Origin of the sequence: Microcoleus sp. S28C3 (assembly GCF_036700785.1) — a bacterium.
Taxonomy (GTDB): domain Bacteria; phylum Cyanobacteriota; class Cyanobacteriia; order Cyanobacteriales; family Microcoleaceae; genus Microcoleus; species Microcoleus asticus.
Map to the genome: position 1 here is coordinate 1 of NZ_JAUBPO010000067.1, position 44,498 is coordinate 44,498.

Consider the following 44,498-nt stretch of genomic DNA (forward strand, 5'->3'; position numbering starts at 1 on the left):
TTAATAAATCCTCAACATTTAAAAAACTGGTTTACTAAATGCTGTTACTGTCATCTATAAACCTGCAATCTGCTGTATGGTCCACTACTTCGTACTTATAATTACGATCCCGTATTTTTAATACTTAGACAAGATAATTTGCCCGCAGCTATTACAGCGTGCCAAGTAGGAACTTGGAAAGTTTACACTGGGGACGATTCGTTTGAGTTTCTACAAACAATAAGCGGGTTTGATTTAAAGTCATTTCTTATTGGAAAAGTGGGAGAATTCCCTGTATACCGCTGAAACTATCAAGGCGCTTGTTTATAATCTCTATGTAGTCAGGTACTATTTCAATACCAACATACCTAATGCCAAATTCTTGCGCCGCCAGCAATGTGGTTCCCGATCCTGCGAAAGGATCGATTAGAAGAGAATTTTCTAAACGCGGTACAAATATTTCGACAAGCTTTCTCATTAGAGCAATTGGTTTAACTGTGCAATGGACGTTAAACTCCTCGTTTTTCTCACGATGTATACCTTCTAAAATATTTGACTGAAAACCACCGAACTGATCTTTAGTATAAAATAGACCAGTACCATACTCCTGTAGAGTTTCCAAGTAATTATTGACCAGTGGTTTTTGAAGTACGCAGATTGCTTCCCATTCGTTCCTCAGGCAACTGTGCCAACCATCCCATTTTTCATAATTTTCATATCCTTTTTTCTCCAACTGTTGTTTGATATTGACACCTTTAGGGATACCGCTCGATCTTTTATAAACAAGAATATCTCTCGCATAGAAACCAGCACTTTCAAGTGCTACTTGCACGTGAGCAACAGTTCGTGTACTGTTGAAAACTAAAACTGTCGCACCCGGTTTGCAGATACGAAAAAGCTGCTCCCCCCAATCAAAGCACCACTTCTCATACTCTAGAATGTTGTTACGATTCCTTTGATACCATTTTTTATTTCTGACTCCACCAGCTAAACCACTGCCATAAGGAATGTTTTTAACAAGGGTTTTATTTCCCTTGCCATTGACTCTTTCAATACGCCTTTGAATTTCTGAGTCATCCCATTTATGACCAATAAATTCATAATTGTAAGGTGGGTCAGTAATACATGCAGAAACATAATTTTCTGGCAATGCCTTCATCACTTCACGACAGTCGCCAATCAAAACTTCATTTGAGGGAGTTTTTTTCATTAGTCAGGCAGTTAATCAATATGATACTTATAGTATTCTTTTGGGAGCGGTCAACTAGAATGAAGCACTTCTGTCTCAAAAGACTCAGGCAGTTCTTCTAATTTTTATAAAATGACTGGCTGTGTCATGGTTTCTTATCATCACAATTAATTTTCGGAAATGTCTAAAGGATTGTTTTTGTTTACCAATCTTGGCTGCGCAGGTGGCGACCCGCTAAGGACCGCACTTGCTCGTCGGTGTCGGAAACTGCAAGCGATCGCAACAACGGCACAACTCCCGGATTTTCGGGATAATGTTCAATAATCGCTTCGAGTGCTGTAAACCTGGGATTGTAAGGAAAAGAACCGTTTTGACTGTCAACATCGCTCAAGGCTCGATCGCGCAAAAACTCAAACATTCCCGGCTCGTCTTTCCATCCCCGCATTAACTCTACCAGGGCGATCGCCCGCACCTGCGAATCTTCATCCTCTTGAGCTCTAATTTTCAGCCACTCGAAAGTTTGAGACTGATTTGTCGACCCCCGGGCTAACTTTTGCAAAGCGATTTGCCTGACAGCGGGACTCTCATCGCCCTGTGCTTTAGCCTCCAGCATCCTCCAAGTTTCAGCACCCGAAAGCCAGTTGCGAGCGACTTCCTGCACCGCAGCTTGCCGCACCAGCGCTTCCCCAGAATCAAGCTGAATTTTCAACCACGGCAAGGTTTCCGGCTCGTCTAGCCATCGCCGCGCTATTTCCCGCACCAGCACGCTCAGCAAGTGAGAATCTTGCTCCGACTCGACCAGGCTTTTGAGGAAAGGCAGCGTCTCGCCCCGGTGAGACCAGCGTCTTGCTATCTCTTCCACAGCAGTTTCTCGGACGTTCAGGTGTCTGTCTGACTCGGCGAGATTTTGCAACCAGGCAAAGACTTCGAGACTTGCTGACGGCAGTGCGGCGACAGCTTCCACTACTACTTGCCGCACACTCCAGTAATCCTCGGAATCAGCTATTTTTTGCAGCAGGGGCAGGGTTTCTGGGTGGTCGGGCCAACCTGCGGCTATCTGTTGTAGGGCTATTTCTCGCAGGTCGGCGTCGCGATCGCTCAATGCTATATTTTTCAAAAAAGTTAGAGTTTCGGGGTTCAAGGGCCAGCCAGAGGCAATTGCTTCCACTGCTGACCGCCTGACGCTCGAACTCTCGTCGGACTCGGCGAGATTTTTGAGCAGCGGGTAAATGTCTGGTTCGCCGGGCCAGTGCGAGGCTAATTCTTCTAAGGCTGCTGTCCGCACTTCTTTGCTGCTGTCGGATTCGGCTAGGGTTTTCAGCAGCAGGCAAACGTCTGCCGCCGCGGGCCAGCCCGCTGCCAACTCCCGCACCGCTACTGTTCGCAGGATAGAACTTCCTGTCTGGGCAAGGTTTTGGAGGAGGGACGCCGTGCCTAAAACGCTGTGCCAACGTCTGGCTATTTCTTGCCACGCTGCGACTCGCACTCCCAAATTTTCGTCGTATTCGGCGGCGGTTCTCAGCAACAGTAAGGTATCTGTGCGATCGGGCCAATTAGAGGCTAACTCTTCCAGTGCTGCGGTGCGGACTGCGGGACTTTGATCGAACTGAGCCAAGGCAGTCAGCAGCGGCAAGGTATCGCTGGTGTCTGCCCAACCACAAGCCATTTCTCGCACACAGGTCGATCGCACTGCCCAGCTTCGATCGGATTGGGCGAGGTTTTTGAGCATCAGGTAAATTTCTGGCTGGTCTGGCCAACCGCGGGCTATTGCTTTGACTGCTGTGGCCCGGACTTCGCCGCAATCGCTGGAGTGAGCGAGTATTTTCAGCCAGGGCAGAGTTTGCGGGTCGTTTTTCCAAGTTTGGGCGATCGCGGCGATCGATCGATCGCGAATTTGATAAGTTTCCTGCCATTCTTGAGCGCTTTGATAAAGAATCAGGAAACCCGTGCCGTATTGCGATAACTTTTTTAAGGCCTTTAACAGTTTTTTTTCTGTTGTTTTTTTAACGCCATTTTTAACTTTTAACAGGCATTGCGCTGCTAAAAACAAATTAATAAATTTTTCTTCTTGACCGTTTTGAGCTGTCAAATATTCTATAATTTCGCTGGCTGTTTCTTTGTCGAGCTTGGCTGCAATTTCTCTGAGAACTTCGTGCAAAGATTCGTCCCGCCAGTGCTGGCAGAAAACTTGTGTGTTGAGTTCGCTCCAAGTCAGTAGACCGATTTTGAGTTGCGCGTGGATTAACTCTGCCACTGTCTGGGGATTATTTTCGGAAACAAGTTTTTTTAAGAACATACCGATATCCTGCCCATCGAGTTTGTTTGCATTAAAAATCCGAAACCAGATCCAGTATTAGTTTAGAGTTTCTTAAGCTTTCCTGGAGTAGGTCGCCGATCGACTCCATTTTATACCAAAACTACTTGCTCGGTCGCATCCTAATGCAAAATCCGCCCCTACCCACAGGAATGTTAGGTATTGGCGGATGGCGATCGAAAAATTGAGCAGCGCAATCTAGCTAACAGCTACTTGGACGCGATCGGCTGCCACCCGAACCGTAAAAGTCGGAATTTTTACCGTTTCATCGTCCAAACACTGACCCGTAGCCAAGCTAAAATTCTGCTTGTAAATCGGAGAAGCAACTTTCAAAGTGCCGCTGCGATCGCCCACAAGTCCCCGCGACAACACAAAAGCTTTGCTAAACGGGTCGTAATTGCTAAGCGCATAAACTTCATCCCCGTTTCCCACTCGGAAAACTGCCACTTGTTCCCCTGCAACTAAAGCGCAAACTCCCGTATTCGGGGCGATCGCATCCAGAGAACACACATCTACCCAAGTAGTCACAGTATCCGAAACTTGTAATGATTGAACCATCTTCTTTTCCTGTTAATTTACTTTAATCTCGTTCCCAGTCTCCGGCTGGGAACGTAGGTTTCGAGGCTTTGCCTGACGGATCGAGGAGGCAGAGCCTCCGGGAATTCATTCCCCGGCAGAGCCTGGGAACGAGATTAAACGAGATTAAATCTTGCTCCCTCCCCTGATGCAAGGGCAGGGCTGGGGAGGGGTTATTCCGAAACTCCAGCCAGAGCCTTTTCATATTCGTAAGGAGGCCGCGTTTGTCCCCGTTCCGCAACACGAACAATACTCGGATCGGGCAAATCGGAATTCACAAAATGCTGGAACCGCTGCACCTTTTGCGGGTCTTCAATCGTCGTTTTCCACTCGCATTGATAAGTATTCACTAAATGTTCCATCTGCCCTTCCAGCTCAGCACAAATGCCCAGAGAATCCTCAATAATCACCTGTTTTAAGTATTCAATTCCGCCCTCAAGCTTGTTAAACCAAGTAGCAGTGCGTTCCAATCTGTCTGCCGTGCGGATGTAGAAAACCAAGAATCGATCGATATACTTAATCAAAGTTTCCTTATCGATATCCGTCGCCAGCAAAACCGCGTGCTGCGGCTTAATGCCGCCGTTGCCGCACACGTACAAATTCCAACCATTCTCTGTCGCAATTATCCCAAAATCTTTGCTTTGAGCTTCCGCGCATTCGCGAGTGCAGCCAGAGACAGCAGATTTGAGCTTGTGGGGCGATCGCAAACCGCGATACCGCAATTCAACTTCGATCGCCAAACTCGTTGAATCCTGCACCCCAAAGCGGCACCAAGTGCTACCCACACAAGATTTTACAGTACGCAGAGCCTTACCGTAAGCGTGTCCAGACTCAAATCCCGCATCAATTAAGCGACGCCAAATATGGGGCAATTGATCCACCCGAGCCCCAAACAAATCAATCCGTTGCCCGCCAGTAATCTTAGTATAAAGCCCAAAATCCCTGGCAACTTCCCCCAAAACAATCAACTTATCCGGCGTGATTTCTCCCCCCGGTATTCGGGGCACCACCGAATAAGTACCGTCTCGCTGAATGTTTGCCAAAAAGTAATCGTTCGTATCTTGCAAACCGACGTGAGGCTTCTCTAAAATATGGTCATTCCAAGTAGAAGCCAGCATCGAACCAACAGCAGGCTTGCAAATTTCGCAACCCTTACCTTTGCCGTGTCTTTCAATCAACTCTTCAAAGGTTTTAATCTCTTGAGAACGCACCAAATGGTACAATTCTTGACGGGAATATTCAAAATGTTCGCAGAGATGATTTTTGACGGCGAACCCAGCTTTTTTCATCTCCGACTTGAAGATATCCGTCACCAAAGGCACGCAGCCGCCGCAGCCCGTACCAGCTTGAGTGCATTTTTTGACGCTGGGGACATCAGTTAAATTGCGATCGCGAATCGCTTCACAAATCTGCCCTTTGGTAACATTATTGCAAGAACAAATTTGAGCCGAATCCGGCAAACTGTCCACACCCAAGCCAGCAGATGCTGCCCCCGATCGCGGTGGCATTAACAAATCTTCAGGATGCGGCGGCAGAGCAATTTCATTTTGCATGAATTGCAGCAAAGTGCCGTAAGCTGAGGCATCTCCTACGAGAATTCCGCCTAAAATGCGGCTGCCGTCTTGATTTAAAACTAACTTTTTGTAAATGCCTTGGAAGGTATCAGCAACAACAATTTCTTTAGCACCTGCGGACTTAGCAAAAGCATCTCCAAAACTAGCAACATCCACTCCCAAAAGTTTGAGTTTAGTGGACATATCCGCACCTGTAAAATTGCTTGTGGGACGGGCATCTTGCCCGTCATCCGCTGCACGGCTCAAAATATCTGCCGCTACGCTTGCCATTGTATACCCAGGCGCAACTAAGCCGTATATACGATTTTGATAAAGCGCGCATTCTCCGATCGCATAAATGTCAGGATCGGATGTTTGGCAGCTATCATTTATGACTATGCCACCGCGTTCTCCTACTTCTATACCGCAACTTATGGCAATTTCGTCGCGGGGGCGAATGCCAGCAGAAAAGACAATCATATCTGTTGCTAATTCCGAACCGTCAGCAAACAGCATTTTAGTAACTTTGCCATCTTCGCTAACAATTTCTGTTGTAGATTTGCTGGTGTGAACCGAAACTCCCAACTCTTCTATTTTGCTGCGGAGAATCGCACCGCCAATTTCGTCAACTTGCACGGGCATCAGCCGCGATGCAAACTCAACAACGTGAGTTTTTAAGCCCATATTTTGGATAGCGTTAGCACATTCTAGACCTAACAAACCGCCGCCAATTACTACGCCAATTTTGCAATTTTTAGCGTAATCTGACATCGACTCCAGGTCGTCAATTGTCCGGTAAACAAAAGTCCCTGTAGCGTCTTTGCCTTTAATGGGCGGTACAAATGGATAGGAACCGGTCGCGAGAACAATTTTGTCGTAGGGAACTTCTAAACCATTGGCTGAAGAGACTGTTTTCTGTTCCCGATTGATGGCTACTGCTTTGTCGCCGATGTGAAGCTTTATGTCATTTGTGTGATAAAATCCAGGTGCAACTAAAGATAAATCTCCTGCTGTTTTGCCAGAGAAAAATCCGCTGAGGTTTACGCGATCGTAAGCAACGCGCGGTTCTTCACAGAAAGTAATTAAATTCCAGTGTTTGGCAGCGTCTGAGTTGACCATTAACTCTAGGAACTTGTGACCTACCATGCCATTGCCGATTACAATGAGGTTTTTTTTGGCTGTCATTAGAATCTCTTTTATCCCGTTTATCAGTCGTTGGGTTTATTAATATAAGACTTTATGGTAAAATTTTGTACTTAGAGATACAAAAAATGGATGTTTATGCAATTGTCGAATACTATCGATTGCATTTTTGCATGATCTCTGCGATCGACTTAAGTAGGTGCGCCAGTCGATTTTAGATTTTAGATTTTAGATTTTAGATTTTAGATTTACTCCACAGTTAAGTAGGTGCGTCAGTCGATTTTAGATTTTAGATTTTAGATTTACTGCGCAGTTAAGTAGGGTGCGTCAGTCGATTTTAGATTTTAGATTTTAGATTTTAGATTTTAGATTTACTCCGCAGTTAAGTAGGGTGCGTCAAGTAAGTGTTTTTGACAAAACGATTAACATCTTACTGTGACGCACATTACAGTTTTCTAATTTTTAATTATTATTTAAGCTCCCATGCCCGAATACTGCTTCAAACCCTGCCGCCAAAGCCAGCGATTCCACACAAAAAACACCGCACCCCAACCCAGCATCATCAACAAACCGCGGCCCACATCTACGGGTAATCCGATCAAGATGGAAGCGGGAAAATGAATCAAATAAGGAAACGGCGTCCACAAAACTACTTCGCGCACGGGTGCGGGAAACACTTCTAGCGGCGCGATAACTCCCGATAAAAACAGGTACATCAACTGCCAAAATTGTTCGATCGCACTTGCCCTCTCCAGCCAAAAAGCAAACAGCGCAAAGGTATACTGTATCAGGAACCGCAAGCAAAAAGCCAAGACGACAACCAACAAAAAAAGCAAAAACCTGCCCAAATTCGGCAGCCAAAAAGCCTGCGGATAAAGTGCAAAAAACAGCAGCACCAATCCGAATACAAAGGGCAGCCTCGCAAACCTTTCGGAAACGTGAGATACAAAGTGGTGCCATACGGGATCGAGAGGCTGCAACAATCTATTAGATAGCCTGCCTTGCACTACTTCCTTTTCAAACTCCCAAATTACCCAAACTACATTTATTTGCCTGACAATGAAAGTGGCTAAAAAATAACGGGCAAAGTCGATCGACTTCAGCCCAAATTGACCAGTTTCGGCCGCCTGCATCCAGACACCCATCAAGATAAATGGCAAAGCTCCAGACAGCGCCCACAACAACAATTCTGCCCGGTATTCGAGCATATAAGCGTAGTAGGTAACTAGCAAAGTTTTAGCAATTTTGATGAATCGTTTCATGTCAATCTTAGTTTTTTAATGGGTCAACATTAAGGTGCGCAATGCGCACCCTAAAAATAGAATTTATCCGTGAATTATGCTACACTTTTCCCGTGCGAAAAACTCTACCTATTACCTCTTCAATTGGCGGATCGGTAACAGTCAAATCTATCACGTCCAAGTCCGCCAAAATCTTCGCCACGCTCACCGTCAGCTCTTCCCTTTTGACCAAAAAACGTACTGAATTTCCCTCAATTGATTCTACCTCCCCGTAAGCAAAAGCGCTATCTTTTGCCAGCGGATGGGCTAATTCTACCTGAACTTCTCGATAAGGTGCAAACCTGTCGAGCAATCCGTCCAAACTGCCATCATAAACTAATTGCCCTTCATGGATCAATAAAACGCGCTTGCACAAAGCAGTAATGTCAGCCATGTAGTGGCTCGTCAACAGCACCGTTGCTTGATAGCGATCGTTATATTCTCGCAGAAATTGCCTGACGCTAAACTGTGCGTTTATATCCAAACCTAAAGTCGGTTCATCTAAAAATAATACCTCCGGCTGGTGCAGCAGCGCCGCCATCAATTCAGCTTTCATGCGTTCGCCTAAAGAAAGCTTGCGCACCGCCTGATTTAATTTGCCTTCTAGTGACAGCATTTCTGTCAATTCTCCGACTCGCCGCCGATAATCTTTATCGGGAATGCCGTAGACAGCAGCATTGATTCGCAGAGAGTCAAGCACGGGTAAATCCCAAATTAACTGCTGTTTCTGCCCCATCACTAACGTGATTCTTTGCAGAAAATCTGCTTCGCGACGGAAAGGAGTACGATCGCACACTCTCACAGTACCAACAGACGGATAAATCAAACCAGTCAGCATTTTCAGCGTAGTAGTTTTGCCCGCACCGTTAGCGCCGAGAAACCCCACCACTTCCCCAGGTTCAATACTGAAAGAAACGCCCTCAACAGCTTTAACATTGCGGTAAGTGCGGTTAAAAAAGTGCCGCACTGTTCCTTTAAGTCCCGGTTCTTTAATCGCTACCGGATAAACTTTGCTCAAGTCTTCAACTAAGATAATTGGCATCGGCTCAAATTTTAACTTTTATTTTAATCTAGGATACTTCTATCAGGCTTGTGCCAAGATGAATCCATAGAGCTGTCTAGTAGGGTGCGCCAGCGATTGCTCGATCGCTCAGATAAAGTAACTCTGTTCTGGCACACCGTACTAAGCTGTAGAATATTGCAAAATATCCACGATCGCATCGCACAAACTTTACAACTATGGTACTCACCCCAGATAATTCAGACATCTCTCGTTTGGTAGGAGACAATTCTTCTGAAAATATTACACTGGCACCAGGACAACTTGCTAGTTTTCCTGGGGGAGTTTGGATGCTGGGCGGCAATGATACTGTCAGGGGATCGTCAGATGCAGAACGGATTTTCGGCAACGATGGTAAAGACAGTCTGTTAGGCGGTGTCGGCAGTGATTCTATTTACGGTGGCAAAGATGATGACGATGTGTTAGGAGAAACTGGCGAGGATTTCTTGACAGGAGATAGAAATAGCGATTTCCTTGATGGCGGTGCGGGAAATGATTTGCTGCGCGGTGGACAAGGTGTTGATTTGTTAGTTGGCGGTGAAGGCAGCGATACTTTAATTGGCGACAGAGAGGTGGATATTTACCAAGGTGGTGGGGGGAGCGATGTCTTTGTTTTTCGAGTCGATCAAGCGGGAAGCAGAGTAGCTGGAATTGAAGTTCCTGACGCGGTAATTGTGGATTTTGATAAATCTAGCGATTCGATTGGAATTAGCGTGGCATTTACGAGCAGCAATATCTCTTTAGAAGAGGTAAGTTATAGCTTGAACGATCCGAGACTGCTGCTGATAGATCCTGCAAATATATCGGGAGGAACGAGTTTGTTAGCCAAGGGCGGTATCTCGCAGCGAAGTCTCGATCCCGATGGCAATGGCCGCGTAGAAGCTACTAATATTAGATTCGGTTTTACTAATGCTTTGTTGGGGACTGTGTTGAACGTGACCCCAGCCGATTTAAACGACCGTTTTATTAATGCTAATTCTTTGCTTTGAAGCAGCTAATTGATTAATTATCTCTTAATAACGGGCAAGATGCCTGTTCCACAAAAACTGAGTTTTTTTTGTGGAACGGGCATCTTGCCTGTTCTTCAGTTGCCCTTTTCCATTGCCCACTGCATCAAACCGGGGAACAACCGATAAGCTTCCGACGCCAACCAAAAAAGCAGGGCCGACGGTAACTTCTGCACGATGATTTTTTACAGCATCCCAGATAGCTTGAGCAATATCTTTCGGCTGATTTGCCCAGTCAGATTTTAGCATTTGGCTCATTTTCTGGTGGCGCAATTCGACTGCGGGCTCGTCTCGATCGCGAAATTGAACTCTTTCTAAAAAATCGCTGTTAATCAGGCCCGGGTGGACGGCGCAAACGTGAATACCTTGAGGCGCTAATTCCAATCGCAAAGTTTCTGTTAAACCCGTTACTGCATATTTGCTGGCGCAATAAGCAGTCATTTGAGGCAAAGGCATTTTGCCGCCAATGGAACCAACATTGACTATTGTCCCTGTTTTTCGTTCCAGAAAATGTGGCAAAATTTATTGAATTGTGTTAACGCAGCCCCAAAAATTGGTATTCATTAATTGCTGCCAGCCTTCGGAGGTAGTTTGCTCGATCGCCCCCGCGAGACAAATGCCAGCTTTGTTAACCAAAACATCAATGCTGCCGCAGGAATCTAGGGCTTTTTGGACGATCGCGCGCACTTGTTGAATGTCGCCAACATCCCCCCCAATAGCAACAGCCGAAGTGCCTTCTCGCTGCACTTGAGCCGCTGCTGCTGCCAATCTCTCTGGCTGGCGGGTCACCATCACCACATCGTAACCTTTACTTGCAAATAAAATTGCTGTTGCTTTGCCGCTTCCTTGAGAAGCGCCTGCAATCAAAACTTTAGGATCTATAGATAGTTATAAATTTTAAGTGGGAAAATCGTTTCCGGCGCTCTTGAAACTCTAACAGAAGTAAGGGGCTTTTTAGCTCACTTTATATAGATAGTTTTTCTTAATTAAACCAATTTTTAATAATTCGCGATCGGGCTTTTTTTACGAACCGCTTTTGTCGCGTTAGCGAAGCGGCGCGTAAGCGCTCTTGTCGCGAAGGAAGAGAGAAGAGGAGAGGAAAAGAAGAAAATAGAAAATATTCATAATTTGTGCGAAAATTGCTTTGTAAATTTTCCCAATGCTCAATGCCCAATGCCCAATGCCTAAAAAATGAATCTTCCGAAACAACCGCCGAATTGGTCGATCGTCCTAGTGTTAATTATCGGCGTTTTAGCCGTCTCAACTTCCTCAATCTTAATTCGGCTGGCGAACATTTCAGCAGGTGCGGGCGGCTTCGGTTTCAGTCTGGTACTCGCCGCCTCTCGCCTGAGTTTATCTGCTTTAATTCTGCTTCCGGCTTGGCCGAAAATTCAGTGGAACGCCCTGCAACCGGGAGCTCGGCGCTATGCTGCTGCTGCGGGTTTGTGTCTCGCCCTGCACTTCGCCCTTTGGATAACCTCACTTTCTTATACTTCGATCGCCGCCTCAACTGCCCTCGTCACCACTAATCCTGTCTGGGTAGCGCTTTTGTCGCGCTTCTGGTTCGGGGAAAAACTCAGCAAAATGTCGATCGTTGGCATTACTATAGCGCTTGCTGGGGGAATGGGGATCGCCCTGGGAAGCGCGGGCGCAGCCAATGCCGGCAGCAGCCAACTGCTGGGCGATTTCCTTGCTCTGGCTGGTTCCTGGGCCGTCAGCTTGTATTTGCTGCTGGGCCGGGAAGCTCAGCGGCGGGGACTGGGAATTGGTGGCTATATCGCGATCGCCTATACTGTTGCTGCGATCGTCCTGCTGCCTCTCCCCCTCGCCTTCGGCACCAGTTATACTAATTATTCGCACATTGTATATTTTTATATTTTGTTAACGGCCGCTTTGCCTCAATTAGTCGGCCACACCATTTTGAACTGGGCCGTAGTGCAAATTTCCCCAACTCTGGTAACTCTTGCGATCTTGTTTGAACCTGTTGGGGCGAGTTGTTTGGGTTATTTGCTCTTTGGGGAAGTGCCCGGGCCGACGGTACTCGCAGGTGCTGCGGTGCTGCTGTTGGGGGTAGCAACCGCTACCGTCGGAGCAAAAAAAATCACAGTCAACAGTTAAGAGTTAACATTTTTCAACATTGCCAGTACAGTGGCCGTGAGTCAGAATAAAACTGATTAGGCCTTAAAAACAAAAATAACTCATCATTTAAATATCGCTTCCAAACTATCAAATGTCTGAGTAATGACTAATAACTAATGACTAATGATACTCGGGGGTCTTTCGGAGAATAAAATTATGCTGCCAGAACAACTACAGCGCATCATCGGCTACTTTCTCGATGAAGCAACAGAATACATCCAAATCATCGAACAAGGCTTGCAGGGCCTGCAAAACACCGTGGCAGCTCCCCCCCAAAGGATACACCACCTGATCCGAGCCTCGCAGTCGATTAAAGAGGGAGCCGCTATGCTGGGATTTAGCAGCATTCAGCGAATTGCCCATCGCTTGGAGGATTATTTAAAACTGCTCCGAGAATGTCCGATCGCCGTTGATAGCAGGCTGCAATCGCTGTTAATCGAAGTTTTTGATATTTTAGCAGCGCTCGTGTCCAAGGTTTCCAAGGGTTTTGGGATCGACCACGAAGACGCAAACCAAATGCTCTCCCTCGCGGAACCGGTTTTTGACGAACTCGACGCTTACCTGAGAGTGCTCATTCCCACTCGTGTGACTGTCAGAGCTAGTACGGACGAACACATTCACGTTTTCTCCGGTTACTGCACTTCACTGGGCGAATTTTCCTCGGCTATTGCCTCGCGCGTCGGTTTGCTCGGAGGCATTATTACCCGCCACGAGCAGGCAGACTTGGGCATACGCCTTTATATTGACATTTACCTGCCGCTTAACAGCAGGATCGAAAACATCCGCCAAGCTGTCGAACTCTCAGGCGCTATTATCGGGACTGTTCAGACGCAGCGCGACTTTTCACTGCTGGCAAATCGAGATTATCCGGTTTACCAAAGGGCGATCGAACCTCCGGCAATTTGCACCGGATGCCGCTATTATTACGGCAGAAGCGACGGCGGCTACCTGCTCAACTGCACGATCCATCCCCGCGGCCCGGAAACAGAAGATTGTCGCGATCGCGAACCGGAATAAGTAGTAGAAAATCTGGACTGTGAGCCCAGATTTGGAACCAGGGAAAACTTTCTTCTCAAACCAATATTCTCCCTGACATCTTTCACACTACCCCCGGCCAAATTCTTTTTGAGTTCCTAGATAACTAAATCCTTCTCTCCCAAATAAGTAAATCCTTTTTCCTTCTGAAAGCTCCCCTAACAACTGATACCGCTAGTCGAATTAATTGCATCAGGCTGGCAGGATGAGCGATCGCCCAGATATTAATAGCCAGACAAGTAATTGCCATAACTAGCAAGATATATGTCGGAAGCATTACTACCCCGATGGCGAACCAGGTAAAAACGTGAAGTATCATTGCTGTCGCCCAAAGGCTTGCCACAATCACAGACGCCCAAACTTGCATTCGAGGTCGCTTTAGCCCTGTGAAAATCGCTGTCTGCAAAGTAGTCAGCAAGTTTGCCGGAACTAAAAAGGCACAGATAGCTATGCAGTAGGTATGAGAAAACTCAGTAACTGTATTGAAGTCGAGCATTAGTCTAATTGTCGGGCCTGTTGGATATACTTAAAGAGCTTAACGTGACTTGACTTTTAGATCGTGTCACCCTTACTTTAACTTAATATTTTCCTCAGTAGGCCGCTCTGGAGACTCATTTCTCTGCCCCTTTTCCTGCAGGTAAATTTTTACGACAAATATTAAATTTGTGAAAAATCATTAAAACTTCTTGAAGAATGGCAAGAATTGCTGCGATAATTAACATCGGGGATCGATAGTATAGAAGAGCCAACTCCGTAAAATATCGTAAAATATATAGAATACCCGCACCGTTCGAACAGCAATACAACGGCAGGCTGATTTTCGACTCCATCATTTTCGACTCGCTGATTCTCGGATGATTGCTAGCGTCACTCCAGGTTTCGAGCCGTTATGCGATCGAACAATATGAGATTATGGAAAAGCCAATTTGCTCTCAAATCTCTAATCAATAGAACCCTCTCAAATTTTTACAGCGGAAAATAAAGAAAATGGATCGACAAATCACAATTCCCGCACTCGAAGAAGTTGACTTGACAAATTGCGACAGAGAACCCATTCACCTATCGGGACACATTCAGCCGCACGGGGTGCTACTTGTTGTACGAGAACCTCAACTAGAAATACTGCAAGCCAGCGAAAATACGCAACATTTGTTAGGAGTAGATGCAGAAAGTGCGATCGGTCGAAATTTGAGCTTATTCTTCAATCGAGTTCAACTAAAAAAACTCAAGCTTTGTTTGTGTAATGAAAACTTAAAAACCGTTAATCCCATTAAACTCTCTGTCATAAACAAAGGTAAATATTTAGAATTTGACTGCATCCTCCACCGAGTAGAAGAAGTATTGATGGTCGAGTTGGAATTAGCCACCAGCCCAGAAAATCTTTCTGTTTTTAGTTTTTATCATTCAGTGAGAGCCACTATCAGCAAAATTCAAAGCGCCCCAAATCTCAAGGAATTATCTCAAATAACTGTAGAAGAAGTGAGAAAAATATCAGGTTTTGATAGAGTGATGGTCTATCAATTTGACCACGAAGGCAACGGCGCTGTAATCGCTGAAGACAAATCAGAAATGCTGAGTCCTTTCTTGGGATTAAACTACCCAAGTTCAGATATTCCCAAACAAGCCAGACAACTGTATTCGTTAAATTGGCTGAGGTTGATCCCAGATATTAATTATCAACCAGTCCCCCTTGTTACAGGAAAAAATGCTGTTACAAATCAGCCCCAAAACCTCAGTTTCAGCGTGTTGAGAAGCGTTTCACCCATTCACATAGAATACCTGCAAAATATGGGCGTTGTAGCTTCGATGTCAATCTCGTTAATCAAAGACAAAAAACTGTGGGGATTGATTGCTTGCCACCACTATACACCAAGATACCTCAACTATGAATTGCGTGCAGCCTGCGAATTTATCGGGCAAGTAATGTCCTTAGAACTGCAATCAAAAGAAGGAAACGAAGACTACGACTACAAATTACACTTAAAATCTATTCAAACCAAGATTTTTGAAGACATATCCACCTCCGAAAACTTGTCAGAAGTGTTAGTTAAATGTCAGCCTAATTTGCTGGAAGCAGTCAACGCCCAGGGAGCAGCAATAATATTTGGAGACAATTGCTATTCAGTCGGGAAAACACCTCAGAAAGAATCGCTCAAATACTTAACTAAGTGGGTGCAAGAGCATTTAAATAAAGAAATATTTTATACAGACTCGCTGACCAAATGCTATCCAGAAGCTGAGGAATTTAAAGACACGGCTAGCGGGTGTTTAGCCATAGCAATATCGCCGACTCAGAAAATATATGTTTTGTGGTTTCGCCCGGAAGTAATTAAGACAGTAAATTGGGCTGGCAACCCCAACAAACCAGTTCAAATAGAGGAAAATGGCAGCCAGAGACTATCTCCTAGGAAATCGTTTGAGCTGTGGAAAGAAAATGTAAGGTACAAATCGTTGCCTTGGAAAAAATGCGAAATAGACGCTGCATTGCAACTGAAAAAAGCAATGATTAATATAGTGCTGCGCCAAGTAGCCAAACTCGAAAAATTAAATATAGCACTAGAAGAATCAGTAGCCAGAGAACGCGAAAAAACTGCTCATCTAAAAACAGCGATGTCCGAGCTTAAGCGGGCGCAAACTCAATTGGTGCAAAGCGAAAGAATGTCTAGTTTGGGACAGTTGGTGTCGGCGGTAGCTTATGAAGTCACTAACCCGATTAACTTCATCTACGGAAATCTTAGCTATGCCAACGAATACAGTCAAAAAATGATCAATTTATTGGAGCTTTACAACCAACAATATCCGTCGCCTTCGCTAGAAATTCAAGCCCAAATAGAAGCTGTTGAATTAGAGTTTATAGTTGAAGACTTACCGAAGTTGCTGGGTTCAATGAAAGTAGGTGCTAACCGCATCCGCGAGATAGTTCAGTCGCTGCGAAACTTCTCTAGAATTGACGAAGCAGAGATTAAACCCGTTGACATTCACGACGGATTGGACAGCGCTTTGCTGATTTTGAGCAACCGACTCAAACCGAAGCCCGATCGACCCTCAATTCATCTCATCAAAGAATACGGCTGTCTGCCTTTGGTTGAGTGTTACGCAGTTCAGATCAACCAAGTATTTATGAATGTACTGGCAAATGCAATTGATGCTCTCGAAGATGCTTTTGTCAACAAGAATTTATCGCCGCACTACGGGGGCGAACAAGAGCCCGTCAAGTGGGGACAAATTCGGATCGTGACTGAAGTTTGTCCGGGAGAAAAAGCGGTAGCAGTTCGGATCGAGGACAACGGTTGGGGCATGACCCAAACAGTTCGCCAGAAAATATTTGAGCCGTTTTTTACCACAAAACCGGTGGGCAAAGGTGCGGGGATAGGTTTGACGATTAGCCACGAAATTGCGGTGGAACAACACGGCGGCAAATTGACTTGCATTTCAGCCCCCGGAGAGGGAACGGAGTTGATTATTGAGATTCCCTTGAACCAAACTCATCCCAAACCCATTGTGAAGTGAAAAAAAGTCCGCGCTAGCGAAGCTATCCCGAAGGCTAAGGAATCCACCAAATTCAAAAATCGAAAATGCGATTAAAATACAAAAGCAGCTAAGTAGATTTGAGCCAATTCTGAGGAAGCGACTATGACTGAAAAAAAAACCGCCCAATGGGATGCCGGCAGGTTTGTCAAAACCTTGGCTTATTTCGGCGTCATTCCCTTCATTGGCAGCATTAGCTGGCTGCAACAACTGTTTGGAAGCAGCAGCAACAGTAAAAAAGACCAACCCAAACTGATACTGGTAGCCGGTGCCACCGGCGGCGTCGGGAAGCGAGTTGTCAAGCGGCTGCAACAGCGGGGATATAAAGTACGCTGCCTCGTCAGAGATACCAAAAGAGCAACAGAAATTCTCGGCAAAAATGTCGAATTAGTCGAGGGAGATATCGCTCTCCCAGAGACGCTAACACCGCTAGTAACCGAGGGCGTAGAAGCAGTTATCTGCTGTACCGGCACCAAAGTTCAACCAGTAGAAGGAGACACCCCAAATCGGGAAAAATACTACCAAGGCATCAAATTTTATATGCCGGAAGTTGTGGATGTTCCCGAAATAGTCGAATACAAAGGCATCAATAATTTAGTCCAAGCTGTTCGCAGCCAGCTAATTAAAGCAGGCGACAAAACAATTTTTGACTTCACAAAACCCAGCCAAGATTTAAAAGAAACTTGGGGTGCCCTCGACGACATCGTGATGGGCGGCACCAGCGAAAGTTCGATCGTACTTACAGACAATACAGCTATCTTCACAGGCAATGTTTCTACTGCCAACTCGGGCGGCTTTGCTTCCGTGCGTACCCGCAACTTCGATCCTCCGCTTAACCTCGCAGGATTTAGCGGCCTCCAACTGCGCGTCAAAGGGGACGGCAAGCGCTACAAATTGATTGTTCGCAGCGAAGCTAAATGGGATGGAATTGGCTATTGCTATTCGTTTGATACTGTTTACAATATCTGGATTACTGTCACTGTTCCTTTTGATGAGTTAATTCCAGTATTCCGCGCCAAAACTGTTAAAGATGGCTCGAAATTTGATGCCAGCAGTATTTTTTCTTTTCAGTTAATGTTGAGCAAGTTTGAATATGACGGCGCGCTCAACCCGAAATTTACACCTGGTATTTTTCAACTGGAGTTAGAATCTATTAAAGCTGATGGCGGACAGAACTTGCCGCGATTTGTGATGGTGAGTTCGGCAGGAGTTACCCGCCCGGGCCGCCCGGGAATTAACTTGGAAGAAGAACCGCCTGCCGTCAGGATGAATGATATGTTGGGGGGGATTTTGACTTGGAAGTTGAAAGGGGAAGATTGCGTGCGATCGAGCGGCATACCTTATACTGTTGTCAGACCCTGCGCTTTGACTGAAGAACCGGGAGGCAAAGCTTTAATCTTCGAGCAAGGAGACAATATTAAGGGCAAAGTCAGTCGAGAAGATATTGCAGAATTGTGCGTGGAGGCTTTGGAACAGCCTCAAGCTTGCAACGTTACTTTTGAGGTGAAAGAAGGGGAAAATGGCAGTCCTCCCGGAGACTGGCAGGCTTTGTTTTCTGGAGTTAAATAACAATTGTTTGTAGGGGCTGATTAGTTTGTTTCCCCTTATTACTCGGCGGTTGAAACCGCGTCTTGTCAAACGAAGTCTGCCTCCGCAGACTAAGAAATAATAACTGGTTCCCAGGCTGAGCCTGGGAACCAATGTCCAGAGGCTCTGCCTCGCTTGTTAGTAGGAAAATTGGAGGCAGAGCCTCCGGATCTGCGTTACCAGGCAGAGCCTGTTAACGAGTAAAATAACTAATAACCAACAACTAATAACTAATTTATGTCTGTGACTTTTTCCCGACGCTACTTAACTCCTTATTTGTTTTTGCTACCTGCTATATTTATTTTGAGTTTGACTGTTTTGTGGCCGGCGGTGCAAGCTTTTTATTTGAGTTTTACCAATTACGAATATGATTTAACTCAAATGCCGCAGTGGGTGGGTTTAAAGAATTTTTACAGGTTGTGGGGCGATCGCACATTTTGGCAAACTTTGACGAATACGCTGCTTTATCTCACCTGCGTTGTGCCTGTATTGGTTGTTCTACCGTTGGGAATGGCGATTTTGTGCAACCAAAAACTTAAAGGGATGAACTGGTTTCGAGCAGCATACTACACGCCGGCGGTGATTTCAATGGTTGTCGCCGGGATTGCTTGGAAGTGGCTGTTTGCTGAGACTGGACTGCTGAATCAGTTGGGGGAATTGTTGGGTTTACCTCCTGTTTCTTGGCTGGCTAATCCGAAGTTAGCAATCTTTAGCGTGATGGCAGTTACTATCTGGAAAGGATTGGGCTATTACATGGTGATTTATTTGGCAGGGCTGCAAGCTATTCCGGCTGAACTTTATGAGGCGGCTGCTATTGATGGTTCTGATGGTTTGGGAAAGCACTGGGATATTACTGTGCCGCTGATGAAGCCTTATTTAGTTTTAGTTGCGGTAATTTCGGCGATTTCTGCTACTAAGGTTTTTGAAGAAGTTTATATTATGACTCAGGGCGGGCCGCGCAATAGTTCTAAGACTGTTGTTTATTATCTTTACGAACGGGCTTTTAATGATTTAGAAATTGGCTATGCTTGTACGATCGGGCTGGTTTTGTTTTTGCTAATTTTGGGTTTGTCGATTTTGCAAGTTAGCCTTCAGGGTTTGACTCGCAATGATTAAGATTTATGACTGATTAGGACTGAGGCACTCCGGGCATCATAAACTCGGTTTCTCGTTCTCACTCCTGTTGCTCCTAGGACTTTATTACATTCAGAAACCGGGTTTATTGCTCTAATTTCTACTAATTTAAGACGGGAATCTCGAAGTAATGCGATCGCTCACGGCTTTGGGCAGGTCTTATTGGCGAAATCACAGCTATAAATATAGGGTTTCTGCCAGTTCAGAGGAATTTGTAATAAATCCCTGGTTCCAGTCATTCCCTGTCCCAGAAAGAGCAGCACAGCGATCGAGTTCAAGATGACATGGATAGTGCGCCAGCGATTTGAGCGGTCTTTGTAAATGTCTTGAATGATCGCAAGGGAGAAAACCATAATTAGCGCAGCGGTGATGCCAATGTAGTAGTGAGACCAATACCATTCATTGGTTAGCCGATAAACGCCATCTTGAGTGCCAAGAATCACCAGACCAGTACCTGTTAGGGTGGCAAATATGCCGCGCCATAAAGCGGGTGTAGCTCGATAGAGCATCACCAAAGAGGCGATAGTTGCAACAAACATCAGCACAATGAAAATGACTTGAAACGAGTTTTTGCTCCAAACATCCTTGCTCAAAATATGCTCAAAAATCGGGTAGGCTAGACCCAACAACGTCACTCCTACCACAGAAGCTGACAAAATTCGACCTGCTTTGACGTGTTCTTGACCCACAACAGGTGGAATTTTGCTCTTGGTGTCGATCGCAATTTGCTTCCGACGCTGCATAGTTTGCCACGCCATATTGAGAACAACACCAAGCATAGGAAAAACAATCGCTACAGCTAAAATAGGATGCACCAAAACCAGAAAATCTTTAAATTCCATACAGCACCTTTTTCTTGAAGAGGGTTGGCTTCATCAACCCGGTTTTTGCGATACATAATATCATATCCGGCGATCTAACCACCGTAATTTTGTAGTCAGGACTAATAGTAATTGTTCATCGGTCAACAGAAAACTGAAGTCCTGACTGCAAAAACGCTTTATGAAGCGTAACTCACCGAATATGTTGATTGATAACAAGATATAGCAGTCGTCAATTGGGTGAGGTACAGCTTTCTCAATTACGCAATTACAATTACCTTGTTCTCAGGGAAATGAAAACTGCTGGCGGTAATGTCAGTGGTGGTTAGTGGCAACTAATTGCCTGCATCACTTTCAGCTTAGCGCAACAGTTCTTTGTTATTCAGAATAGCAGGCCAATTTTTGTTTGCTGAAGCAATGTGACCAGGGATATCCCCCATCCACTGTGCTTGTACTTTCTTGTCGTAGTTGAGATAAAGCTTCCCATTAACGATTTTCCAGGCGTCAGGCTGGGTGACAACAAGATTTCCTTCACTGGTAGCCTGGGCGCAATATCCACCGTATTGAGGAGCGTACTTTTCAGGATTTTGAGCAAACATATCACGGTTTGCTGCACTAGCAAACATCCAAGTTGTTCCACCCCAATTATGTTTAAATTGGCTAACTCCCATAACTAATTTGCTTTGAGTAAAATAGGCTACGACATCCTGACCATCAAGAGCCACACCTTTTTCAGTGTAGAACTGAGGATGAACGGTTGTTGTGCTGCTTTTACCAGCGCAAGGATTGGCTTTACCCGCGCAAGGATTGGCTTTACCCGCACAAGGATTGGCTTTACCAGCGCAAGGATTGGCTTTACCAGCGCAAGGATTGGCTTTACCCGCGCAAGGATTGGCTTTACCCGCACAAGGATTGGATTGTGCAACCTTGGATGAAACGGTTGTAGAGTTTGAGTTTGTTGAAGCCTTGAAGTTGGCGTAGCTAACATTAGTTGTTACCAAGCCTAGAATGGTGGCAATGGCGATCGTGGTAATGTATTTTACTTTCATGTGTCTAATTTCCAGATAAATTGTTAGTAATTCCACGCCAGATGTTTGCTTGAGAGTTCTTGCTCTCTGGCAATTATGCTGGCTTTTTGTTGTCCTCAAGATTTGAGGTTATTTGCATTAACGCTCAATAAAATGAGTGCTAGATGAGGAAGAGATGGATGGGAGATAAAACTCTGAATACTTTATACGCCACTTTCTTCAGCAAAAATTCATCTGGAAATTAGGAACGCATCATCTAGTTACCCCGAATGTCTTATAGAGTGGAGATTAATCCTGACTATCCTTTACAGGATTTATACAGTTTTGGCTTATAAACCCGGTTTCTTGGTAGATACCTCGTTGCTGAACCCAAGATTGCTGATGAGAAACTTAGTAGTGCAGTAATTTAACCGCGAGTTGAGAAATTATGACAGGACAAGACTGGTTAGTGACTGATGATGGACTGTGTAATATTTTTGAGGCTACAAGTCAAATTGAAGATTTGACCCATCCCTACCGACTTTACCGCTTTTTAACTGACTTGGAAGATGTATTAGACCAAATTAGTGATGATTATTTACGACTCCAGGCAATTTGTCCCCTTGTCCGCAGGTTGTTAGATAGTTCCTCCTGGTTTCAAATTGCTCTCCTTGAGCCTGACTCTGAGACAGGCTGGGCAGTACAAACACTTTATGATGAACCATTTTTTCCTCTGACGGTGCAGTTGGTGGCTTGGGCACCGGGTGCAGTTTCTCCGATTCACAATCATGCCAGTTGGGGATTGGTGGCGCTACTTGATGGACAGGAGAAAAATACTTTTTGGCAGCGATCGCCAACTCGCAAGTTTCCAGATAAAATCACAACAGTGGGAGATATTTTGCTTGCTCCGGGTGACGTTTTGTGCTTAATGCCAGATGCGATTCATCATGTGGAAGCACTGGGAGATAAACCAACCATTAGTTTTAATCTTTATGGTGTAACAGATTACGATCGGCGATTTGAGTTTAACCAGATTAAAGGCACTGCGGAAAACTTTTAAGATAGCAGTCCGATCGAAGCAAATATCAACTAATTTCAAATATAACGGGCGATTCTCGCGGCTGCAACAATTTTCGTCGGTTCTACGCGATAGTAATTTTATTTAGTTGAACTTTGACTCATTTTAATGCTTAATTATTCTCACTACCTGACGATAAAATGAATCTAATTCGCCAACTCATAGCCGCTATCAACCCTCTCACGGGCAAGCGAATTTCTACCTCTTCTCTTCAGTTTCGCCTGACGCTGGAATTGCTGGTACTCTCGATTTTAGGACTTAGCAGTGTGGCATTTTGGGCGGGCTGGCAAAGGTCGCAAAATCTAGTGGGTGCTCATAAACAAACCCTGGAATACATTGGAATACGCTTTCCAGAACAGGTTGAGCTTTATAGTGAAATGGGTTCACTAGAAATTGGCTTAACCCGAAGCGTCCATAAAGCTTCCACAGGAGGAATCATGGTGTGGGTGAAGCGAAATGATGGGATGCTTTTGGTGAATTCACCTGATATGGATCTGCAATCTTCTAAGATTACGAAGATGATCTCGTTGACGGAAGTACCTGCACAGCCGACTTTTGTTCAGGTGGGCGATCGCTATTTGGTGATCTGTAGCAGAACTCTGAGGATCAAAAATGAGTTATTGGGTACGGTATATTTCTCTCAAGATATCACTGATGAGCAACGTCAATTAAATGATGGGATTCGGAGTCTAATTGTTGTCAGTATTGTGGTAATCTTAGTGTTAATGTTGGCGATCGCCAGTCGCATTCGTCATGCTCTCCATCCTTTGGAACATATGAGTCAGGTAGCTAGCACTTTGTCTGCTGATAATTTGCAGGCGGCAAAACTCCAACTGCATCAGGCTCCTGATGAGATTTTAGGACTAGCACAAACCTTTAATGAGATGTTGTTTCGCTTATCTGGTTCTTGGGAGCAACAACGCCAATTTGTCGGTAATGTTTCCCACGAATTACGCACTCCTCTGACGGTTGTAGTTGGTTATTTACAAAGTTTGCTGCGACGCAGCACTAACTTAAGTGACTATCAGCAACAAGCGCTGGAAACAGCGGTTGGCGAAACTGAACGCACAATTCGGATGTTAGAAGATTTGCTCGATTTGGCACGGGCTGATAGTGGCAACTTGCACTTTCGTTTGAATCCGGTGATCCTGAATACTCTGGTGGCTGAGGTGGCCGAAATGAGTCAAAAAGTTAGCAATCGGAAAATTATTTTGGTGTCAAATGATGAGGATGTTGTAGCCTGTGCGGATCAGGATCGTTTACAACAAGTGTTAATTAACTTAGTGGATAATGCAATCAAGTATTCTGCTCCCGAACAACCAGTTGAGTTAGTCTTAGAAAAGAGGGAACAGCAGGTGATGATTCATGTGGGCGATCGCGGAATTGGTATTTCTCTCCCCCATCAAAACCGGATTTTTGAACGATTTTACCGGGTAGATGAGTCGATGACGCGCTCTAGAGACGGTACAGGGTTGGGATTGGCGATCGCCAAAAGCCTGATCGAAGGCATGGAAGGACGTATTACGCTCCGATCTAAACCGGGAGAAGGTAGTATTTTTACTATCACCTTACCTGTCTGGAATCCGCAGCTATGAGCGATCGCATTCTCCTTGTTGAAGATGACCCTAAACTGGCAAAGTTCATCGAATCTGAACTTAGTCTTGAAGGATATCACGTCACTGTCGCCCCCAATGGATTGGATGGATTAACGATCGCTCGTGATGCTCAGCCGGATTTATTAATTTTAGATTGGATGCTTCCCGGCATCTCTGGATTAGACATCTGTTTAAGGTTGCGATCGACTGGTATTCAAGTACCAATAATTATGTTGACAGCAAAAGATGAAGTACCCGATTGCGTGACGGGATTAAATGCTGGAGCCGATGATTATGTTACTAAGCCTTTCAGTATGGAAGAACTCCTCGCGAGAGTCAAAGCCCGTCTGCGCCGAACTCAACAAAATGACGCCGATAACTTACAATTTGAAGACCTAATTTTGAACGGTTTAACCCGTGAAGTTTATCGAGGCAATCAACTAATTGAACTCACTGCCAAAGAGTTTGATTTGTTAGAATTTATGCTGCGAAATCACCGTCAAGTGATTACCCGCGATCGAATTTTAGAAAAAGTCTGGGGTTACGATTTTATGGGCGAGTCAAACATTATTGAAGTGTATATTCGTGCGTTACGGATTAAGTTAGAAGCAAGTAACTCAAAACGCCTGCTGCATACGGTTAGGGGAGTTGGATACGTGCTGCGAGAGCAAAAGTGAGGAGGGGCGGATTTACAAATACTTGGGATATGAAGTATGGATACTGGTGAACCCGCTCCTATTATACTACCTATTTTTTTGTACCAAATCGACCTAGAAATCCGGTCGTTCCTGATAATCTTCCGCAGAACTCGGGTCTAATTCCCACCGACTTTCATCTCGATGTTCAAGCATATTTGTTGTGTGCAACATAGCCCCATCGGGCATTTCTATGCCCGCAGCGGCTCCGAGTTCGTCAACCATATCCAGGTCTGGAGTAGGCGCGGTTCCGCCCACCGATTGCTCGCCAGTGGCACTTTCTTGTTCCGCAGCAGGATCGGCATCCTCGCCGCCGATTTGGGAACTGGTGGAAGAGTATTCCGAACTGCTATCCTGCAGGGTTGTTATGTCGTCTTGGCTCAATCCCGGTTGATCGATGACGCCGGTACCGTAAGATTCGGTAATTTCTTGAGGCAATTCGCCCAAATTATCGCGGTCTGTTGTTGTTTTTGCATTGCCTTTTTTTTGCTGTGCCACGATACTTGCTCCTGTTTGTTTTTGAACTCAATTAAATTAAAAATGTCCGAATTTGGCTTTAACTGAATTGTTTTTAGTAATTGCCGATGGCTATAATTAAGTGGTATCTTAATTGCAATTTAAGCTTTTAGCTTCTATCTCAGGAAATATATTGATTAGGCTCAGCTATTTCATTGGGAATACAAAAAGCGATCGCCCATTTGAAAAGGGCGATCGCTTTTTAATGGGGAGGCTAATTCTATTCGGGAAAATCAGGAATTACCCATTTGGGGGGTTCCATCCGTTTCCTTCTCACCGCTTCCTCTGCTATTTCTAGCATTTTATCCAGAGAAGTATTTTCAATAAAGTTGGACGTTGCTTCTGCGTATTCCCGCTTCGGGCACTTGTCGCCCAGAACGCAGCCATTGACGCAAGCTACAGCACAATCGACAGTGTTCTCCACCATAACTTTTTTCCTTTCACACTTCCAACAACTAATAGGCACGTACTCTGGGTGAATTTGTCAAGAGACAGCTCTATATCTTTATTTTACTTCACAAATTGTCATCAAAGGTCGATCGCCAGCGCAAAACTGTTATAAAATCAAAGCAACCTACCTAATCTGCCGATCGTGAGTAATTTTCTGCGGCGCTTAAAACTTTTACCTTGGCGAGAAATGCTGCAAATTGCCGCCCTCGTCAACTCAATCGTGATTGGACTGGAGCTATTTTTAGCCTGGGGTTTCACGCAATCGCGGGCAATCCGCAACGGGGTGACGCTTCTCTACGGTTCCTCCCTCGGGATATTGATACCTTTTGCAGCAGCAGTGGGAATGGGAGCTTTAGCAGTGTACTTTTTAGAGTATTGGCAACAACAGTTTTTGCTCAACCGAATTAGTTTGTGGGTTTTAGTTTTGTGCCTGCTCTTGGGTTTGGTTTTAAAATCATTCCTACCCATACCTGCTTCTTTAGCAAGTTTATCAGAAACTGCACTAATAGGAATTGCGGTGGGAGTTTTTTGGAAGGGCCGGCCTTATTGGCGATAGTCATGCCATTTTAGATTTTAGATTTTAGATTTTAGATTGGCTATGACTGATGAAGATTCGGGTTTCGAGCTTGTCTACAGTTGCATTTTTTTGTGAAAATAGTATCATTAGTCAGTGGTCATTGGTTATTAGTCTATATGTAGGGTGCGCGTTGCGCACCTTACCGCTTCAAGCAAAAAATTCCTTCTTCCTTCTTCCTGACATCCGTTAAATCCGTTACCGAATCCGTTGCCGAACTTCTTCCTTCTTATGGCAGCCAAAAATCGGGAATGAATGTTTTAGTCAAACTGCGAGTAAACTGATTAATCTTTCTCCCGATTTGAATGTGCGGTTCGTCAGCTTCCACGGGAATAATTGCCGCTTTGTTTCCGATTCCGAAACGCGAAATTACCAAATTTGCCGCCTCCAAACCAGTAACATAAGCCTTTTCCTGCGACCAAGAACCGTGGCGGGTCACAACCCAATCGCCGCTCATCAATACATTATCATAACTTGTTACCGCAGGCAACAAATATTGATAGCTGCCAGGGGCAAAATGCGTTACCGCCCGCGACAGCCGAATCGCGCTGCTGTCAATTACTTTTGCTTCCTGAAAAGCGGGGATGCAAGTGGCTAAATCTCGCTGAACTAAGGAAACTATTTCCTCATCTTTCAGGGGAATTAATTGATTTGCGTGATAAAAGTCAGCTTCGACAACGGTTCCCGGTTCGGCTCGAAATTCGTCGTGCAAAGCATTCAAATCAAAAAACGTCCAACCCGTAGTTGAACTAAATCCAAAACAGGCATTAGAAGGCAGGGGAATGTCAATTTTTCGGTCAAACCACAGGCGAACAGCTAACACGTCAACTGCACCCAAATTCATCGCATCCCGAAACTCTTGGCGGCTTTGCAAAGCTGGACTGCTGCTGATGATTTTTTGCATTCCCGTGACGCCAACTGCAAAAATAACTGCATCTGCATCGAAGGTTTTGTCGCCGCAAACAACGCCACTTACTTGATTCTTGCTGTTAACACTCAAATCAGTAACTCGTTGGTTTGTCAATACTTTTGCACCGAGTTTTTCCAGGCGTTCGACCCAGGGGCGAAAGATTTTTTCTCCGACTGTTCCGCGACACCAAACTACGTCAAAATCCGGTTGGTGGGCTAAGATGAAATAATAAAGCATTCCCAAAGCTGCGGCGGCAGAACATTGTTCTCCAGGTGCAAATAAACCTACTAATAACATCGGTTCAAAAGCATCGCGGTACAGTCTTGCAGAAACGCCAAACTGTTTGAATAGTTCGCGGGCCGTGACGCGATCGTACCTGCGCCAAGCTTCGTCGGAATTGTCGAAATCTAGGACGGCGTAGAGTAAGGGCAAGGCTGAAAGCCGATCGACTAATGGCAACCTTTTAAATCGGGTGTAAAGAAAGGTTCCTAACGGTGTGGGCAGTCGCGGTTCGTCCTGAAAAATCGGCGATTCTACTTCCAATCCGGCGGGTGAATACTGACAAGAACGAGTCCAAGGCGTGAAGGGCTCTATTCCTAATTCCTTGACTAAGGAAAAGATGTTTTTGTAGGGATACCAGAAGCCATGAATCCCAGCTTCTACGGAACGCCCGCCGGCGGTTTTCCACCCTGCAACTAAGCCTCCCGGATAAGGGCCAGCTTCTAGCAGGGTGACATCATAGCCTTGCTGGGTTAGGTGATAGGTAGCGCCTAAACCGGCCCATCCTGCACCGACGACGACTATTTTTGGGGTTGACGATTCTGCTGACATTGCGTACCTCTTGATAATTTATTAATGATGACATAATTCATAAAATGCTGATTTGATATAAAATGTGTTGAATTATGTGCTAAATTTCGCTTGAGTGAATAATGAGTGTCAAAAACCGCCAGCAGACTAACTTGTTGCTGCTATTATTTCCCGCCACCGTATGGCTGATGGTTTTCTTCATTTTGCCAGTGCTAATTGTACTGTTGTACAGTTTCTTAGAACGCGGTACTTACGGCGGTGTTACTTGGATATTTACTCTCAGCAACTACCAGCGTTTGTTCAGCGGGCTTTTCTTAGGAGTAATTGGGCGATCGCTCTGGCTGGCTTTTTTGACAACTGCCGCTTGCTTGTTAGTTGGCTATCCCCTAGCATTCTTCATCGCCACCCGTTCTCCCCGCTGGCGAAATGCTTTGCTTTTGCTGGTAATTATTCCATTTTGGACTAATTTCTTAGTGAGAACCTACGCCTGGATCATACTCCTGCGCAGCGAAGGAGTAGTTAACACAGCCTTGCAAAGCCTGCAAATTATTAGCGAACCGTTAAACTTGCTTTTTACACCTTTCGCTGTGGCGATCGGTCTTATTTACGGCTATTTACCTTTCATGGTTTTGCCTTTATATTCTAGCATAGAACGCTTCAATTTTTCACTTGTAGAAGCCGCTCACGATTTAGGGGCAAACGATCTCCGCACTTTATGGCGCGTATTTTTACCATTAACAAGCCGCGGTATTGTTGCAGGATCTATTTTAGTTTTTGTTCCCGCCGTCGGCGCTTTCATCACACCGGATATATTGGGGGGATCTAAAACAGTTATGGTGGGAAATTTGATTCAAAATCAGTTTATGAAAGCCCGCGACTGGCCTTTTGGATCGGCCCTTTCTATGCTACTGACGGTCATCATATTGATTCCGGTTTTAATTTACTTCCGCGTGTCTGACGAAACTTAAACAGGTAGATTGAGATTTACAGTTGGGTGGGGGCGGGTTTATGAGATTATTGGTATTAGGCACAGATTGTCTGTAAAACCCGCCCCTACAGGCGAACCTATTTTTGACTAATGACTAAACTAGATTTACTCGTGCGGGCGATCGGCAAAAAGTGGCTTTTGGTACAAGCTGCACTAGCATTTGCCTTTCTTTACTTGCCAATTCTCATCTTAATTATTTACTCCTTTAACGCCTCCAGATTCAATGCCGTTTGGCGCGGGTTTACCCTCGATTGGTACCGCAGTTTGTTTGGCAATGCAGGCGGGACGATTGCTACGAGTAGTAGCGCCGGAATTGTGACAGCCCTTAACAACAGCTTGCTAATTGCAGCTATTTCGACTGTGTTAGCCACAATTTTTGGTACAATGATCGCGCTAGCACTCGAACGCTTTCATTTCCCAGGACGCAAAGCAGTAGAGGCTTTACTGTTTTTGCCGATTATCATGCCCGAAATTACGATCGGCATTTCGCTGCTAGTTTTCTTTACCCTAGTATTTCGGATCGTAGAAAATCTCACGGGAATTCGCCTCAATCTCGGCTTACCTACCGTAATTATCGGTCACGTTGTCTTTAATATTTCCTTTGTGACTATTACTGTCAGGGCGCGTTTGGCGGAACTAGATCCTCAATTAGAACAAGCAGCTTTTGACTTAGGCGCTAACGAATGGCGGGCTTTTTGGCGCATCACTCTACCTCTAATTTGGCCCGCTATTTTCAGCGCGGCACTCCTGGCTTTTACTCTGTCGCTGGACGATTTTGTCGTGACATTCTTTACCACGGGCGTCGGTTCGATGACGCTGCCGCTATTTGTTTACGGAATGATAAAATTTGCAGTGACGCCAGCGATTAATGCCATTTCAACTTTGATGCTGTTCGCTTCCTTATTGCTGGTTCTATCATCGTTTAAAGTTCAAAAAAGTTAAACATTTTGCTTTATGTGTCATAATTATTGTCGTCTGCAACTAACACAACCTATGAAACGCCTGCTGACTTTCTTAATTTTGTTTGTGATCAGTGCAACGGTGGCTTTCGGCTGTAGCCCCACAGGTGGCAACCAGCAGCAAGTTCTCAGCATTTACAATTATGCAAGTTATATCGCCCCAGAAGCGATCGCCCAATTCGAGAAAGAGAACAATGTTAAAATTCAATACGACACTTTCGAGAACAGCGACGCACTCTATGCCAAACTCAAACAGGGAAACCCCGGTTACGACTTAATATTTCCAGCCGATTACATGGTGAAAATCATGATCGCAGAAAATATAATTGAGCCGCTGAATTTAAACAATATTCCCAATCAAAAAAACCTAGAACCTAAGTTTATAAATCAAGCTTTTGACCCGGGGAATAAATATTCTCTGCCCTACCAGTGGGGAACAATGGGAATTGGCTACAACGTAAAAACCACCAAGGGCGATATCAACAGTTGGGCGGCGATGTTCGACCCGAAATATACCGGAAAAGTGGCGTGGCAAGACGATGCCAGATACACATTTGCAGGAGTTTTAATGTATTTAGGATTTGATCCAAATACAACCAATCCCGAAGAGATTAACAAAGCCCGCGATTTGCTGATTAAAAGTAAAAATCTCATTGCCGCTTTTGTCCCCGACAACGGTCAGAACCTGCTCGATCAAGGAGAAGTAAATCTGACGATGGAATGGAGCGGCGATATTTTTCAGGTGATGACAGAAAATCCCAATCTCCGCTACGCTATTCCCAAAGAAGGAACAATTATCTTTTCTGACAACATGGCAATTCCCAAAGGTGCGCCCCAAAAAGAGTTAGCCGAGAAATTTATTAACTTTATTTTGCAGCCAGAAGTAGGGGCCCAAATTTCCAATTTTACCCACTTCGGCTCGCCCAACAAAACAGCCATCGATCGAGGTTTAATCGACCCGAAAGATTTGAAAAATCCTCAAATTTACCCGCCGGCTGAGGTGTTTGGCAAAATGAAATTATTGCAGGATGTCGGGAAAGCAACTGCATTGTACGATCGAGCTTGGACGGAAGTTAAAGCAGGGGCCGGAAAGTAAGCTATTCCACATTTAACTCTTGTGGGGCGTTGCTCAAAGCCCGCCCCACAAGAGTTAAATGATTTATTGAGAAGCAATTTAAATGCTGATTAGCTGAGATAGAACCCGGAGGGTGCGTCTGCACAGCGTAATTTTATAGATAAACTATAGGCTAATCCCTGAAGCACCCTAGCAGGATAGATAACAATGCACGCCGTCGAAATTTTAGACGTTTCCAAAGTATTTAAAAGTGTCCGCAGTCAAGATTTCTTAGCTGTAGATAACATCAACCTGCAAATTTACGATCGAGAATTCTTTTCTTTACTCGGCCCTTCCGGTTGCGGCAAAACTACTACTTTGCGAATGATCGCGGGTTTTGAAATTCCCACAGCGGGCGAAATTTACATTCACGGCCAACCGATGCAAAATCGCCCGCCATTTCACCGCCCAGTAAATACGGTATTTCAAAACTATGCTTTATTTCCGCACATGACAGTAGCACAAAATGCCGCTTTTGGGTTGGAAATGGAGAATTTGCCTCAGAAAACAATTCGCGATCGCGTTGTTGAAGCCTTAGCATTAGTACAGTTAACCGATGTAGAAAAACGCTATCCCCGCCAACTCTCAGGGGGACAGCAGCAGCGAGTAGCGCTAGCAAGAGCATTAGTCAAACAGCCGTCTGTTTTGCTGTTGGATGAACCCCTAGGAGCGCTGGATTTAAAATTGCGCAAAGAGATGCAATTAGAATTAAAAAAAATGCAGCGAAAATTGGGAATTACGTTTATTTATGTAACTCACGACCAAGAAGAAGCGCTAACAATGTCGGACAGAATTGCAGTAATGGAGGGAGGAAAACTGCAACAAGTCGGGACGCCTGTTGATATTTATGAATATCCTAAAACGCGGTTTGTTGCTGATTTTATTGGGGACAGCAATTTTTTAAGCGGGCAAGTTGTAGAAAAGCAAAACGGTCAAATAATAGTGTTGGTTGACCAGCAGTTGCCCGTGTTAGTTGCGACAGCAGAAGATTTGCCCGCTGGTAAAGTTGTTACCCTGGTGTTGCGGCCAGAAAAAGCTGCTATTTACCCGGCTAATTATGATGCTGAAAATAGCTGGCCGGGAATAGTAGAAGAGGCTATTTATATTGGCACTGACACGCGCTATACGGTGCGGTTGACTGCTAAAAGTTCGATCGCCCTTCGCCGACAAAACTTGCACAGAGATGACTTGCAGCGACACCAAGTCGGCGACAGCGTTCGAGTTGCCGTGCCGCCGGAAAGTATCTGTATTTTATAGCAGCAGGAAGAAGGCAGACACGACACGGGTTTTCACACAAATACACGTACTATAGCGACACTCAGGAGTCATGAGTATAGCACTTACACATCAATACCAAATAAAACGGGTTTTTCAGTAGGTAAACCGATCTATTTCTACTGCTCCAAGTGCTTTTAGGGTTGATTTTTGAGCATCAGTTAGACCCGTAACACCTATAATATTCATACCTTCGTAAAGCCTGGGCGATCGCATTTTTTTTACACATTCTCCTGTCTCCATCTCCCACAGCTTAATAGTTCCATCGGCACTGCCACTGGCTATGGTTTTACCATCGAGAGAAATTGCGATCGCCCATATCTGAGATGAATCATTCTGTAACATTTTAACACATTCCCCGGAGCACACATCCCACAACCGGATCGTTTTATCGTGACTGCCACTGACCAAAACTCGCCCATCTGGACTAAACCGGACGCACCATACCAAAGCCTTGTGTCCCTCGAAGGTTTTCAGACATTCTCCCGACTCAATATCCCACAGTTTTATCGTTTTGTCGTCACTGCTGGTTGCTAAAATCTTTCCATCCGGACTGAAAGCAACTGAAAACAGCAAACTGGTATGACCTGAAAGGGTTTTGAAACATTCCCCAGAGCAAACATCCCACAATCTCACCAGCCTATCATCGCTGCCACTGGCTAAAATTGTGCCATCTGGACTGAAAGCAATTGACCAAGCACGACAACAATCTGACAAAATTTGGTAACATTCACCAGTCCGAACATTCCATAATCGGAGATTATGAAAATTATCGCTACTTGCTAATGTGCGACCATCTGGACTGAAACTAACAGAAAATACAAAGTTGTTGGCAATGCTTTTACCTTCCTGCATTACCCGCAGCAATTGACCCGTAGCGACATCCCACAAACGGATAATGCCACGACTACTGCTGCTAGCAAGCACTTGACCATCTGGACTGAAGGCAACACACCAAACCCAATTTGTATGTCCTGGCAGTGTTTTGCTGCATTTACCAGATTCCACTTCCCATAATTTGAGCGTTGTGTCATCGCTACCGCTGGCTAAAAACTGCCCATCTGGACTAAAAACAAGTGATTTAATCCCAGCGCTGTAGCCATACAAAGTTCTCAATGATTCTCCTGTTTGCGTATTCCAGAGGGTAACGGTGCAATCTAAGCTACCACTTGCCAGAGTATGACCTTGCGGGTGAAATGCGATCGACCATATCCAACCGCAGTGTTTCTGCATAACTTGGCAACACCGTCCAGTCGCAACATCCCAGAGTCGCACCGTGCAATCATAGCTGGCACTGGCGATCGCACAACCATCTGGACTAAATGCGACTCCTACGACAGGATCGGTATGTGCCTGCAGAATCTTTAAACATTGTCTCGTAGAAATATCCCACAAACGAACCGTACAGTCCCAACTGCCGCTAACCAAGGTTTGACCATCTGGACTAAAAGCGATCGATCGAACGATGTGTGTATGCCCTTCCAATGTGTTAATAATTTCCCCTGTTTCAAGCTGCCATAATTTTATAGTTTTGTCGTAACTACAACTCACCAAAAGCTTACCATCTGGACTAAAAATCACCGCCGTTACAAAATTCGCGTGTCCCAGAAGCGTATTTAAACATTCACCAGTTGCCACATCCCACAACTTAATTGTGCAGTCCCAACTCCCAGTAGCTAAGGTTCGACCATCGGGACTAAATGCAACGGAACCTGCCCATCCGGTATGCTCTGTTAATGTTTGAATACACTCACCCGTAGCCAAATCCCATAACTTGACGATGTGGTCAAAAGATGCACTTGCTAAAGTTTGATTGTTGGGACTAAAAGCGACACCAGCAATCCAACTGCTGTGTCCTTCACAGGTGAGAAAATCTCGATAATCTTGGGTGCGACAGACTCGAATTTTACTATCGAGGTTGCCAACTGCCAAAAAATTACCATCTGGGCTAAAGGCAACAGATATAGCTCCATTTGAATTACTGGTAAGGACGGATTTAGACAGATCGGAATTAGCAAAGTTAACTCCATGCAAGTTTGTACCAATGAGATAAGCTTGCCAAATGCTCAAGTTCGAGAAATCATAGCCGCTTAATTCTATTTTCTGTTGAAGTAACAGATTAATCAGATTTCCACCACCATATCCAACAGAATTAGGAAATTGCGATCGCAGACAAAACAAAACTTGATTTAGTTCATATTCAAAATCTTTTTTAGATCGCAACTCCCCCATTATTCGTTCAGCCAGCGGTGCTAAAATTAATCGAATTTGACTTTCCCGAATGTAATCTTTTGCTTCTGCTTTGATTAGCGCATGGGTGACGAATAGATCGAGATTTTTTGACTTAATTTCCCGCTCAAATCCTTCGATTAACTGTTCGGTAACATACTCCATTACCACAGGTTGTAAGCTGAATTTTCCGGCATTCTTCTCGATTAGCGATCGCCTGCTCAGAGATGACAAAGCATCCAGCAGTTTAGATTGTGAGGGGATGGAAACAAAATCTGCCCGTAAGTCGGTTATAGAAATCCATTCTCGATCGATCGCCAGCCAATACATCACCTGCTTTTCCAAGTCGGACAACCGCCGAAATTGTCCGTTTAGCAGAATATTGATATCTCCAAACGCGATCGCTCCATGCTCCAAAAAGTTGGTAATATTGCCATCAAATAAATCTAGAACAGTGGTCGAGACAATTTTGAGTACCAGTGGATTGCCACAATAATGTTGAGTTAAATTTATCCAATCGGTTGCAGTTTCGGAAAAACAGCTATTGGCTTGTAAAATTTCTTGCACTTCCAAGGAACTTAACCCGATTAAGGGTAAGGTTCGCACAGGTGAGGTTTCGCCTTCCAACGACATCAAAGCTGTGGGTTTTTCCCGACTTGTCAAAACAAGACAACTAGAATGGCATTCGCTTCCCACTCGTCTGAGAACTTCCTCGTAGCCCTCATAGCCTTCTCGGTATTGCCCTGCTTCGGATATTGCCCCATCCGCACCCCCTAGAATCGCATCAAAATTATCCAGGATCAAAAGACAGCGTGAGGAGCGTAAATACCCCATCAGTTGAGAGACTTGAGCCTCAAGCGATGTCGGGAGTGATATTTCTTGTTGGTTAGATAGAATTTGAATCAGCGTTGATAATACGTCCTCAAGCGGTGGTGCATTGCGCAAGGAATACCAGATGAGAAAGTCAAATTCATTTTGAAGTGCGATCGCTACTTTTGCAGCCAATGAGGTTTTGCCAATTCCACCCATTCCTACAACGCCAACCAAACGACAGGAGTCGGTAACAATCCATTGTTGCAGTCGCACTAATTCCTGATTTCGACCGTAGAATGTGGAGACATCAACCATTTCTCCCCAGTGGCGGTGCGTTGCAATTTCTTGTTGTTGAACTTGCAGTTGCAGCGGTGGTATTTTTTCTATCTCTGTGTTCACTAATTCGACGGTTGTCTGACGCGATCGCCGTCCTATGACTGCTTGAAGATTGCTTTTAGTAACCTTTTCTCCAAGTTCAGCACTGAGTAGTTGCCATAACTTGTAACCCACATCCTTAATATAACTAGCGTCATAGCCAGCGCGATCTGCAATATCTAAATAAGATAGCCCTTCCCAAGATTCGCGAAATACAATCTCTTGGATGTTGCTGAGGGAAGTTGGGGCGATCGCTGTATCTAAAATTCTCAGCGCTTCTTCCACAGTCATAACTTTACAGCACCTCTAATTTAGTCTCCTGAGATCTTGCGGTTATTCGCGTTAGAAGGGTTAAGAGGGCCCATCACACAAGAAAAATTAACCTCTTGTGGGGTAGGCGTCTCCCCGGCTTAGTCTATGGATGCAAAATCTGAGTCTTCTTACTTTAACAAGACTTTTCTAGATTTTTCCGAAAATAGCACTCTCAACAGTTACAGCAGATTTCAGTGCAGAGATAGAGGACACAGCAGTGCCGTTTCCCTACAGCGATCGATTTCCGGGGTAAGTAACCCGGATTTAGTATTAGGCACCAATACCAAAGAAACCGGGTTTTTTATCCTTACTGCGGTTTGCAGCGAAGGATTTTCGTCCATCAACCCGGTTTGCGATCGCTCGTGCGAAAGTCGTATGACTTTTTCAGACTATTTTTTCCTGACTTTTTACGACTTTTTCTTGTCGTCGAACTGATACCGATTGTTTAACTTGGGTTTATAGCAAAACAAAGTCTTGCAATTTCAACAACAAGACTCGCTCAATTCCCAATCACCTATTTGGGTGATTGTCTTTAAACAACAGGAGAAAGTAACATGGCAACCATCACAGGTACCGAAGGCAATGACAACCGGTTCGGCACATTTGAGAATGACATAATGAGAGGCTTTGGAGGAAACGACACTCTTACAGGTGGCTTTGGTGATGACCTACTGTTGGGTGGGTCGGATAATGACCAACTGTTTGGTGAGAATGGTAATGACACACTCGATGGTAGCTCAGGTCAAGACCAACTGTTTGGTCTTGGTGGTAATGACCAACTGTTTGGTCGCGCAGGTAATGATGTACTGATTGGCATTGGACCTTTTTTTGAGAATGAATTTGACAGCCTGACCGGTGGCGGTGGGGCAGATATATTTGTCATTGGTCTGGCCCAGGGCCCCTTTGGCTACAGCGGACCTGACCATGCTATAATTCGCGATTTTTTCTCGTCAGACGGTGACAGAATTGCGGTCCAAGGTAGCGTCTCAGATTACCGATTTGTGTCTAACCAAAATGTTTCTGGTAATGCAGCAAACGATACGCAAATATTCAAAGGCAATGACCTATTTGCCATTGTTAACGACAGATTGGTGTCGAGCTCTAACTTGTTTACCAATACAGGCAATAACCTCTTCTAGGCTGGCGATCGCAAATCAATTAAAACCTTACTGATTGGATCGCAATCCTATTTGAGAGGTGCATTACTCGCAGGCTAACTGGAATTTCTCCCTATGGGGGAAGTTCCGATTAAAAAGAGTCAAAAATTATCGATCGAAGATGTCGATCTACCGAGTCGGAGTTGAGAGCCTCCGCGCTTTTAGCCCGAGGGTGAAAACAAGAGAAAGACTTTTGTAGTTATGCACATCCAACAAGTTCCCAAACTCGCAAACTTTTAAGGTGGGGGAATTTCCGGCGAGGGGGAAGGCGCGGGAATCTCCGCAGGAGTTGGTTCTGGCGACGGCGCGGGAATCTCCGCAGGAGTTGGTTCTGGCGACGGCGAGGGACTCTCAGCACCGGGCGAGGGACTCTCACTCTCAGCACCGGGCGAGGGACTCTCAGCACCGGAGGAGGGAATATCGGCACCGGGGGAGGGAATATCCGCAGGAGTTGGGGCGGTAGTTTCCGGCGGTGGCGGCAGTTGTTCGGGATCGGGGTTCTGGTTTTGGAGGCTGCGCACCCACAAACCTAAACCCGCGAAGACTAGCATCAGCCCCAACAGCCCCACCAGGGGCAGCCAAAGCTTGGGCTTCGGTTTTTGAACTGGTTCCGGGGCGGGGGCAGTTTCGGGGTACAGCAACTGTTTGGAGGATTCAGAAAGCTGAGATTCTGGCATCCTCCCGGTTTTCTGGAGGGATGCAGATCCTGACATCGGCAGCGACACCGAAGCTGCTGACACCGGCGCTGACACTGGCGCTGACGCCACCGCCGGATCGAACAGTACCAATCTCTCCGGCGACATCCGACAGTGAGTCGCTACCACAGAGGTGTTGTCGTAACCGTTTTTCTCGTTGGCGAGACGAATCCAAGACTGAACCGCGGCTTCCAAAGACATTTTGCCCTCAAGCACCTCTGGGCCGTAATTCTCCCAAGATTTCTCTACCCAGTCGTTGTCGCTCAAACCGTCGGAGCACAGCAGCAGTAAGCCTTCCTCTTCGACAATAAATCGGTGAATCGTCGGGCGCAGGAAATCGCCGTCCCGCGTACCCAAAGCTTGAGTCAGGGCTCCTGCATCCGATCGCAGTTGAGTTTCCCAGTATAAACTGTGTCCTAGCTGTACTTCCCTTGAGGCTACGTCGTCGTCCACAGTCAGCCGCTGACAGTAATTTTTGCCAATCCAATAAGCGCGGCTGTCTCCAACATTGACTAAATAAAGTTCGTGGCTGTTATTCGAGGGCAAATCCTCGGAAATTTTCACTTTTTGAGGCAACTGGAGGGCCATCACTAAAGTCGTCCCCATCCGCTGCCGCAACTCTTTTCCCTGCTCGTTATTTTGAGCGGAAATCACATTATTCACAACTCTCACTATTTCTTCGAGTTGCTTGATGACCATTGTTGGCGTCATCAACTCTTCTTGTTGAGTGATTTCTGAGAGCAAATTTTGGATTAAAGCTTTCAGGGACTGCACGGCTAATTGACTGGCAACTTCTCCTCCTTCGTGACCTCCAACCCCGTCGCAAACCATTGTCAAGTAAGGAATTAGTTTGTCGCCACCTGAAGTTTTGCTAGATTGAAAATCAGCAGCAGTCGGATAGCAACTGTCTTCATTTTGGGAGCGCTGCGGCCCCGTATCGGTCATGCCGACTACTTCTAAGTGCAGAGGCAATTTAGCGGCTTGTTCTAATAGTAAATCGTTTAGTTCCAGGGCGATCGCGTCGAAATTCATGCTGCTGCGGCGCATAAACTGACAAATCTCTCCGAGTTTCGGCTGCACCTCGGGTTGCGCTGATTCCACCAAACCTGACCACACATCTCCCAAATCCCGCAGCGTCGGCACAAAATTGCCGGCGTGCAGTTCCAGCAGGCGTACCCGCCAACCTTCCACCCGCAAATTTTCCGGTACCAGCAAACTCGAAGCGACTCCCTGTTCCGACAGCGGTATCCACAGTTGGAGCATTTGCCACAGCCAGTAAACTTGGCGCGCGGCGCTTGTCCCAGACCAAGATTCTAAAATAGAAGGATACAAGCGACCGAAATTATTGATGGGCACATTTTCCAACAACAGCACCTCTGCCGCTTCCGGTGCTTCCCCCAGCGAACAAAAACCGTATACTTCCGGCGTATGCAGCCGTTGGGGATACAAATGCAGGTAAGGCATAATCGTATCCGGCAGTTGTTCCGGGACGCTCGGAGGCAAAGCTGGACGGCTGTCGAGCCAGATTTGGGGTGCAATGACAAAGTATCGATCGGCTATTACCTTACCCGCCGGCACTTCCTCGGCTGCTTGCCCTACCGCCCACACGTAGCGATAAATTAAATCGGTTTCGCAAGCTGCACAGTGCTGGCGGCCAAAGGTATTGCGGGGCTCGGCACAGCTAAGATTCGGGCAATAAATGGGTTCGGAGAAACTGCTGATCATATCGAAATAGTTTGTGTAAAAAGATTCTGAAGATATATGATTCGCCAGCCCAAATTCATGAGCTTGAGAATAAACTGATTTTAGCCCCTATCAATTTCTTAACTGCCTTTGGGCCCCTAGAAATTGTAGTTTCTGCCAGTCTGCACCGACTAAAATTGTAATTTAAGTTACTAAACTCTGACTTCGAGTAGGATGGAGGCCTCAACCTGGTAAGGCTGCGCGACAAATCGCTCTGAGGGCGCGCAAGTGGCAAACCCTTGCACAGTCAGTTGTTTGCAATTGTTAAATCTTAAATTTCCAATCTAAGATCTAAATAGTATCACCTATTCTTTTTATGATCTGGACTCCCACGCTCCTTTGGCTGCTAGCTGGGTCTTTGCTCTGTTTGGCAGAGCTATTTCTCCCGACTGCTTTTGTCGCTTTTATGATGGGACTGAGCGCCTTCGCTGTAGCTGGATGCTCTCTAGTTCTACCTTACGTTAATTTACAAATATTCCTGTGGATGGTATTCTCGACAGTTTTTGTGCTGCTGTCCCGGCGGTTGATACCAAAAGGCAAGGCAAGGGCGATCGCAGATTCTCAGGAAGCAAAAACTTTAACAGAAATTCCCCCCGGAGAAGCCGGCCGAGTCATTTATGAGGGGAATTCTTGGCAAGCTCGCTGCGAAGACACCAAGGCCACTATCCCCCCCAACCAAAACGTAATTGTCGTGGGACGAAAAGGCACTACTCTGATAGTTTTGCCAGAACATTTATTGCATTCTTAAACAAAATGCGTAATTAATCACAGACAATTAGTAGTTAGTCATTAGTCATTAGTCATTGGTTATTAGTCAGTAGTCATTAGTCATTAGTCATTAGTCCACAAACAGTCAACAGTTAACAGTTAACAGTTAACAGTCAACAGTCAACAGTCAACAGTCAACATTTATAGGAGGCGACCGTGGAACAATTTTTTTTACTTGTATTTTTAGCACTAGGCGGGTCAGCCCTCGCAGGTTCCGTCAAGATTATCAATCAGGGAAATGAAGCGCTGGTGGAAACTTTAGGTAAATACAGCGGCAAAAAACTGGAACCAGGTTTGAATTTTGTCAAGCCGTTTCTCGATCGCGTCGTTTACGAGCAAACAATTCGGGAAAAAGTCTTAGATATTCCCCCGCAAGCTTGTATTACCCGGGATAACGTTTCTATCACAGTTGATGCTGTGGTTTACTGGCGGATTGTAGACTTGGAAAAAGCCTGTTACAAAGTAGAAAATCTCCAGTCAGCAATGGTAAATATGGTGCTGACTCAAATTCGCGCCGAAATGGGTCAACTGGATCTCGAACAAACCTTTACTGCTCGTTCTCAAATTAATGAAATCTTGCTCAGAGATTTAGATATTGTTACCGATCCTTGGGGAGTGAAAGTAACGCGGGTAGAATTGCGCGATATTATCCCTTCTAAAACTGTACAGGAATCGATGGAATTGCAGATGGCAGCCGATCGACGGAAGCGGGCGGCAATTCTGACATCCGAGGGCGAACGCGAGTCAGCAGTTAACAGCGCCAAAGGTAAAGCTGAAGCGCAAGTTCTGGATGCGGAAGCCCGCCAAAAAGCGACTATTTTGGAGGCGGAAGCTCAACAAAAGGCGATCGTCCTGAAAGCTCAAGCAGAACGCCAAAGTCAGGTTTTGAAAGCTCAAGCTACTTCGGAGGCTTTGCAAATAATCGGCAAAACTCTCCAAACTGACCCCAATGCCGGCGAAGCTTTACAATTTTTGTTAGCTCAAAACTATCTGGATATGGGTCAAAAAATTGGCACCAGCGACAGCAGCAAGGTGATGTTTATGGACCCGCGCAGCATTCCCGCTACGATGGAGGGATTGCGATCGATTGTTGGGGAAAGTAATAAGGCTGATTAGCCAGTTGGCAGTTGGCAGTTGACTGTTAACTGCTGACTGTTGTGATTAACTATTACCTATTACCAAATTTAAGATTCTTGAGCCAAAGTACACCGATCGCACAATCCGAAAAACTCTAAAGTGTGATAATAAATCTTGAAAGAATGAGATTGTTGCAGTTGGCTTTCTAAGTGGTGAACCGGGCATTCGTCGATCGTAATTGACGCGCCGCATTCCAGACAAGTTAGGTGGTGTTGATCTTGGTGGGCGGCACCGTAGAGAGACTCGCCACTAGCGAGGGTTCTGACGTGAACGAACCCCTCTCGCTTTAAACCGTCGAGGGAGCGGTAAACGGTTGCTAAGCCCATGCTTTGGTCGCTGTTACGCAGTTCTAAGTAGATATCTTGCGCTGAGAGCGATCGATTCAGGACTTTGAGCAAGTTTAAAATACGCTCCTGACTGCGGGTGTGGTTGGTTCTCATAATTTTTTTCTCGAATCTGCTGGAATCAAATTTGTCCCTATTTCTAGGCTATCTCACTTGGGGGAGTTAAATGGCGATCGGCGCGCTGCTCGGTTGTAGAATAAAATGGCGCTAACTTTCACATCACCTACCGCAACATTCCCGTGACTCAGAAATATCTTGCCCAAATCTATGTTACCCTCCGCCCTTCGGTTTTAGACCCCGCCGGCACTGCCGTACAGTCTGGTTTGCAACACATGGGATACGACAATGTTGAGCGCGTGCGTATCGGGAAATACGTTGAATTGACGCTGACTGCTGCTGGTGAGTCGGAGGCCCGCGAACAACTCGATCGCGTTTGCGACCAACTTTTGGCGAATCCAGTTATTGAAAATTATCGCTTTGATTTGACTGAAATTCCTGTTGCTGTGGAGACAGCGGCGACATAAATGCGATCGCCCCTAGGGTGTTTTTAAACCCGGAGATCCCCCCTAACCCCCCTTAATAAGGGGGGGACAAGAGGGTTCTCAAAGTCTTTGTTAAAAAGCGGGGACAAGAGCATTCAAAGTCTCTGTTAAAAACGCGGGAACTCGGAACACTCAAAGTCCCCCTTCTTAAGAGGAATTTAGGGGTATCTAAACTTTGATACAAGCGAGAGAAACATAAGATTTTAGTCTTAAGTTGACACCTCTTCCTTCTTCCTTCTTCCCTCTTCCTTCTTCCTTCTTCCTTCTTCCCTCTTCCTTCTTCCTTCAGCTTATGAAATTTGGAGTTATTGTTTTTCCGGGTTCAAATTGCGATCGCGATGTGGTGTGGGTGACTCAAGGGTTACTACACCAACCGACGCGGATGATTTGGCACGAAGATACCGATATTTCGGATATTGATGTCATTGTAATTCCCGGTGGTTTCAGTTACGGAGATTATTTGCGGTGCGGCGCGATCGCCCGTTTTTCTCCGGCGATGCGGGCTACTGCGGAACACGCGAAACAAGGAAAGCTTGTATTGGGCATCTGCAACGGTTTTCAGGTGTTGACTGAAGCTGGTTTGTTGCCCGGTGCTCTGGTGCGGAATGCGGGATTGAATTTTATTTGCGATCGCGCTTCTTTGAAAGTTGTACGGGGTAATACTCGTTGGACTGCGGCTTATACTACGGGTGAAATCATCGATTTGCCGATCGCCCACGGTGAAGGCAATTATTATGCTGATGCGGATACATTAGCAGAGTTAGAAGATCACAATCAAGTGCTGTTTCGCTACTGCACAGAGGCGGGCAAAATTAGCGATGCTGGCAATCCCAACGGTTCGTTAAATAATATTGCCGGCATTTGCAATCGCCAAGGCAATGTGTTAGGAATGATGCCGCATCCAGAACGGGCATCCGATCCGATGTTGGGCGAAACTGATGGGGTGAAATTGTTTCAAAGCTTGCTGATGGCAACTGTTGCTGCTGTTTTGTAGTTGATATTTGCCTCGGATTTTATGAACAGGCAAGATGCCTGTTCCACAGTAGATTAAATTTGTTGTGGGGTGGGCATCTTGCCCGCCCAAAATGAACAGCCAAGATGCCTGTTCCACAAAACATCAAGTTTGTTGTGGGGTGGGCATCTTGCCCGCCCAAAAAATGAACAGCCAAGATGCCTGTTCCACAATACATCAAGTTTCTTGTGGGGTGGGCATCTTGCCCGCCCAAAAAATACAATTTAGATTCGGGACAGCTTACCAACTTTTGAAAAGAAGAATATTTATTTTATGCCACTAATCGACTTAGCTAATTTTAAAACTAGGGTTATTGGATGCAGTGCGGTGATGGCGGTCGGGCAACTTATTTCAAATGCGATCGCCAATCCAGCAACTCAAGCAGCAGCGGGTATGATGGGCGGCCCGATCGCACTTGGGGGAGTTTCTATTTTAGCAGCGATTGCTGGTAGTATCGCTGAGACTATGGCCGCTGATGAACTGGCAAATCGGATGACGGAAGGGTTGAGTAAAAATCCGAGGATTCTCGATAATCACGATTTGATTAAGGCGGCGGGTGAGGCGATCGGCTATATTTTGAGAGAGGTTGCGAAGTCCGATCGCCTAATTGCGATCGCCGAAACCAAAAATTTGCCTTATCCAGAAACAGCACTCAGTCAATTAGCCGAGAAAACTCCTGAATACTGGCTGGATATTAACACGAATACAGCCGACTTGTCAAGGGGTTTAAATATTTCCGAAGACCAGTTAGCCAAGATTTTTTCTGTGGATGCCGAGGAGTTCGATCGAGTTACCGGATTGACAGCGACAGATTGGGCAACTTTCCTCAACGAATTCGCGGCCAGCGAGGGCAAATCCTTCGATGCGGAAATCGTGGAATTTGTCGCGGACAAGCTGTACGCAGCATTCCCGAAAGCGTACCGCGAAGTGCTGAAACTGGATGCGGCGAATGGAGGAGAAAAGTTTGCCGCGATGCTGTCAACAGTTCGGACATATTTTGGGAGAGTCAGGCTCTGAGAGAGCCGTATTCTAGGAGTTTTCGGTAGTTTGGATTT

At 45.5% G+C, this 44,498-nt stretch carries 36 protein-coding genes and 1 pseudogene; 21 read left to right on the plus strand and 16 right to left on the minus strand.

From position 1 onward, the window contains the following. Window positions 1-247: 247 nt before the first annotated feature. From QUA13_RS19710 to QUA13_RS19735, 6 genes are all read right to left on the minus strand, one after another. Entirely contained in the window at window positions 248-1,189 is a 942-nt protein-coding gene (locus tag QUA13_RS19710) for a DNA methyltransferase (RefSeq protein ID WP_333201168.1), read from the minus strand. A 181-nt stretch (window positions 1,190-1,370) separates the two neighbouring features. After that, the gene (locus QUA13_RS19715; RefSeq protein WP_333201170.1) at window positions 1,371-3,464 is read right to left on the minus strand and encodes a HEAT repeat domain-containing protein; all 2,094 of its coding nucleotides are present in this window, start codon (window positions 3,462-3,464) and stop codon (window positions 1,371-1,373) included. 216 nt (window positions 3,465-3,680) lie between these two features. Beyond that, entirely contained in the window at window positions 3,681-4,040 is a 360-nt protein-coding gene (gene nirD / locus QUA13_RS19720) for a nitrite reductase small subunit NirD (RefSeq protein ID WP_172184911.1), read from the minus strand. Window positions 4,041-4,231: 191 nt separating this feature from the next. Further along, window positions 4,232-6,796 (minus strand): nitrite reductase large subunit NirB, encoded by a 2,565-nt coding sequence (nirB, locus tag QUA13_RS19725; RefSeq protein ID WP_333201172.1) that lies wholly within the window; start codon window positions 6,794-6,796, stop codon window positions 4,232-4,234. A 431-nt stretch (window positions 6,797-7,227) separates the two neighbouring features. After that, entirely contained in the window at window positions 7,228-8,016 is a 789-nt protein-coding gene (locus tag QUA13_RS19730) for an ABC-2 family transporter protein (protein ID WP_333201174.1), read from the minus strand. Between the two features lie 79 nt (window positions 8,017-8,095). Further along, window positions 8,096-9,076, minus strand: coding sequence for an ATP-binding cassette domain-containing protein (locus tag QUA13_RS19735; protein WP_333201176.1), 981 nt, complete (start codon window positions 9,074-9,076; stop codon window positions 8,096-8,098). A 197-nt stretch (window positions 9,077-9,273) separates the two neighbouring features. On the opposite strand from QUA13_RS19735, the gene QUA13_RS19740 reads away from it, so the two are divergent. Next, on the plus strand, window positions 9,274-10,083 hold the full coding sequence (locus tag QUA13_RS19740) for a calcium-binding protein (RefSeq protein WP_333201178.1): 810 nt from the start codon (window positions 9,274-9,276) through the stop codon (window positions 10,081-10,083). 24 nt (window positions 10,084-10,107) lie between these two features. Here QUA13_RS19740 and QUA13_RS19745 read toward each other — a convergent pair. Further along, window positions 10,108-10,968 (minus strand): annotated as a pseudogene (locus QUA13_RS19745) (SDR family NAD(P)-dependent oxidoreductase). Window positions 10,969-11,292: 324 nt separating this feature from the next. Here QUA13_RS19745 and QUA13_RS19750 point away from each other — a divergent pair. After that, a complete protein-coding gene (locus tag QUA13_RS19750; protein ID WP_333201180.1) occupies window positions 11,293-12,219 on the plus strand; it encodes a DMT family transporter in 927 nt (308 codons plus the stop codon). 177 nt (window positions 12,220-12,396) lie between these two features. Further along, a complete protein-coding gene (locus QUA13_RS19755) occupies window positions 12,397-13,257 on the plus strand; it encodes an Hpt domain-containing protein (protein ID WP_172184899.1) in 861 nt (286 codons plus the stop codon). 124 nt (window positions 13,258-13,381) lie between these two features. Here the strand turns inward: QUA13_RS19755 and QUA13_RS19760 are convergent, their stop codons facing one another. Next, complete coding sequence (locus QUA13_RS19760) at window positions 13,382-13,771, minus strand: hypothetical protein (protein ID WP_333201182.1); 390 nt, start codon at window positions 13,769-13,771, stop codon at window positions 13,382-13,384. Between the two features lie 491 nt (window positions 13,772-14,262). Between QUA13_RS19760 and QUA13_RS19765 the strand changes: the two genes are divergently transcribed. The 3 genes from QUA13_RS19765 to QUA13_RS19775 all read left to right on the plus strand — a co-directional run bounded on the left by QUA13_RS19765 (window position 14,263) and on the right by QUA13_RS19775 (window position 19,506). After that, a complete protein-coding gene (locus tag QUA13_RS19765; protein WP_333201184.1) occupies window positions 14,263-16,785 on the plus strand; it encodes an ATP-binding protein in 2,523 nt (840 codons plus the stop codon). 123 nt (window positions 16,786-16,908) lie between these two features. Next, a complete protein-coding gene (locus tag QUA13_RS19770) occupies window positions 16,909-18,372 on the plus strand; it encodes a CIA30 family protein (RefSeq protein WP_333201186.1) in 1,464 nt (487 codons plus the stop codon). 255 nt (window positions 18,373-18,627) lie between these two features. Then, the gene (locus QUA13_RS19775; RefSeq protein WP_333201188.1) at window positions 18,628-19,506 is read left to right on the plus strand and encodes a sugar ABC transporter permease; all 879 of its coding nucleotides are present in this window, start codon (window positions 18,628-18,630) and stop codon (window positions 19,504-19,506) included. A 158-nt stretch (window positions 19,507-19,664) separates the two neighbouring features. On the opposite strand, the gene QUA13_RS19780 is transcribed toward QUA13_RS19775, so the two are convergent. Then, a complete protein-coding gene (locus QUA13_RS19780; protein WP_333201190.1) occupies window positions 19,665-20,366 on the minus strand; it encodes a DUF4079 domain-containing protein in 702 nt (233 codons plus the stop codon). Between the two features lie 338 nt (window positions 20,367-20,704). Continuing rightward, window positions 20,705-21,430 (minus strand): YHS domain-containing (seleno)protein, encoded by a 726-nt coding sequence (locus QUA13_RS19785; RefSeq protein WP_333201191.1) that lies wholly within the window; start codon window positions 21,428-21,430, stop codon window positions 20,705-20,707. Window positions 21,431-21,800: 370 nt separating this feature from the next. Here QUA13_RS19785 and QUA13_RS19790 point away from each other — a divergent pair, with 370 nt between their 5' ends. The 3 genes from QUA13_RS19790 to QUA13_RS19800 all read left to right on the plus strand — a co-directional run bounded on the left by QUA13_RS19790 (window position 21,801) and on the right by QUA13_RS19800 (window position 24,702). Further along, window positions 21,801-22,412: a cupin gene (locus tag QUA13_RS19790; protein WP_333201193.1), complete on the plus strand. Its 612-nt coding sequence runs from the start codon at window positions 21,801-21,803 to the stop codon at window positions 22,410-22,412. 158 nt (window positions 22,413-22,570) lie between these two features. Further along, window positions 22,571-24,025, plus strand: coding sequence for a HAMP domain-containing sensor histidine kinase (locus QUA13_RS19795; protein ID WP_333201195.1), 1,455 nt, complete (start codon window positions 22,571-22,573; stop codon window positions 24,023-24,025). Beyond that, a complete protein-coding gene (locus tag QUA13_RS19800) occupies window positions 24,022-24,702 on the plus strand; it encodes a response regulator transcription factor (protein WP_333201197.1) in 681 nt (226 codons plus the stop codon). The genes QUA13_RS19795 and QUA13_RS19800 overlap by 4 nt, the downstream gene beginning before the upstream one ends. 93 nt (window positions 24,703-24,795) lie before the next feature. Here QUA13_RS19800 and QUA13_RS19805 read toward each other — a convergent pair whose 3' ends face one another. After that, window positions 24,796-25,218: a DUF6335 family protein gene (locus QUA13_RS19805; RefSeq protein WP_333201199.1), complete on the minus strand. Its 423-nt coding sequence runs from the start codon at window positions 25,216-25,218 to the stop codon at window positions 24,796-24,798. Between the two features lie 238 nt (window positions 25,219-25,456). Beyond that, complete coding sequence (locus QUA13_RS19810; protein WP_190734170.1) at window positions 25,457-25,663, minus strand: hypothetical protein; 207 nt, start codon at window positions 25,661-25,663, stop codon at window positions 25,457-25,459. Window positions 25,664-25,828: 165 nt separating this feature from the next. On the opposite strand from QUA13_RS19810, the gene QUA13_RS19815 reads away from it, so the two are divergent. Beyond that, a complete protein-coding gene (locus tag QUA13_RS19815; protein WP_333201201.1) occupies window positions 25,829-26,242 on the plus strand; it encodes a peptide chain release factor 1 in 414 nt (137 codons plus the stop codon). Between the two features lie 247 nt (window positions 26,243-26,489). Here the strand turns inward: QUA13_RS19815 and QUA13_RS19820 are convergent, their stop codons facing one another. Next, a complete protein-coding gene (locus QUA13_RS19820; RefSeq protein WP_333201204.1) occupies window positions 26,490-28,001 on the minus strand; it encodes an FAD-dependent oxidoreductase in 1,512 nt (503 codons plus the stop codon). 101 nt (window positions 28,002-28,102) lie between these two features. Here QUA13_RS19820 and QUA13_RS19825 point away from each other — a divergent pair, with 101 nt between their 5' ends. From QUA13_RS19825 to QUA13_RS19840, 4 genes are all read left to right on the plus strand, one after another. Beyond that, the gene (locus QUA13_RS19825) at window positions 28,103-28,948 is read left to right on the plus strand and encodes an ABC transporter permease (protein ID WP_333201206.1); all 846 of its coding nucleotides are present in this window, start codon (window positions 28,103-28,105) and stop codon (window positions 28,946-28,948) included. 110 nt (window positions 28,949-29,058) lie between these two features. Further along, a complete protein-coding gene (locus tag QUA13_RS19830) occupies window positions 29,059-29,910 on the plus strand; it encodes an ABC transporter permease (RefSeq protein ID WP_333201208.1) in 852 nt (283 codons plus the stop codon). 51 nt (window positions 29,911-29,961) lie between these two features. Next, window positions 29,962-31,023 carry a spermidine/putrescine ABC transporter substrate-binding protein gene (locus QUA13_RS19835; protein ID WP_333201210.1) on the plus strand — a complete coding sequence of 354 codons (1,062 nt, stop codon included), beginning with the start codon at window positions 29,962-29,964 and terminating at the stop codon, window positions 31,021-31,023. A gap of 186 nt (window positions 31,024-31,209) precedes the next feature. Then, window positions 31,210-32,298, plus strand: a complete 1,089-nt coding sequence (locus tag QUA13_RS19840) for an ABC transporter ATP-binding protein (protein WP_333201212.1) — start codon at window positions 31,210-31,212, stop codon at window positions 32,296-32,298. 114 nt (window positions 32,299-32,412) lie between these two features. Here the strand turns inward: QUA13_RS19840 and QUA13_RS19845 are convergent, their stop codons facing one another. Next, window positions 32,413-36,024, minus strand: a complete 3,612-nt coding sequence (locus QUA13_RS19845) for a WD40 domain-containing protein (RefSeq protein WP_333201214.1) — start codon at window positions 36,022-36,024, stop codon at window positions 32,413-32,415. 126 nt (window positions 36,025-36,150) lie between these two features. Between QUA13_RS19845 and QUA13_RS19850 the strand changes: the two genes are divergently transcribed. Both QUA13_RS19850 and QUA13_RS19855 read left to right on the plus strand, forming a co-directional pair. Then, window positions 36,151-36,480, plus strand: coding sequence for a hypothetical protein (locus QUA13_RS19850; RefSeq protein ID WP_333201216.1), 330 nt, complete (start codon window positions 36,151-36,153; stop codon window positions 36,478-36,480). A 119-nt stretch (window positions 36,481-36,599) separates the two neighbouring features. Next, window positions 36,600-37,184, plus strand: coding sequence for a calcium-binding protein (locus QUA13_RS19855; RefSeq protein WP_333201218.1), 585 nt, complete (start codon window positions 36,600-36,602; stop codon window positions 37,182-37,184). A 254-nt stretch (window positions 37,185-37,438) separates the two neighbouring features. Here QUA13_RS19855 and QUA13_RS19860 read toward each other — a convergent pair whose 3' ends face one another. Beyond that, a complete protein-coding gene (locus QUA13_RS19860; RefSeq protein ID WP_333201220.1) occupies window positions 37,439-39,622 on the minus strand; it encodes a protein phosphatase 2C domain-containing protein in 2,184 nt (727 codons plus the stop codon). A 334-nt stretch (window positions 39,623-39,956) separates the two neighbouring features. Here QUA13_RS19860 and QUA13_RS19865 point away from each other — a divergent pair, with 334 nt between their 5' ends. Together QUA13_RS19865 and QUA13_RS19870 are read left to right on the plus strand one after the other, a co-directional pair. Further along, the gene (locus QUA13_RS19865; protein ID WP_172184866.1) at window positions 39,957-40,388 is read left to right on the plus strand and encodes an NfeD family protein; all 432 of its coding nucleotides are present in this window, start codon (window positions 39,957-39,959) and stop codon (window positions 40,386-40,388) included. A gap of 176 nt (window positions 40,389-40,564) precedes the next feature. Beyond that, the gene (locus QUA13_RS19870; RefSeq protein WP_333201222.1) at window positions 40,565-41,524 is read left to right on the plus strand and encodes an SPFH domain-containing protein; all 960 of its coding nucleotides are present in this window, start codon (window positions 40,565-40,567) and stop codon (window positions 41,522-41,524) included. Between the two features lie 68 nt (window positions 41,525-41,592). Here the strand turns inward: QUA13_RS19870 and QUA13_RS19875 are convergent, their stop codons facing one another. Then, window positions 41,593-41,985: a Fur family transcriptional regulator gene (locus QUA13_RS19875; RefSeq protein ID WP_172184862.1), complete on the minus strand. Its 393-nt coding sequence runs from the start codon at window positions 41,983-41,985 to the stop codon at window positions 41,593-41,595. Between the two features lie 143 nt (window positions 41,986-42,128). Between QUA13_RS19875 and purS the strand changes: the two genes are divergently transcribed. The 3 genes from purS to QUA13_RS19890 all read left to right on the plus strand — a co-directional run bounded on the left by purS (window position 42,129) and on the right by QUA13_RS19890 (window position 44,460). Then, window positions 42,129-42,413, plus strand: a complete 285-nt coding sequence (purS, locus tag QUA13_RS19880) for a phosphoribosylformylglycinamidine synthase subunit PurS (protein ID WP_333190389.1) — start codon at window positions 42,129-42,131, stop codon at window positions 42,411-42,413. Window positions 42,414-42,723: 310 nt separating this feature from the next. Next, window positions 42,724-43,425, plus strand: coding sequence for a phosphoribosylformylglycinamidine synthase subunit PurQ (gene purQ / locus QUA13_RS19885; RefSeq protein ID WP_172184858.1), 702 nt, complete (start codon window positions 42,724-42,726; stop codon window positions 43,423-43,425). 291 nt (window positions 43,426-43,716) lie between these two features. After that, window positions 43,717-44,460: a hypothetical protein gene (locus tag QUA13_RS19890; protein WP_333201224.1), complete on the plus strand. Its 744-nt coding sequence runs from the start codon at window positions 43,717-43,719 to the stop codon at window positions 44,458-44,460. The last annotated feature ends 38 nt before the right edge of the window (window positions 44,461-44,498 follow it).

Excerpts from the sequence above, each read along its gene's own strand:
- QUA13_RS19710 (WP_333201168.1), bottom strand. The coding sequence starts at position 1,189 with ATGAAAAAAACTCCCTCAAATGAAGTTTTGATTGGCGACTGTCGTGAA.
- QUA13_RS19715 (WP_333201170.1), bottom strand. The coding sequence starts at position 3,464 with ATGTTCTTAAAAAAACTTGTTTCCGAAAATAATCCCCAGACAGTGGCA.
- nirD (WP_172184911.1), bottom strand. The coding sequence starts at position 4,040 with ATGGTTCAATCATTACAAGTTTCGGATACTGTGACTACTTGGGTAGAT.
- nirB (WP_333201172.1), bottom strand. The coding sequence starts at position 6,796 with ATGACAGCCAAAAAAAACCTCATTGTAATCGGCAATGGCATGGTAGGT.
- QUA13_RS19730 (WP_333201174.1), bottom strand. The coding sequence starts at position 8,016 with ATGAAACGATTCATCAAAATTGCTAAAACTTTGCTAGTTACCTACTAC.
- QUA13_RS19735 (WP_333201176.1), bottom strand. The coding sequence starts at position 9,076 with ATGCCAATTATCTTAGTTGAAGACTTGAGCAAAGTTTATCCGGTAGCG.
- QUA13_RS19740 (WP_333201178.1), top strand. The coding sequence starts at position 9,274 with ATGGTACTCACCCCAGATAATTCAGACATCTCTCGTTTGGTAGGAGAC.
- QUA13_RS19750 (WP_333201180.1), top strand. The coding sequence starts at position 11,293 with ATGAATCTTCCGAAACAACCGCCGAATTGGTCGATCGTCCTAGTGTTA.
- QUA13_RS19755 (WP_172184899.1), top strand. The coding sequence starts at position 12,397 with ATGCTGCCAGAACAACTACAGCGCATCATCGGCTACTTTCTCGATGAA.
- QUA13_RS19760 (WP_333201182.1), bottom strand. The coding sequence starts at position 13,771 with ATGCTCGACTTCAATACAGTTACTGAGTTTTCTCATACCTACTGCATA.
- QUA13_RS19765 (WP_333201184.1), top strand. The coding sequence starts at position 14,263 with ATGGATCGACAAATCACAATTCCCGCACTCGAAGAAGTTGACTTGACA.
- QUA13_RS19770 (WP_333201186.1), top strand. The coding sequence starts at position 16,909 with ATGACTGAAAAAAAAACCGCCCAATGGGATGCCGGCAGGTTTGTCAAA.
- QUA13_RS19775 (WP_333201188.1), top strand. The coding sequence starts at position 18,628 with ATGTCTGTGACTTTTTCCCGACGCTACTTAACTCCTTATTTGTTTTTG.
- QUA13_RS19780 (WP_333201190.1), bottom strand. The coding sequence starts at position 20,366 with ATGGAATTTAAAGATTTTCTGGTTTTGGTGCATCCTATTTTAGCTGTA.
- QUA13_RS19790 (WP_333201193.1), top strand. The coding sequence starts at position 21,801 with ATGACAGGACAAGACTGGTTAGTGACTGATGATGGACTGTGTAATATT.
- QUA13_RS19795 (WP_333201195.1), top strand. The coding sequence starts at position 22,571 with ATGAATCTAATTCGCCAACTCATAGCCGCTATCAACCCTCTCACGGGC.
- QUA13_RS19800 (WP_333201197.1), top strand. The coding sequence starts at position 24,022 with ATGAGCGATCGCATTCTCCTTGTTGAAGATGACCCTAAACTGGCAAAG.
- QUA13_RS19810 (WP_190734170.1), bottom strand. The coding sequence starts at position 25,663 with ATGGTGGAGAACACTGTCGATTGTGCTGTAGCTTGCGTCAATGGCTGC.
- QUA13_RS19820 (WP_333201204.1), bottom strand. The coding sequence starts at position 28,001 with ATGTCAGCAGAATCGTCAACCCCAAAAATAGTCGTCGTCGGTGCAGGA.
- QUA13_RS19825 (WP_333201206.1), top strand. The coding sequence starts at position 28,103 with ATGAGTGTCAAAAACCGCCAGCAGACTAACTTGTTGCTGCTATTATTT.
- QUA13_RS19830 (WP_333201208.1), top strand. The coding sequence starts at position 29,059 with ATGACTAAACTAGATTTACTCGTGCGGGCGATCGGCAAAAAGTGGCTT.
- QUA13_RS19835 (WP_333201210.1), top strand. The coding sequence starts at position 29,962 with ATGAAACGCCTGCTGACTTTCTTAATTTTGTTTGTGATCAGTGCAACG.
- QUA13_RS19840 (WP_333201212.1), top strand. The coding sequence starts at position 31,210 with ATGCACGCCGTCGAAATTTTAGACGTTTCCAAAGTATTTAAAAGTGTC.
- QUA13_RS19845 (WP_333201214.1), bottom strand. The coding sequence starts at position 36,024 with ATGACTGTGGAAGAAGCGCTGAGAATTTTAGATACAGCGATCGCCCCA.
- QUA13_RS19850 (WP_333201216.1), top strand. The coding sequence starts at position 36,151 with ATGGATGCAAAATCTGAGTCTTCTTACTTTAACAAGACTTTTCTAGAT.
- QUA13_RS19855 (WP_333201218.1), top strand. The coding sequence starts at position 36,600 with ATGGCAACCATCACAGGTACCGAAGGCAATGACAACCGGTTCGGCACA.
- QUA13_RS19860 (WP_333201220.1), bottom strand. The coding sequence starts at position 39,622 with ATGATCAGCAGTTTCTCCGAACCCATTTATTGCCCGAATCTTAGCTGT.
- QUA13_RS19865 (WP_172184866.1), top strand. The coding sequence starts at position 39,957 with ATGATCTGGACTCCCACGCTCCTTTGGCTGCTAGCTGGGTCTTTGCTC.
- QUA13_RS19875 (WP_172184862.1), bottom strand. The coding sequence starts at position 41,985 with ATGAGAACCAACCACACCCGCAGTCAGGAGCGTATTTTAAACTTGCTC.
- purQ (WP_172184858.1), top strand. The coding sequence starts at position 42,724 with ATGAAATTTGGAGTTATTGTTTTTCCGGGTTCAAATTGCGATCGCGAT.
- QUA13_RS19890 (WP_333201224.1), top strand. The coding sequence starts at position 43,717 with ATGCCACTAATCGACTTAGCTAATTTTAAAACTAGGGTTATTGGATGC.